Here is a 57,007-nt window from a genome sequence, read left to right on the forward strand (position 1 = left end):
TCGGTCTTGCGTTTCCGACTCTATCAGATCTTTTCTCGATCCGATTTCCTCGGTGCTTTCCAGGTTCCCGCTCTCGCGTTTCCCTTTCCGGCGGTTCCGACTTTATCAGAAGTTCTGAGTCGGTTTTCCCACCCGCTCCGGGCATCCGTGTCCAGCGCGTGAAGTGCTGGGGTTCCCGGTTGGGCGGAGCCGTAAACGTACTGGAGCGGGGTGCCCCGATGCAAATCGAGGCGCCCCGCTCCGGACGTACACCGACGGTGCGTCAGACCTCCACGACCACCGGGAGGATCATCGGCCTGCGGCGATAGGTGTCCGAGACCCACTTGCCGAGGGTCCGGCGGATCAGTTGCTGGAGCTGGTGGGCCTCCACGACGCCGTCCTGTGCGGACCGCTCCAGGACCTCGGTGATCTTCGGGATGACGTCGGTGAAGGCCGAGTCCTCGATGCCTGAGCCGCGCGCCTGGACGTGCGGGCCGCCGGTGATCTTGCCGGTGGAGGCGTCCATGACGACGAAGACCGAGATGATGCCCTCGTCGCCGAGGATCTTGCGGTCCTTCAGCGCCGGCTCGCCGACGTCGCCGACCGAGAGGCCGTCGACGTAGACGTAACCGGCCTGGACCTTGCCGGAGATCTTGGCCTTGCCCTCGACCAGGTCGACCGCCACGCCGTCCTCGGCGATGACGATCCGGTCGTGCGGGACGCCGGTCAGGGCGCCCAGCTCGGCGTTGGCCCGCAGGTGGCGCCATTCGCCGTGGACCGGCATGAGGTTCTTCGGGCGGCAGATGTTGTAGAAGTACAGCAGCTCGCCCGCCGACGCGTGGCCGGACACGTGCACCTTGGCGTTGCCCTTGTGGACGACGTTGGCGCCCCAGCGGGTCAGGCCGTTGATCACGCGGTAGACCGCGTTCTCGTTCCCGGGGATGAGGGAGGAGGCCAGGATGACCGTGTCGCCGTCGACGATGCGGATCTGGTGGTCCCGGTTGGCCATGCGGGACAGGGCCGCCATCGGTTCGCCCTGGGAGCCCGTGCAGACCAGGACCACCTCGTGGTCGGGCAGGTCGTCCAGCGTCTTGACGTCGACCACCAGGCCCGGCGGGACCTTCAGGTAACCGAGGTCGCGGGCGATGCCCATGTTGCGGACCATGGACCGGCCGACGAAGGCGACCCGGCGGCCGTACTCGTGGGCGGCGTCCAGAATCTGCTGGATGCGGTGGACGTGGCTGGCGAAGCTCGCCACGATGATCCGCTTGCGGGCGCCGGCGAAGACCTGTCGCAGCACGTTGGAGATGTCGCGCTCGGGTGGGACGAAGCCCGGGACCTCCGCGTTCGTCGAGTCGGCGAGGAGGAGGTCGATGCCCTCCTCGCTCAGCCGCGCGAACGCGTGCAGGTCGGTGAGGCGGTTGTCCAGCGGCAGCTGGTCCATCTTGAAGTCGCCGGTGTGCACCACCATGCCCGCGGGCGTACGGATGGCGACGGCCAGGGCGTCCGGGATGGAGTGGTTGACGGCGATGAACTCGCAGTCGAAGGGGCCGATGCGCTCGCGGTTCCCCTCCGCCACCTCCAGGGTGTAGGGCCGGATCCGGTGCTCCTGCAGCTTGGCCTCGATGAGGGCCAGCGTGAGCTTGGAGCCGATCAGCGGGATGTCCGGCTTCTCGCGGAGCAGGAAGGGGACACCGCCGATGTGGTCCTCGTGACCGTGGGTGAGGACGATGCCCTCGATGTCGTCCAGGCGGTCCCGGACGGACGAGAAGTCCGGCAGGATCAGGTCGATTCCGGGTTGCTCCTCCTCCGGGAAGAGCACGCCGCAGTCGACGATCAGCAGGCGGCCGCCGTACTCGAAGACGGTCATGTTCCGGCCGATCTCACCGAGGCCGCCGAGCGGGGTGACCCGCAGGCCGCCCTTGGGGAGCGGCGGCGGCGGGCCGAGTTCAGGATGCGGATGACTCAAAAGACTCTCCTCAGCACGCGCGCCACGTACCGGTACGGCACGTGGCGCGCATGACGTTTCGTGCGGAAGCAGTTGTCGTTGTGGGGTGCGGGCACCGGTGGCCCGCGTCTTCTGTTGTGTGTCCTGTTGTGTGTTCTGTTGTTCTTCAGGTGTGAAGCCCCTGTGGTGCCAAGTCTTTAATCAGAGTTGTACCCCGCCGGCAGCAAGATCGATCTTGAGCTGGGCGATCTCCTCGGGTGAACACTCGACCATGGGCGAGCGCAGCGGTCCGGCGGGCAGGCCCTGGAGCGCGAGGGCGGCCTTGGTGGTCATGACGCCCTGGGTGCGGAACATGCCCGTGTAGACCGGGAGCAGCTTCTGGTGGATCTCGGCGGCCTTGACGACGTCACCCGAGACGTACGCGTCGACCAGGGCGCGCAGGTCCGGGGTGACGAGGTGGCCTACGACCGAGACGAAGCCGACCGCGCCGACGGAGAGCAGCGGGAGGTTCAGCATGTCGTCGCCGGAGTACCAGGCGAGGCCGGACCGGGCGATGGCCCAGCTGGCGCGGCCGAGGTCGCCCTTGGCGTCCTTGTTGGCGACGATCCGGGGGTGCTCGGCGAGCCGGACGAGGGTCTCCGTGCTGATCGGGACGCCGCTGCGGCCGGGGATGTCGTAGAGCATGACGGGCAGGCCGGCGGCGTCGGCGACGGCCGTGAAGTGCCGGTACAGGCCCTCCTGCGGGGGCTTGTTGTAGTACGGCGTGACGACCAGGAGGCCGTGGGCGCCGTCGCGCTCGGCCTGGCGGGCCAGCTCGATGCTGTGGTGGGTGTCGTTGGTGCCGACGCCGGCGACGACGTGGGCGCGGTCGCCGACGGCCTCCAGGACGGCTCGTACGAGGTCCGATTTCTCCGCGTCGCTGGTGGTGGGGGACTCGCCGGTGGTGCCGTTGACGATCAGGCCGTCGTTGCCTGCGTCCACCAGGTGGGCGGCGAGCCGCTGCGCGCCGTCGAGGTCGAGTGCGCCGTCCGCCGTGAAGGGCGTGACCATGGCGGTGAGGACCCGCCCGAAGGGGGTCTGCGGAGTGGAGGTCGGAGCCATGGGTAACACGCTACTCGGTGCTCGATGCGGGGTGTGCCCTTGGGGTGCCGGGAAAGTCAGGACAAAGTGGAGCCCGGCACTGCCTGCTCGGGGGTTCAAGCAGTGCCGGGTCCGTTTGATCAGGCTAGATGAAGTTCTCTAAATGCCGCAATACGGACACTTCGCGAGGCTGACCCGTACATCCGTTCCGCCAGGGGAACAAGGCTTCGCTACGGGGCGACCCGCCCGTTCGCGTTGAAGGCGGCGTGCGTGAGCGGCATGAGCTTCGCCCACTCGGCCTCCATCTTCTCGCCCACCATCTCGATCTCCCGCTGCGGGAAGGACGGCACCTTGGCCAGCTCGTGCTGGGTGCGCAGGCCGAGGAAGTGCATCAGGGAGCGCGCGTTGCAGGTGGCGTACATCGAGGAGTAGAGGCCGACGGGCAGGGCGGCGCGGGCGACCTCGCGGGCGACGCCGTCGGCGAGCATCTTCTGGTAGGCCGTGTACGACTGCTCGTACGACTCGCGCAGGGCTCCGCTGACCGCCTCGTGCTGGGCGGGGGTGCCCTCGACGAAGACGTACTTGCCCGGGCGGCCCTCCTGGACGAGCCTGCGGTCGGCGCCGGGGACGTAGAAGACGGGCTCCAGCTCCCGGTAGCGGCCGGACTCCTCGTTGTAGGACCAGCCGACGCGGTGCCGCATGAACTCGCGGAAGACGAAGATCGGGGCGCTGATGAAGAACGTCATCGAGTTGTGCTCGAACGGGCTGCCGTGCCGGTCGCGCATCAGGAAGTTGATCAGGCCCTTGGAGCGCTCGGGGTCCTTCTTCAGCTCGTCCAGGGACTGCTCGCCGGCGGTGGAGACACGGGCGGCGAAGAGCACGTCGGCGTCGGAGGCGCTGGACTTCACCAGCTCGACGGTGACGTCACTGCGGAACGTGAGCGACTCGGGGGTGGTCACGGGGGTAGGGGTCCTTCCCATCACTTCTGTAGTTGCCGACCACCTTACGGGGCACCCGGCGCGGCCCGGGGCGCGGCTTCGGCCCCTCACCCCAAAAAACGCACCCGAGATTCTTTCGGACATGGGCACCTTTTGTGTCCCTCACGCGTCTGTATCGGTGAGGCATGCACGTTCGATCTTCGACCCCGAGAGGAGCGGCGACCACGATGTTCCGTCGGCGCGAGCCCGTACCCTTCGCCTTCCTGGCCGAGGCGGAAAGGTTCCGCAGCAATGTCACTCCCCCGCCCCGTCGGCGGGCCTCCACCGGCGAGATGGCCGGGCGCTGGCTGCTGGGCCTCACCCTTGTCGCCGGGCTCGTGGGAGCCCTGGTCCTCGGCATGCCGGCGCTCTCCACGCAGTCCGGTACACCGGCCCAGCAGTCCCAGGCGTCCCAGGGGCACTGAGGCGCAGGCCCTTCCGGGAGCCCTTACCCTTCCGGACGCTCACGGCTGGTGGGCGGGAACGGGGCCGGATAGCCTCACGGCACAGCTCCCGTGAGGACCGAGTGAGGACCAGCCGTGCCCCTGCCCTTCCTGACGGCCGACCGCACCTTTGATTCGGCGGCCGAGAGTGCGCTGCCGTACGACGATCCGGACCGCTGGCGCCGCCCCTACCGGCCAGGGCCCTGGCGGGTGGGTGCGGCGGCGCTGGTGCTGCTGCTCGCCTCGTTCATGCTGTTCGCCGCGGTTCTCACCGCGCTGACCGACTCCGCGCCCGCCGCCGCGGTGGTCCTCGGCGCGGGTCTGGCGATCGTCGCCGCCGCGCTGCGGCTGCTGCGCACGGGCGTCTGGGTGAGCGGGCGCGGGCTGCGCCACACCGGCTTCCTGGTGACGCGGACGGTGCCGTGGACGCGGGTCGTCTCCGTGCGGACGGTACAGCAGCCGGTGCGCTGGCTGGGGCTGCCGCGGACGGTGCAGGGGCAGGCGCTGGCGCTCGTACGCAAGGACCGGCCCGCCGAGGACACCCCGCCGCTGCTCACCACGCACAGCCTGGACTTCCTGGGCCGGCCGGCGGCCTTCGACCGGGCGGCGGACACGGTGGAGGCGTGGGCCGCGGAGAACCGCCGCGGCTGACCGGGCGGCGCCCCAACGCGGCTGACCAAGGCGCGCGCCCGGGTAAGGGACGCGCGCCCGTCCGGTCAGGTGCGGACAGGGCGGCCGTCGTGCAGGGCGATGGCGTGTTGCATCGCCTTGCGGGCGCGGGGGGTGTCCCGGGCGTCGTGGTAGGCGACGGCGAGGCGGAACCAGCAGCGCCAGTCGTCGGGGGACTCCTCCGTCTCGGCCTTGCGCTTGGCGAAGACCTCGTCGGCCGAGTCGCGGTCGACGCGGCCGCTGGGCAGGCGCTTCAGCTCGTCGACCGGGAGGCCGCCCTCGGCCTCCAGTTCCGCGGCGAGGGCGTTGGCACGGCGGACGAACTGGGTGTTCTTCCACAGGAACCACAGGCCGATGACCGGCAGGACCAGCACCGCCACCCCGAAGGTGACGGTGAGGAGCGTGCCGGACTGGATGAGCATCACGCCGCGGCTGCCGACCAGGACGAAGTAGAAGACCAGGACGGCGGCCGTGACGAGGTAGGTGATCTTCGCGCGCATGAGGTCGTGGGGCTCAGCTCAGGTCCAGGAAGTGTTCCAGGCCGAAGGTGAGGCCCGGAGTGGTCACGACGCGGCGCGCGCCGAGCAGGATGCCCGGCATGAAGCTGCTGTGGTGCAGCGAGTCGTGCCGGACGGTCAGGGTCTCGCCCTCGCCGCCGAGCAGGACCTCCTGGTGGGCCAGGAGACCGCGCAGGCGGACGGAGTGGACGGGGACACCGTCCACGCTCGCGCCGCGGGCGCCGTCCAGTGCGGTGGCGGTGGCGTCCGGCGCCGGGGCCGAGCCGGCCGTCCGGCGGGCCTCGGCGATGAGCTGGGCGGTGCGCGCGGCGGTGCCGGAGGGGGCGTCCACCTTGTTCGGGTGGTGCAGCTCGATCACCTCCACCGATTCGAAGTACGGCGCGGCGATCTGCGCGAACTTCATCGTCAGCACGGCCCCGATGGAGAAGTTCGGCGCGATGAGCACGCCGGTCTCCGGGGACTGGTCCAGCCAGCCCCTCAGCTGCGCGAGGCGGTCGTCGGTCCAGCCCGTCGTGCCGACCACGGCGTGGATGCCGTGGCGCACGCAGAAGTCGAGGTTGCCCATGACCGAGGCGGGGGTGGTCAGCTCCACGGCAACCTGGGCGCCGGTGTCCGCCAGCGTCTCCAGCTTGTCACCGCGGCCGAGGGCGGCGACCAGCTCCATGTCCTCCGCGGCCTCGACCGCCCTGACCGCCTCGGACCCGATCCGGCCCTTGGCACCGAGGACCGCCACGCGCAGCTTGCTCATGTTCCTGCTTCCTAACCGGTGGTGTTTCAGGCGACCGCGTCGTGCAGCCGGGCGGCCTGCTTGTCCTTGAGCGGGCCGATGACCGACAGCGACGGACGCCGTCCCAGGATGTCGCGGGCGACGGAGCGGACCTCGTCGGGGGTGACCGCGGCGATCTTGGCCAGCATGTCGTCCACGGACATCTGCTCACCCCAGCACAGCTCGCTCTTGCCGATACGGTTCATCAGCGCGCCGGTGTCCTCCAGTCCCAGGACCGTGGAGCCCCTCAGCTGGCCGATGGCACGGGCGATCTCGTCGTCGCTCAGGCCGTTCTGCGCGACGTGGTCGAGTTCGTCGCGGCAGATCCGCAGCACGTCGTGGACCTGGCTGGGCCGGCAGCCGGCGTAGACGCCGAACAGACCGCAGTCGGCGAACGCGGAGGTGTACGAATACACGCTGTAGGCCAGGCCGCGCTTCTCCCGGACCTCCTGGAAGAGGCGGGAGGACATGCCTCCGCCGAGGGCGGTGTTGAGCACGCCCATGGCCCAGCGGCGGTCGTCGGTGCGGGCGAGGCCGGGCATGCCGAGGACGACGTGCGCCTGCTCGGTCTTGCGGCCCAGCAGCTCGACCTTGCCGGAGGTGCGGATCGTACGGCTGCCGTCGCGCGGGGCGATGGGCCGGGCGTCCTGGTCGGTGAGGGCGCCCGCCTTCTCGAAGGCCGCGCGGACCTGTCGTACGACCTTGTTGTGGTCGATGTTGCCGGCGCAGGCGACCACCAGGTGGGTGGGGTCGTAGTGCTTCTTGTAGAAGCGGCGGATGCGGTCGGCCGTGAGGGCGTTGACCGTGTCGACCGTGCCGAGGACCGGGCGGCCGAGGGCGTTGTCGCCGAACATGGTGTGCGCGAACAGGTCGTGCACGCAGTCGCCGGGGTCGTCCTCGGTCATGGCGATCTCTTCGAGGATCGCGCCCCGCTCGACGTCGACGTCCTCTTCGAGGATCAGCGAGCCGGTCAGCATGTCGCAGACGACGTCGATGGCGAGGGGCAGGTCGGCGTCGAGCACGCGCGCGTAGTAGCACGTGTACTCCTTGGCCGTGAACGCGTTCATCTCGCCGCCGACCGCGTCGAGCGCGGAGGAGATGTCCAGGGCGCTGCGCTTGCCGGTGCCCTTGAAGAGCAGGTGCTCCAGGTAGTGCGTGGCGCCGTTCAGGGCCCGGGTCTCGTCGCGGGAGCCGACGTGCGCCCAGATGCCGAAGGTCGCGGAGCGGACCGAGGGCAGGGTCTCGGTGACGATGCGCAGGCCGCCCGGGAGGGTGGTCTTGCGGACCGTGCCGATGCCGTTCCGGCCCTTGATGAGGGTTTGGGTACGGGCGACGGCCCGCGCCTCCGAGGAGGGGCGGGCCGTCACCTTCGAGCTACGGGACGTCACTGCTCGGCGTCGTCCTTGTTCTCGTCGGAGGAACCTTCCTCGCCCTCGATCACCGGAACGAGGGAGAGCTTGCCGCGGGAGTCGATCTCGGCGATCTCGACCTGAACCTTCTGGCCCACACCGAGGACGTCCTCGACGTTCTCCACGCGCTTGCCGCCGGCGAGCTTGCGGATCTGCGAGATGTGCAGCAGACCGTCCTTGCCGGGCAGCAGGGAGACGAACGCACCGAAGGTGGTCGTCTTGACGACCGTGCCCAGGTACCGCTCGCCGACCTCCGGCATCGTCGGGTTGGCGATGCCGTTGATCGTGGCGCGGGCGGCCTCCGCCGAGGGACCGTCGGCGGCACCGATGTAGATCGTGCCGTCGTCCTCGATGGTGATCTCGGCGCCCGTGTCCTCCTGGATCTGGTTGATCATCTTGCCCTTGGGGCCGATGACCTCACCGATCTTGTCGACCGGGATCTTGACGGTGATGATCCGCGGGGCGTTCGGGGACATCTCGTCGGGCCGGTCGATGGCCTCCATCATCACGTCGAGGATGTGGAGACGGGCGTCGCGGGCCTGCTTGAGGGCCGCGGCCAGGACGGAGGCCGGGATGCCGTCCAGCTTGGTGTCGAGCTGGAGGGCGGTCACGAACTCCTTGGTGCCGGCGACCTTGAAGTCCATGTCGCCGAACGCGTCCTCCGCACCGAGGATGTCGGTGAGGGTGACGTAGTGCGTCTCGCCGTCGATCTCCTGGGAGATCAGGCCCATGGCGATGCCGGCGACCGGGGCCTTCAGCGGCACACCGGCGTTCAGCAGCGACATGGTGGAGGCGCAGACCGAGCCCATGGACGTCGAGCCGTTGGAGCTCAGCGCCTCGGAGACCTGGCGGATCGCGTAGGGGAACTCCTCGCGCGCGGGCAGCACCGGCACGAGGGCGCGCTCGGCGAGGGCGCCGTGGCCGATCTCGCGGCGCTTCGGGGAGCCGACGCGGCCGGTCTCGCCGGTGGAGTACGGCGGGAAGTTGTAGTTGTGCATGTAGCGCTTGCGGGTCACCGGGGAGAGGGTGTCCAGCTGCTGCTCCATGCGGAGCATGTTGAGGGTGGTGACGCCCAGGATCTGGGTCTCGCCACGCTCGAACACCGCGGAGCCGTGCACGCGCGGGATGGCCTCGACCTCGGCGGCCAGGGTGCGGATGTCGGTGACACCGCGGCCGTCGATGCGCTTCTTCTCCTTGATCACGCGCTCGCGGACCAGCTGCTTGGTGAGCGAGCGGTACGCGGCGGAGATCTCCTTCTCGCGGCCCTCGAACTCCGGCAGGAGCTTCTCGGCGGCGAGCCCCTTGACGCGGTCCAGCTCGGCCTCGCGCTCCTGCTTGCCGGCGATGGTGAGCGCCTGGGCCAGCTCGGGGCGGACGGCGGCGGTCAGGGCCTCGAACACGTCGTCCTGGTAGTCCAGGAAGATCGGGAACTCGCCGGTCGGCTTGGCGGCCTTGGCGGCGAGGTCGGCCTGGGCGCGGCACAGGACCTTGATGAAGGGCTTCGCGGCCTCCAGACCGGCGGCGACGACCTCCTCGGTCGGCGCCTCGGCGCCACCCTCGACCAGCTTGATGGTCTTCTCGGTGGCCTCGGCCTCGACCATCATGATCGCGACGTCGCCGTCCTCCAGGACACGGCCGGCGACGACCATGTCGAAGACGGCGTCCTCCAGCTCGCTGTGGGTCGGGAAGGCGACCCACTGGCCGCGGATCAGCGCGACGCGGACGCCGCCGATCGGGCCGGAGAAGGGCAGGCCGGCCAGCTGCGTGGACGCGGACGCGGCGTTGATCGCCACGACGTCGTACAGGTGGTCGGGGTTGAGGGCCATGATCGTGGCGACGACCTGGATCTCGTTGCGCAGGCCCTTCTTGAAGGACGGGCGCAGCGGGCGGTCGATGAGGCGGCAGGTGAGGATGGCGTCCTCGGACGGCCGGCCCTCACGGCGGAAGAAGCTGCCGGGGATCTTGCCGGCGGCGTACATCCGCTCCTCGACGTCCACCGTGAGGGGGAAGAAGTCGAGCTGGTCCTTGGGGTTCTTGGAGGCGGTGGTGGCCGACAGCACCATGGTGTCGTCGTCCAGGTACGCCACGGCGGAGCCGGCGGCCTGCTTGGCCAGGCGGCCGGTCTCGAAGCGGATGGTGCGGGTGCCGAAGGGGCCGTTGTCGATGACGGCCTCGGCGTAGTGGGTCTCGTTCTCCACTAGCGTTTTCTCCGTTACTTATCGTCTTTCGTCCCTTGGCTGCCCGTGTGGCAGGGGGACGGTGGCGGAGAAGCGCTCCGTGCGGTGCGGGCCGGTCTTCGATCGAAGCACCCGGGGCTCGCTTCCCCCCGGGGGCCACTACCGAGGACCGGCGGCGGCTAGGTGCGCTCCTCCTCGTGGTGTCGTTCTGTCGTGCTCTTCGTGCTGTGCCGTACGTCGTCGTGCTGCGCCGTACGTCGTTCCGTGTCGTGCGTACTGCGTTGTGCTACCACACTACAAAGCGTGAGGGACACTCCGCACGTTCCGCACGTACGACGAAGGGAGCGGTCCCCGAGTGCTCCCGGGAACCGCTCCCCTCACCAGTCCTACTTGGCGCCCGCCGCACCGCGGCGGATGCCGAGGCGGTCGACCAGCGCACGGAAGCGCTGGATGTCCTTCTTCGCCAGGTACTGGAGAAGGCGGCGGCGCTGACCGACGAGGATCAGCAGGCCACGACGGGAGTGGTGGTCGTGCTTGTGGGTCTTGAGGTGCTCCGTCAGGTCGGAGATCCGACGGGAGAGCAGAGCGACCTGGACCTCGGGGGAGCCGGTGTCACCCTCCTTGGTACCGAACTCGGCGATGATCTGCTTCTTCGTAGCGGCGTCGAGCGACACGCGTACTCCTCATAGTCTGTTGAGTGCCACCGAGTGCCCCCGGTCTACGTCTCGGGGGAGCTTCCGTTACTCGGGAGGCGGGGATCCGCTGGGCGCGGCCTCCAGAACACGCGGTTCCGGGGGTGCGTACACAAACGGCCGTCACTCAGGGTACCAGGAGATGGCGGGGGGTCTTACGCCCGGTGGCCGAAGCCGCCTGGCGCGGCCGCACCGGCCACTAGGGTGAGCGCGGGACCGTACCTAGCTCGGGAAGGGGTTCGCTGCACGATGGCGGAGACGGAAGCGGAGATCAAGGCGCGCAAGGAGCGGGAGCGGGACGAGCTGTACGCGCTCGACATCTCGGGCGTGGAGTGGCACTGCGCGCCGGGCACGGAGGAGCACGAGGAGCGGGTCGAGATCGCGTACCTGCCCGGCGGGGCGGTCGCGATGCGTTCCTCCCTGGACCCCGGCACCGTGCTGCGCTACACCGAGGCGGAGTGGCGGGCGTTCGTGCTGGGGGCCCGGGACGGGGAGTTCGATCTGAGGCCGATGGCCCACAACGGGGGGCCGGACGTGCAGTGAGCCGCTCCGGCCCACGACGTCGGTGACGACGAACCGGGCCCCGGCTCCGTGTGGAGCCGGGGCCCGGGTGTCCTGCACGGGAGCCCCCTGGTCGTACCCGGGAGCTACTTGCTGGTCATCGCGCGCGCGGTGGCGTACACGTCGAAGACCGCCAGGGTCAGCGGGATCAGGGTGAGCAGGACGAAGCCCTCGCAGATCTCCAGGAAGCGGCCCCAGAAGGGGGTCAGCCCGCCGCGGGGCAGGATTAGGCCCAGGGCCGTCACCAGGGCGGCGGCCAGGGCGATCACCGCGATCAGCCAGATGGTGCGGATGTCGAGGTCGGTACGGTCACCGGCCAGCGCCGCGCGCATGATGTGCTGCGGCGGGTTGAGGGCGAGTCCGAGGCCCAGCAGGACCAGCGAGGCCAGGCCGGCGGCCAGCACGGAGGCGACCTGGGCGGTGTAGCGGAAGAGGCTCGCGCGCATGAGCATGGCGACGCCGGTGGCGAGCGCGAGCAGCTGCGCCCAGATGTCGTCGGAGAAGCCGAGCACGGCCGAGGCGCCGACGGCGACCAGGGCGCAGCCGCCGACCAGGCCGACGAGGAGTTCGTGGCCGCGCCGGGCCTGCGCCTCGATGCGCTCGGTGTCCACCGGTTCCTGTGCGGCGGTGTCGGCGCCGTAGGCGGGGCGGGGGGCGCCGCTGCTCGGGTTCTCGAAGCCGATCGGCAGCCGGGCGAAGCGCATGGACATGCTGGGCAGGAAGGCGAGGGCACCGACGGCGACGGGCGCGCACAGGCCGGCCGTCTCGGTGGGGGCCCAGTCGGTGAGGGTGGCGACGAAGACGACGACCAGGGCGACCGTCGAGGCGAACACGAAGGCGACGAAGGGGCCGTCGCCGTGTGGTGCGCACAGGGTGAGGATCAGGGCGGCGACGAGGACGGCCGCGCACGCCAGCAGGAACTGGAGTCTGCCGATGCCCTCTCCACCGCTCAGCGGGAGCAGCCCGCTGCCGGCGACACCGATGTTGGGCAGCGCGCCGAGGCCGAGGGCGACGGACGAGCCGCGGTCGTCGTAGACGCGGGCGCGGACCGCGGAGAGCACGACCAGGAGGACGCCGGTGACGGCGGCGAGGATGCCGGCCAGGCCGTGCATGTCGTGGCGTGGGTCGGAGGTCCAGGCGACGAACGCGAGCAGCGCGGGCAGGACGCCCCCGCCGACGAGGCCGGCGGCCCGGGTCAGGTCGCCGCTCCACAGCCGGTGCTGCTTGGTGACGGCGGAGGCGACCGCCTCGGCGACGTCGTCGAAGACCGCCGGCGGCAGGGACTCAGCGAACGGGCGCAGGGTGAGGAGTTCGCCGTCGAGGATGCGCTGGGCGGCGAAGGAGCGGGCGCTGTCCAGCACGGTGCCGTCGGTGCGGACGAGGTGGTAGCCGACCGGGGCGCCCGCCGCGGGGCTCTGCTGGGACAGCCGGAGGATCTCCGGGTAGAGGTCGGCGACCGGGACGTCGTCGGGCAGTGCCACGTCGATGCGGCTGTCCGGCGCGACGATGGTGACCCGGCAGAAGCCGAGTCCGGTGCCGGACCCGGAAGGGGCTCCCGTCCCGGGTCCGCCGGTGGCGGCGGCCGTCATGCTCACCTGCTGCTCCCCCTCAGTGGTGGTGGTGCGTCTATGTCGTGAAGGTCCGGTGCCCGTTTGCCCCCTGCGTGGCGGCAGGCGTGCCGTGCGCCGGGATTCCGGGGTGTTTCCGCCTCGGCATCGAGACGGTTGTCCCGTTTTGCCCGGGCTGCTCGGCGTGTGCGCACGCGAACATTCGGCACCCTACCGCTCACCCGTGTCGGGTGAACTCAGTAGGATCACGCGGCGGCCTGCGCTCGCCGGACACGGGGCGGCGGGCGGAACGCCTGGGTCGGGCAAGGGAATTGGTGAGCAGTGAGCCAGATTGTCGTGAAGCGCCCCCCTAGGGCGCTGCCGTCCGAAGTGCCCGCGGAAGAGGTCATTGTCCAACCGCCGCCCGAACTGCCGCGGGGGCATCAGGAGAGCGTTCTGATGCAGCTGCTGCCCACGCTGGGCATGGGCGGCTCGGTGGTCTTCTTCTTCACGAACGGCCAGCCGTTCATGAAGATCATGGGCATGATCATGATCGCCTCGACGGTGGCCATGTCCATCGCGATGGTGGTCCGCTTCCGCCGCGGCTCCCAGGGCCAGCTGGCCGACATGCGCCGCGACTACCTCAGTTACCTCTCCCAGGCGCGCAAGTCCGCGGTGACGGCGGCGAAGACGCAGCGGGACGCGCAGTACTACCTGCATCCCTCCCCCGAGCAGCTCTGGGCGCTGGTCGCCGAGGGCAGCCGCGTCTGGGAACGGCGGCCCGGCGACGAGGACTTCGCGCACGTACGCGTCGGTCTGGGCCCGCAGCCGCTGGCGACCCCGCTCGTCCCCCCGGAGACCGGCCCCGTCGAACAGCTGGAGCCGCTGACCGCGGGCGCGATGCAGCGCTTCCTCGCCGCCCACAGCACCGTCGGCGACCTGCCGATGGCGGTGTCGCTGCGCGCCTTCTACCACGTCACGGTCAGCGGCGAACCGCAGTCCGTGCGGGCCTCGGCCCGCGCGCTGGTCGGCTCGCTCGCCTCCCTGCACTCCCCCCAGGACCTGATCATCGCGGTGGCCGCGGGACGCGAGTCCCTGCCGCACTGGGAGTGGGCGAAGTGGCTGCCCCACGTGCAGGCGCCCGGTGCCGTGGACGGCGCGGGGTCGCGCCGGCTGATCGGCACCGACCCGCGCGAGCTGGAGGACCTGCTGGCCGCCCGGCTGACCGGCCGGCCGCGCTTCCACCCCGGTGCCGCGCCGCTGCTGGACGAGCCGCACATCGTGCTCGTCCTGGACGACCTGTCCCTGCTGCCGGACTCGGTGCTCGCCAACCCGGAGGGGCTGCAGGGCGTCACGGTGGTCGAGGTGGTGCCGGGCGACCTCACGACGGCGGGCGGCGACCTGTCCGTCGTCGTACAGCCCGGCCTGCTCCGCCTGGAGTCCGGACACGGCGAGGTGTACGAGGGCAGCCCGGACGCCCTCTCCTACGAGTCCGCCGAGGCGCTGTCCCGGCAACTGGCGCCGCTGCGCATGGCGTCGGGCGGGGACGACGACGAACCGCTCCTGGCCAACCTGGAGTTCACCGACCTGCTGGGCCTCGGCGACGCGGCGTCCGTCGACACCAAGCGGACCTGGCGCCCCCGCGCGCTCGCGGAACGGCTGCGGGTGCCGATCGGCCTCGGCGAGGACGGCCGGCCCGTGATGCTCGACCTCAAGGAGGCCGCGCAGGAGGGCATGGGCCCGCACGGCCTGTGTGTCGGCGCCACCGGTTCCGGCAAGTCGGAGCTGCTGCGCACCCTGGTCCTGGGCCTCGCGGTCACCCACTCCTCGGAGACCCTGAACTTCGTCCTCGCGGACTTCAAGGGCGGCGCGACCTTCGCCGGCATGGCGCAGATGCCGCACGTCGCGGCCGTCATCACCAACCTCGCGGACGACCTGACCCTGGTCGACCGCATGGGCGACTCGATCCGCGGCGAGCTGAACCGCCGCCAGGAACTGCTGCGCGACGCGGGCAACTACGCCAACATCCACGACTACGAGAAGGCGCGCGCGGCGGGTGCCCCGCTGCAGCCGATCCCCTCCCTCGTCCTGGTGATCGACGAGTTCAGCGAGCTGCTGACCGCCAAGCCGGACTTCATCGAGATGTTCGTGCAGATCGGCCGCATCGGCCGTTCGCTGGGCGTGCACCTGCTGCTGGCCTCGCAGCGCCTGGAGGAGGGCCGTCTGCGGGGCCTGGAGACGTACCTCTCCTACCGGATCGGTCTGCGCACCTTCTCCGCGGCCGAGTCCCGAGCCGCGCTCGGCGTGCCCGACGCCTACGAGCTGCCGAACGTCCCCGGTTCCGGCTTCCTGAAGTACGGCACGGACGAAATGGTCCGTTTCAAGGCGGCGTACGTCTCCGGCGTGTACCGCTCGGGGCCGCAGCGCTCCGCCCTGCCCGGCGGACAGCTGCCGGTGGACCGGCGGCCGGTGCTGTTCACGGCCACCGAGGTGCCGGTGCACTACACCGCCGTCCCGCAGCAGCGCACACGGTCCGAGCCGGAGGTGGACGAGGCGCTGGCCGACACCGTCCTGGACGTGATCGTGCGCCGGCTGGAGGCGCAGGGCCCGGCGGCGCACCAGGTGTGGCTGCCGCCGCTGGAGAGCCCGCCGTCGCTGGACGCCCTCCTGCCGGGCCTGGCGCCGGTGCAGGGCCGCGGTCTGACCCAGCCGAACTACGAGGAAGCGGGCCGCCTGGTCGTCCCGGTCGGCCTGGTCGACAAGCCGTACGAGCAGCGTCGCGACCGCCTGATGCTCGACTTCTCGGGCGCGGCGGGCCACATGCAGATCATCGGCGGCCCCCAGTCCGGCAAGTCCACGCTGCTGCGCTCCCTGATCTGCTCGTTCGCGCTCACCCACACGCCGTACGAGGTGCAGTTCTACGGCCTCGACTTCGGCGGTGGCGGTATGGCCGCGGTGGACGGCCTGCCGCATGTCGGCGGCATCGCCTCGCGCCTGGACCCGGAGCGGGTCCGCCGTACGGTCTCCGAGGTGTACGGCGTCCTGACCCGACGCGAGGAGTACTTCCGCACGGCCGGCATCGCGTCGATCGCCGACTTCCGGGCCCGGCGTGCCCGCGGCGAGATCTCGGTCACCGACCAGCCGTGGGGCGACGTCTTCCTGGTCGTCGACGGCTGGGGCAACTTCCGCACCGACTACGAGGGCCTGGAGTCGGCGGTCCTGGACATCGCCGCCCGCGGCCTCGGCTACGGCGTCCACCTCGTCATCACGGCGTCACGTTCGATGGAGGTCCGGGCGAACCTCAAGGACCACCTCATGAACCGCCTGGAGCTGCGCCTGGGCGACGTGATGGACTCGGAGGTCGACCGCAAGGTGGCGGCGAACGTCCCCGCGGGCGTCCCCGGCCGCGGTCTGTCCCCGCAGAAGCTGCACTTCATGGCGGCCGTTCCGCGTATCGACGGCCTGACCTCCGACACCGACCTGGCCGAGGCCACGGCCGCGCTGACCACCGACGTCGGCCGCCACTGGCAGGCGCCGGGCGCCCCCAAGGTGCGGCTGCTGCCCCGCCGGCTGGAGGCGGTCAAGCTGCCGGCGGGCGACCGCTTCCCGCAGCGGGGCATCGCCTTCGGCCTGGACGAGGAGAACCTGGAGCCGGTCTTCGTCGACTTCGACCAGGACCCGTTCTTCCTGGTCTTCGGCGAGAGCGAGTCCGGCAAGTCCAACCTGCTGCGGCTGCTGATCAAGCAGCTGTCGCTGCGGTACGGCGGCGACGAGGCGAAGTTCTTCGTGGTCGACAACCGCCGCGCGCTGCTGGACATCACGCCCTCGTCCCACCTGGCCGAGTACATCCCGATGTCCAGCCAGATGGACCACCACATGGCGGCCCTCGCCGACCTCATGCAGCGCCGCACCCCGACGGCCGACGTCACGCCGCAGCAGCTGCGGGAGCGGAGCTGGTGGCGCGGCCCGCAGGTCTTCGTCGTCATCGACGACTACGACCTCGTCTCCACCTCCAGCGGCAACCCGCTGAGCGGGCTGACGGAGATGCTGCCGTTCGCCCGCGACGTCGGCGTCCGCTTCATCATCGCCCGCTCCTCCGCGGGCGCGGGCCGCGCCTCCTACGAGCCGTTCATGCAGCGCATGAAGGAACTCGGCGCCCAGGGCGTCATCCTGGCCGGCGACCCGGCCGAGGGCGACATCCTCGCCGGGGTCCGGCCGCGGCCGATGCCCGCGGGCCGGGGCGTCTTCGTGTCGCGGAAGCGGGGGAAGCCGCTGGTCCAGACGGGGCTGGTGGACGTCGAGTACTGAGGGCGCCGGACGACCCGGCTCACCTGACGCGCACCCTTCGGATCCGGCGGTCGTGCGGCCGCCGGATCCGGTGTCTCCCGGGGCCGGACGTCCCACGCGGCGGGTCGCCGTGTCAGGCCGTGTCAGGCCGCGTCAGAAAACCGGCAGAGCGCGCAGGGAGCTGCCGCTCGCCATGAGGACGCGGTTGCCGGCGGCGGAGACGGCCGTGGAGTCGTCCACGGAGCCGTCCGTGGAGCCGTCCGTGGAGCCGAGTTCGTATGACCGGGTGTCCCGTGCGTCTTTCTCCGTGCCGGTGGCCGTGCCCGTGGCCGTGACCGTGGGAACGGGTTAGGGGTCCAGGAATAGGACGCCGTGGCCCTGGACCTTCGGGCCGCAGGCGGTGACGAGGACGTTGGAGGGCTTGGGGTCGCAGTGGACGGCGTCCGACGCCTGCAACCGCCCCGGCGCCCCGCACAGCGTCGCACCGAGCGCCCGTACGGAGGCCTCGGGCGGCAGCGGACGGCACGACTCCACGGCCTCGCCGAGGGGCGGCCCGAGCACGTACTCGGTGGCGAACCAGGGCGCCCCGGGGTCGTGGACCGGCGTCCACGACCCCGGCGCCGAGGCGCTCCCCGACGGGGATCTCCGCAGAGAGAACGGCCGCCGACCGGTGCGGGAGGGCGGCGATCACCCGTACCGGGAGCCAGCCGAGGGCGAGGAGGGTCGTGGAGCCCGACGGCTCCCCGCCAGCCAGCGCGTCGGCCAGCTCGGCGAGCGGGGGCGGGCACCGGGGTCGCGGTGAGGCACCGGGGTCGCGGGTGAGGCACCGGCCGATGACGGTACGGAACGCGGCCGGGAGTTCGTCCCGCTGCGGGGTCGTGTGGCCCGTGGCGGCGTACGCGAGTGTCACTCCGAGGGCGTACACGGCCCCCAGGGGGCGCGGGCGCCCGCCGGAGGCCTGCTCCGGCGGCAGACTGCCGGGCTCCAGGCAGGGCAGCCCGGACCGGGGCGTGCCGTCCGGGGCGGCGGCCCCTACGGTGCCCTGGCAGGAGAGGCGGGGGCCGTCGGCGGCGAGCAGGACGGCCGCGGGAGACGCACCGGCGAAGGCCAGGCCCCGTCCGTGCAGGACGGCCAGGGTCTCGGCGAGGGTCACGCCGAGCGCGCGTACCGTCCGCTCGGGCAGCGGACCGCCGTGCACGGCGAGGGCGGTGCGGGAGCAGGAGGACGGGCAGGGCGTATCAGACGGGGTCGCCGGGGACGGGCGAGGGCCGTTGCCGGTACCGCGGCCGGGCCCAGGAGGTAGCGGAAGCCTTCGGCCCCCGCGAGGAAACGCCCGGGATCACCACCGGAGCGCGGGAGGGAGAGCAGAACGGTGTGTCGGCCGTCGGCGCTGCGGGCGATGTACGGCGCTCGGGGAACGGGGACCCGGGTTCACCCGGGTTCCCGGTGTGACCGTTCAGCCGCGCTCGTCCGGCACGACAGCGGGTGGGCACCTCCCGTGCGTGCCCACCCGCTGTCGTGACGTGCCGGTCGTCCGGCCGCTTACATGAAGTAGCTGGCGGCCTTCCGGTCGCCGCCCTGGTAGTCACCGCCGGCCGCGTGCACGACCCGGCCGATGGCCTTGAGAGCCTCGTGGATGCCGTTGGCCTCACGGTCCCAGGCGGCCTGCTGCTCGGTGTACGTGTTGTGGGCCTCGCCCTCCCACATGCTGGCGACGCCGGCGACCTTCCGCTTGATGGCGTCCAGGCTCTCCTCGAGCCGCTGCGCGTGGTTGGCCAGCTGGGTGGCCGTGTCGTCGAGGCTGCCGTAAGTGACTTCCAGCTCACCGCTGTTGTTGACGCTCATGAATGCTCCGTTGCTGAAGAGGGTTTGGGCCGGGATGGATCAGTAGCTGGACAGCGCCGAGTGCGAGCCACCGAAGTCGACGTCGATGCTCTGGACCTGCGAGCGGATCTCGTCTTCCGTGCCGTCCTTGATCTTCCGAGTGCTGCTCATGGCCTCGATGAACTTGGTGAGGATGTTGCCGATCTTCACCATGCGCTCGTTGATCTCGGTCTGCTTGGCGTTGAACGCGCCGGCGCCGATGCCCTTCCAGTGCCCCTCAAGGCTGTCGATGATGGCCTGCAGCTCCTTGAGCTGGCCCTTGATGCCCTCGAAACGGTGCAGCAGCTCCTTTTCGAGGATGATGATGTCTTTGTCGCTTACCTTCTGGCGCTGCGTCGCCATTTTCGTGCCCTTCTTTTGTGAACTGACCTCGCCGGGCGCTGCAGCCAGGCTTCAGCGCGTCCGGCAAGCGGACTTCTGCTCACTCGGTGAGTGGGCAGGTAGGCGGGAGACCGCTCAGGCGTTACGGCGTGCGCGCAGCACGGCGAAAGCGGCGCCTCCGATGATGAGTACGGCTGCCACGGCGCCGATGATCACCCAGGTCTGGGTGCCGCTGCCGGAGTCGGTGTCCTTCGCGGCGGCGGGGGCGGGGGCGCCGGCGGAACCGGCCTTCTCGGTCGGCTTCACCGACGCTCCTTCGGAGGGCGTGGCCGAGGATCCCTTCTCGGCCGTGATGTCCTCGTCGGGATCCGCCCCGTTCTCGGCGGCCAGGGGGTCCCTGTCGGCCGGTCCCGGATCGATGTCCTTGTCGATCAGCACGCGGCGCGGACGGATGATGCCGTAGCCGAGGTATTTGCTGGGCTTGTTCTTGGCCCAGGTGCGGCCGGCGGTGTCGATGAAGGAACGGAGGACCTGGTTGGCCGTCCAGTCGGGGTGGGCGGACCAGACCAGGGCTGCGGAGGCTGAGGCTATGGCGGAGGCGGCACTCGTGCCGGACGCGGTGCAGTATTTCGCGAACGTGTTGTCGCACCAGCCCTGGACGTCGATGCCTGGCGCCGCGAGGTCGACCTGGTTCCCGTAGGAGGAGAAATTGCCCACGGTTCCGGTCTTGTCGATGGCACCGACACCGATGGCATACGGATCCATGGAAGGGTAGTTCCGCTTGTTGCCCTTGTCTCCGGTGTTACCCGTGGACGCGAAGAGCAGCTTTCCCCTGGAAGCGGCGTACTTGAGAGCATCCTCCTCCTCTTCCGTGTAGTACTCGCTTCCGTAGGACATGTTGATGATCTTGGCGTCACTGTCGGCGGCGGCCCTGATGGCCTCGGAGGAGGTGAGGGATCTAGCCCGCTCGTCCGCATCCTTCAGCTGGTCGAGACCCACCCGAATGGGGATGATCTTCGCTTCGGGAGCCAGACCCTTGACGCCACCACCGGCTCCAGTACCTGCGATGATTTCGGCGATCGAAGTCCCGTGGCCGTCATAGTCCTGCGTGACGTGGTACTTAGCAGCTTTGGGTACCTCGTCGACGAGCACCTGGCCCTTGAGCGAAGGCGTGTCCGGATTCACTCCGGTATCGATGACAGCGACCTTCACCCCCTTGCCGGTGCTGTACTTCCATATCTCCTTGGCACCCATCGCGTCGAGATACCACTGCTTGGACTGAACGCCGTCCGCGGCCACGGCCCCCGGGGCGAGCCCTGCCGATGCGATGGCCAGCGCGCCCAGTACCGAGCAGACAGCAGACAGCCGTCTCGTGTTGCGCCTCATCAGGAGGGCAGTCCTCGTACCGCGCCGGCCGGTCCCTGGCTTCATGCCTGTGTACGTCCTCGCTCGTTCAGTCGCTCTTCTCGGGCACGTCACGCCGCTGCTGCGACGGGCGCTGCTGGCGGCTCTCGGCAGTCCCACCGGCACGACCGCCCACCGTTCCGCGGCCGAGCTCCTTGGAGCCCGCCCCGGAGCCGTTGAGCGGGGAACCAGCCGTGTTGCGGGGCACGCCGATCACACCCTCCGGGTTGCCCGCCGAGCGCAGTACCGCCTGACCCGCACCGGGTTCCGGCTTCGCCGTCGGGGCACCGACGACTCCTCGCTGGCCGAGGGTGCCCTTGGTAGGCGTGGAGGAGGCCGGTTCCTCGGCGCCGACGACCGTACCGCGCGGCACACGCGGGTTGGCCGCCCCTCCGGAGCCACGGCCCGTGACGGGCTTTCCGCCCACTACACCGTTACGCGCCGGACCGTTGGGACCGGTCGCTCCCGTACGCCCGCCGGGCGTGTTGGTCGTCCTCGGCGTTCCGCCGGTGACGGGACGCCCCACCGGGGTGCGGCCGGACTGGACGGGCCCCCGCGCACCCGGCTGGCCGGCCGGAGTCGCACGGCCCGTGGCACGCGCGGGCTGACCCATCGGGCCCTGCGGCACCCGGCCACCGGTGACGGAACGGCCTGCCTGCCCGACCGGGCCCTGGGGCACGCGGCCACCGGCGACGGGGCGACCCGGCTGACCGGTTGAGCTCTGCGGCACTCGACCGCCGGCCGTACCTGACGGACCGGTGCGCCCCTGCGCGGAGACAGGCAGTCGGCCGCTCGGGCCGTAGCCGGGGGTACGACCGGTGGTCGGCACGACGGGAGGCGCCATCGGCCCGGTGGGCAGCGGGGGCGTGGGGCCGCCACCACTGGTGGTCGGCAGAGTCGGCGTCGGAGAGCTGGGAGGCGTGGCGGGCGTCTGGGGCGGCAGGGTGGTAGTGGTGTTGATCTCCGTGCCGACCTCGTGACCGGAAGGCGTGCTCGGCTCGTGAACTTCCCTCAGGGGCGGTACGTGGCCACGGCTACCGGTTCCACTTGAGGTCGCCGGCTCCACGTGGCTTCCCGTCACGCTCTCACGGCTTCTCGCCACGCCTCCGCTGAGGGAGGCATGGGTGGACGATCCCGAGTGGAACGGCCATTCACGCCCCGACGGCTGAGGCACCCCCAGATCCGGAATAGGCGTGTACGGCTTCGGGTCGGTCTCCATCGCCATGCCCAGCGCGGTCGCGGACACCGAGTAGAACGACGCCAACCGGTTCATCTGGTTGATCGCCTCTTGCCGGTTCTTCTCGACCTTCAGCGCGACGGCGTAGTCGGGGTCACCGTCGACCTGCTTGGACTTGGGCAGGTCCTCGGGGTGTTTCTGCTCGCTCGCGGGGCGGGGGTCTCGTTCCTTCGGCATGGAGCTGCGCACCGAGGCCAGCCCCGTGGCGGCGGCGGAGATCTCGGTGGCCGCCACGTCGGCGAAGGACGCCAGTCCCTTGGTCCAGTCGATCAGGCCCTTGGTCCAGGTGTGGAACTGGTCCGCGCCCTCGCCCTCCCAGTCGACGCCCTTGAGGTTGGTCTCCAGGTCCGTCGCCGCGTCGTGGATGGCCGTACGGGCGTCCCACAGGGCCTTGCTGGCCGTCTCCAGGTGCTCGGGGTTGGCGTGGTGGACCAGGTCGAGCATCGCGTTGAGCTTGTGGCCCTCGAAGTCGGTCCGTCCCGCGGACAGGGCCGCCCCCATCGGCGTGCCCCTGAAGCCGTTCTGCAGACGGCTGAGCGTGTTGACGAAGCCGACCTGCTGGTTGGCCTGCTCGACGTCGGCCTTGTACTCGGGCTTCTGCTGCCAGTTGTCAGTCAATGGAACCCGCCCCCGCGGACTTGTCGTCGCCGCCGTGCTCACCGGCCTTGGCAGGCTTGTCGCCGGCGTGCTCGCCCTTCGGCTGTGTCGCCTCACGATGCTGCTCGGCGAGGTGCGAGCGGATCTGATAGAACCGCCGGCGCACCTCGTCCTCCGTACCGTCGTACGTGACATCGGCGGCGTGCGCCGCGAGCCTCAGCGCCTCGATCTGCATGCCCAGGTTCTGCGACAGCGTGGTGAGGCGTTCGTGCACCTGCTCGTAGTTGCCGTGCAACTCGGTCGCCTCGTGGAACGGGATGTTCGAGCCGCTGAACGAACCGGCGTTGAGCTTGTGTTCCGCCAGCCTGGAGGGATTGCCGGGTGCCCCCTCGAAGGCCGTCAGCGCCTTGTCCACCTTCGTCTTGAACTTCGCCAGCGCATCGATACCGCGCCGCATGCCCGAGCCGCCACCGCCGCTCACCGCGACCCCTTCCCCGTTTCCCCGTTGGTAGAGCCAGAGGGACCGGGCAGCACAGGTCGTACCCCCGATCCATCCCTGACCACTGTAGTCACTGCACACATGGCGGCCAACTGAACTCTGCGACGGTTCAGTTGCAAAGGTGTCCCGAAGTGACCGACTCACGACCACCCAAGACCGGCAATGCGGTCAATAACGACAGAAGGAGGCAGGCACCTGCGCAGAAGATTCACACACGGGGGGAGCGGGGAGGCGCTTGAGGTGGCTCGGGGAAGGGCTTTGCAACCACAAAAGCTCACCCGCGAGGGTTGATTCGGGCTTGCCGAACAGTTCGGGCCAACACTCGGCAGGGGCACACCTCCGCTGAATTTTCACACCCGACACAACGCGCATAGCGGACATGGTGCAAATTTTCCCCAGCATCGGTTGTTAGCTTGACCGGGCATCGGGACAACCACGGGGGAAGGGGCCCTTCCATGGCATGGGACGAGTGGGAGCAGCTCAAGACGCAGGCTGCCGACGGGCAGCCGGCACACATGCGGCTCAACCATGTCGACGGGGGCGGCGGCACCTACGGGCCCTACGCCCTGCCCGGCAAGACCGGTGACCTCAAGGTGGGCCACGGCGACCTGGTGAAGATCGGCGGCGCCGCCCACCACTTGTACGACCAGCTCTGGGACAAGGCCCGCGTGGCGACCCCCAGCAGCGACAGCGCGGCCGGTGACCTCTCCCGGCAGGGCTTCGCGCTCGGCGCCGGGCTGCAGCATGTCTCCGACCGCTGGGAGGAGCAGCTGAAGTCCCTGATGGACGCCTGCGCCCAGATCTCCAACCACATGCAGGTCACCAAGACCGTCCACCAGAACGACGAGAACTACATCCAGCGGCAGATGAGCAGCATCGACGTGCTGGACGACGGGTTCGACGAAAGGGTGGGGGCGCCGGGCGAGAAGAACCACTACGGAAGCGACGGCAAGGCCAAGAAGAAGGAGTAGCGGCGCCGGGTTGTCGGCGAATCAGACGATCACACCATCCGGTACTGCTACCCCCGGGAACGGCCACCCATGGACTTCAACGCCCTCTACCACGCCAACTTCAAGCTGCTCGACGACGCCGTCACCGACTGGTCGACGCTCGTGAAGCACCTCGAAGACCTGAAGAAGGATGCGGAGGACGGCCTGCACAAGGCAGCCAACGCGGCCGACTGGGCGGGCGTGAACGCCCAGGTCTCCAAGGAGTTCATCGGGAAGACGGCCGGCGAGTTCGGCGACGCCCACACGCAGGCCACCTCGATCCGCAACATCCTGCGTGACACCCGGAACGAGCTGAAGACGTACCACCAGCAGTTGACGGACGCCGTCTCGCGCGGGCAGAAGAAGAACCTGACCGTCACGGACACCGGCAAGGGCGGCTTCGCGGTCATGGGTAACACCCGGCCGGACTGGGCCTCCGACCCCAGCGGCAAGACGAGCGCCACCAGCCAGAAGGACGTCGACGACCTCCGGGACGAGATCCAGGGCATCCTCAGCAAGGCCACCGAGAGCGACAACACGGCCAAGACCGTCCTCATGGCGCTCGTCGACCAGACCAAGGTGGGCTTCTCGGACGCCAGTTATGAGGACCGCGATGCTGCGGCGGCCGCCGTCAAGGAGGCCGACGAGCTGGCGAAGCTGGCGAAGAAGGACCCGGAAGACCTCACGGTCAAGGAGTTCGACCTCCTGAACGCCGGGCTGAAGAAGTACCACGACGACCCCTTGTTCGCCGAGCGCTTCACGACCAGGCTCGGAGCGAAGAAGACCCTGGAGTTCTGGGCCGGTGTCGCAGACCCACAGGTGTCACCCGACCTCACTCGTGAGCGGCGGGATCAGTTCGACGAGTTGCAGAAGAGTCTGGGGCTGACCCTCGCCACGGCGAGTCAGAGCGACACACCGGGCATGGACCAGTGGAAGCGCGACGTCATCGACTTGGGCGACCAGCGAGTCGGGCACCGACCGAACGTCATCGGCTTCCAAGTCATGAGCAGTCTCATGCGCACAGGCGACTATGACGACGCGTTCATGACTGACTACGGCAAGAAACTGATGGCGACAGAGCGGAGGCTGACGCATGACGGGAACTATGCCGCCTGGGGACGGATGGCTTCCAACCCCTATCTGAACCGGATGGGCGGTGACTCGGGGTGGGACCCGCTGAGCGGGTACCTGAAGGGGCTCTCCAACAACCCGGATGCCGCTACCGATTTCTTCAACGACGACTTCATCCCGAAGGACGGCGACCACAAGCACGCTGTCTCCAACTTCAAGTACCTGTTCGAAGACCGCCACTGGCCGCACGAGGTCAAGAGCGACATCAGCGGTGATGCGAGCAACGACGGACGCAACAACCTGGCGTCCGCCCTGGAGGCAGCCGCCACGGGGCACCGTGCGGGTGAACTGCCCACCGATGACACCCCCGCTCATAATCCGGGCCAGGCCAAGCTGTTCGAGAGCATCGTGTCTTCGATCTCCGACGACAATGGTCGACTGACGGATCACGGTTATATGTCTGACAGCATCGGCCAGATCGCCTCCGAATACCTTCCGGACATCGACCGAGCGACGACCGACGTCGACCCACATCCGGACAAGAACGACGCGGACGGTCAGGCGGCATGGGACCGTATCCAGAAGCTCTACCCCGTTCAGGGCACGGATGCCGAACTGGACCGTCGGGAAGTGACGCGTTTCCTCTTCGCCGTCGGGCAGGACCCGAAAGGCTATGCAGCCGTCGAAGTGGGACAGAAGAATTACATGGGCAAGCTGATGGAGTACCACCTGAATCCGGAGCTACCCGAGAGCCAACGCCCGAGCCACGACCTGGAACTCACAGTGCGGGACATCGCGCGACACTCGGGCCAGATTTCAGGCACCTTGGCCATGGGGCGGAACGAAGCAGTCGCGGGCCCCGCCGATGCCAAGGACAAGGATTTCGACCACTCGGTTGCCCAGTGGAAGAACCTGCTGTCCGGGGCTGTCGGCACCGGCATCGGTGTCGGCACCTCGTATATCGCGTCTCCTGCAGTCGGCGCCGGGGTGGGAGGTGCCGCTGGTACCGCCACCAGCATGATGCTGGAGGAACTCTTCAAGGACGCCGAGGGCAGCGCCAAGGACGATGCCGGCAGCGAGATGGGCAAGAACTGGCAGCTCGGCAATGAGAACAACATGAGGTACACCAGGAAAGCTGCATTCGACGCAGCCAGGGCCTACGACCTTTCGAACAGCGGTGACGTATCCACGTGGGCAGAGGACTCCTCCTCCCAGGGGTTCACGGAAGGCGGCAACTACATGCAGCAAGTCGGGCCCGAACTCGTCACGGACATCTGATGTCAGCATCGAGCCGACCGAAGGATTGTGGGTACGCGATGGCTCGGCCAGTAAAGGCAGCCGCAGTGGCCGCTGCGGTGTTCGGCCTGGTCTCCGGGTGTTCGGAGCCAACAGCGAAGAAAGAGTACGACGTGCCCAGAGCGCTGTGTGGGGTGCCGGTGGACAGTCGCCTTCTCTCTTCCTTCCTTCCGGCGGGTGAGAAGATCAGAGTCCTGGAGACGCGTCCCGTGCCTTCCAGGAAACTCTGCCGGGTGGACGTAGACGGCCGGTGGGCGCTGATGGCAAATCTCCAGTGGTGGGAGGAGGACGTGTCCATCGCCATGGTCTTGAGTGCCAACCCTGAAACGGACAAGTCCGCACAGTCGTCCGACGACGACTTCTTCTACACCGGCACGGGAGCCGTGAAACTGGTCAAGAACTGCAAGAACCCCGACCACGACCGGCATCTGCTGTACACCTCGTTGCAGGTGCAGAACTCGGACCTCGGCGATATCTCCGCCATGAAGAGGCTGGCGACCGCGTACACCAAGGCCGTGGAACGCTCTGATGAATGTACGTGACGCGGCCCGTAGACCTCTGCTCGCCGGTGGAGCGGCGCTCGTGCTGCTCTGCCTCGTCGCGGGTTTCCTCTACGCACTGGGGATTCCGCCCTTCGAGGAGAAGAAGGGCGAGATCAAGGCCTCCGAGGTGTGCCGGACGCTGGGCTCCCCCGCCGACAGCGCCGCCGCGCTCAAGCGCATCCTGCCGGACAAGTCCTCGTACTCGTTCGACGACGACATCACGGACAGGCGCTACGACGACACGGACTTCAGCTACGCGACGTCCTGTTTCGTCGACGGCGACGGCAAGCAGCTCGTCGCGGCCACCACTGAGATGGTGCGGTCCGACGCGCCGGCTGACTGGGTGAAGGACGTGGTCGAGAACCACGCACCGGCCTCCTCGCCGAAGCCGTTCCCTGCCGGCGACAAGGCGATCGCCTCCGACCGGGTCGCCGCCATCTACCTTCCGTGCACTGCCCGCGGCTTCGGCCGGCACCTGAGTGTCGTCGTACAGCTCAAGCAGCGCGGCGATGCCTCCGACGATCAGCAGCGGGAGGGGCTGATCTCCCTGGCCCGCAATGCCGCGCTCTTCGCCCACGAGGAAGCGAAGTGCGACGCGCCGTCCAAGGTGACGTCCCCATGAAGTACACGAGCAGGGCTGCCTTGGGCACGGGCCGGCCGGAGGAGGCCGGGTTCTCGATGGCTCGACGGGTTGTGGCCGCCACTGCGGCACTCACGGCGCTCGGCTTGGTCGTCGGCTGCTCGCAAGCCGACGGCAAGAGGGAATACGACGTGCCCAGGGCACTGTGCGGTGTCTCGGTGGACCCCGGCCTGGTCTCTCCGTTCCTCCCCGCGGGCAAGAAGATCAGGATGTCGGAGTCGCGTCCTGTGTCCTCCAGGAAGAACTGCCGGTTGGACGTGGACGGGAAGTGGGCGCTGATGGCCAATCTGGAGTGGTGGGGCGACGATACGTCCATCAGCACGGTCGCGACCGGGAATCCCCAGCTGGAGAAGGCCCAGCTGTCTTCTGACGGCAACGTCTACGGTGGGACAGGCGCCGTCGTACTGGTCAAGGGGTGCAAGAACCCCCAGCATGCCCGGGAGCTCCTGTTCACTTCCTTGCGGGTGCGCGACTCGGACCTCAGCGACGTCTCCGCCATGAGCAAGCTGGCGACCACGTACACCAAGGCCGTCGGGCGGTCCGACGAATGCCCGTAGGACCGCCTGGACTGTCGTCGCCTCCCTCGCGCTGCTGAGCGGATGCGGGGGCGGCGACTACAAAGAATGTAGGTCTCTCAGTGCCGCTCAAACGCGGGCGGTGCTGCCGGATGCCGCATCCGTGCCCGGGTGGAGAGCCACCCTCGAGCCGGCCGCCTATCCGCTGGAGAAGGCCGAGAGCCTGGGACTCGCTCGGTGCCACGAGGATACCCAGCTGGATTCGTGCGCGGGGCCCGCTTCGTGGGCAAGGCCGAGTCGGGTGCACTCGTCGACATGACGGATTCCTTCCTCACCCGGCGGGTCGAGGAGGCTCAGGCGGGCAAGGAGCCGTCGGCCGGGATCGGCACGGCCTCCCTGACCAGTGCTCTGCGCTGCCCGCACACCGGCGTACGAGGTGCACCGCGCTCACGGCACCCCCTCAGCACTCCCCCTCCCGCTCCGACACCCTCATCCGGTACCTCGGATACGTCAGCGTCCCCTCGCCGCCGGCGATGCCCGGTGGGGTGTAGTCGTCCTGCTTCGAGCGGGTTCGTTCGATGCGGGTGCAGAAGGCGTCGTCCGCGCCGTCCGCGGTGACCGTGAAGGACGCGGTGTCGTCCGTGTTGCCGTCGGCGGGTTCGACCGTCACCCCGTACCCCGGCGCGTCGCCGCCGCCGTGCTCGGTCACCTTGTCCTCGATCAGGGACGCGTAGTCGGTGAAGGAGAGGGGACCCGAGTCGTCGGCCTGGAAGGTGTAGCCGTCGAGGTCGTCGGTTGCCTGCCGGACCGCGCTGGTCAGCTCGTCGTCGCTCCAGGAGACGTCGTCGGAGACACCGAAGCCGTGGACGGCCGTGTAGACGCCGATGCCCGCGAGGGTGAGGAAGACGACGCGGGCGGCGACGAAGGCGGAGTCGGGGAGGTCCGGGGCCGAGGGGTTGACGCCGGTGCGCCAGGCGCGAACCCGGTCCGACTTCACACAGGCCATGGCCAGCATGACGGCGGACAGGGCCAGGCCCAGCACGTTCAGTCGGGTCAGGGCGTCCATCAGCTGGTTCCCACGTGGCCACGGCGTCTGCGGCGGGCGTCGCGCAGGGCCACCGCTCCACCGCCCAGGGCCGCCACCAGGACCGCCACGCCGATCGCGACGTAGGTCGCCATGCGGGCCGTGCGCTCCTGGGGGGTCTCGCCGAGGGTGAGCTTGGCGGGGGTGGGGGCCTCCGCGTGGGTGAGTCCCGCGTCCGGGTGGGGGGACTCGATCGGGTGGTCGTCCTCCGTGACGGCGCGGACCGGGTCGACCACGCCCCAGCCGACCCGGATGTCGTAGCCGGCGATGGAGCGTTCGGCGGTCTGCTCGATCTGGGCCACGATCTGGCGGGGCGTCCAGTCCTTGTGCTTGGCCTTGATGAGCGCGGCCACACCGGCGACGTAGGGGGCGGAGAAGCTCGTCCCGTTGTCCGGGCAGTGGCCGCCCTTCGGGACCGTGGAGATCATGTCGACTCCGGGAGCCGCCACGCCGACGAAGTCGCCGGACTGGGAGAAGGCCGCGCGTTCGTTGTTGCGGTCCGACGCCGCCACCGCGAGGACTCCCGGGTACGACGCCGGGTACGTCTTCTTCACGTTGCCGCCCAGGCCGTCGTTGCCCGCCGAGGCGACCACGACGATCTTCGCCGCCAGTGCCTCGTCGACCGCCCGGTGCAGGTCCTCGTCCGGCGGGATGGCGTTGGCGGTGTCCTGGGAGATGTTGATGACGTCGGCCTTGGTCCTGATCGCGTGCCGGATGGCTTTCGCGAGGGTGTCGGCCGTGCCGTGTCCCTCCGCGTCGTTCTGTTTGATCGGGATGATCGTGGCCTCGGGGGCGAGTCCGACGAAGCCGGTGCCCTTCATGGGGCGGGCGGCGATGATGCCCGCCACGCGCGTGCCGTGGCCGACCGTGTCCGTCGTGCCCTGGCGGTTGCCGCGGTCGATCTCCTGTCCCTTGTCGTCCTTGGAAGGGAGGAAGTTCGCGCCGTCGGCGGCGTCGACGGCGCGGGTGAGCTGCGGGTTGGCCGTGTCGACGCCCGTGTCGATGACGGCGACCCGGACGTTCCTGCCCTTCGACTCGCTCCACAGCTGATCGAGGTTGACGCGCTGCAGGGCCCAGGGCGTACCGGAGTACTTGTGGTTGGTCTTCGAGAACGTGCACTGGTCGGCGGCGGAGTCCGCGGCGGCCACCGGCGCGGCCAGCAGGGTGGCGGCCAGCAGGGTGGCGGCCGTGGTGAGGGTCGTCGCCGGGGCCGTGCGGGTCCGGAGGGCGGGCGTCATCGGCGTACCCCTCACGAGCCCTGCGGCTGGCGGGCCGCCGCGGTGGACAGACGGGGGCCGGTCGGCAGGAACTTCGACCAGGCGGCGGGGATGGGCGCGGGATTCACCTCGGCGTAGCCGAGGCGGGTCTGCGCCAGCTTCGCCTCCTGCTGGAGCTGCTTGCGCTGCTTGGCGGAGACCCCGAACCCCTTGTCCTCGCCGGCGCTGTCGTCGTTGGACTGCAGGGCGTACCGCAGACCGGTGTCGGTGACCAGGAAGAGCGGGCCGGCCTTGGTCTCGCTGCCCTGGAACTGACGGTAGAGCTGGCCGGAGCCCGCGGTGACGTAGGCACTGGAGGAGCCGGTGGGCAGGACGGCCGGGAAATCGGTGCCGGCCCAGGTGCTCAGCGTGGTGGCGCCGTTGTCGGGGTCGACGTGGTTCAGGACGGTGCAGACGGTGTTGCGGCCGCTGTCGCCCGGGGAGGGGTCGTTGACCGCGCGGGGCTTCTCCGTGGGCCACTCGTGGTCGGCGGCGAACGGCTCACCCCGTCTGATGGCACCCGCGCTGACCTCCTGCGGGTGTCCGGCCTGGCCGAGCTTCACCAGGGGCTCGGCGACGAGGAGGAGCTGGGCGACGAAGTCGGAGACGGGGGCGACCCGGCCGGGCAGGACGACGAAGTACTGTTCCTGCCCGTTGACCGGCGCCGTGAGCACCATGCCCACCCGGTTGGCCCGGGCGTCCAGCTGGCCGGGGGCACCCGCGGCGTCGCCCGGGACGCCGTCGATCCGCGGGAAGCTGATCGGGTCGCCCGGGTGCAGGGTCTCGATCCATTCCCTCGTCACCCGCTGCGGGGTGCGGTCGGGACCCACGATGGTCTCCAGCAGCAGGCGGTCGGAGGCGTCCACGGGGTACGCCCGGCCGTGCGCGTCGACCACGTACTGCTTCTTGTCCGGGGTGGTGACGTAGAGGAGGTCGCCGCCGTGCAGCTTCTCCTTGGTGGCGGCCAGCTTGTCCTGGTCGCGCTCGGCCAGCACGAAGGCGGCCTTCTGGATGGAGCTGCCGCTGCCGCTCGGGCGCTGGCAGACGGCCCATTCCTTGGCCGTGCCGGCCTCCTTGCCGGAGGGCAGCCGGTCGGGGGCGTAGGGGATGCCGATGGTGACGCCGTGCGGGATCTTGCCGTTGTCGAGGATCGACTCGTCGACGGTGACGACGTCGACGTCGCTCTGGGTGTCGAGGACGAGTTTGGCGGACGCCATGTTCAGCACCGGGTGGAGCTGGACCTTGCCCTCGGTCTTGAGGACCACGTACCGGGTGGTGGACTTGCTGGCGATGATCACCTTCTGTCCGGGGGCGTCCCAGCCCTGCGGGGCCGTGGGCTTGAACATGCCCCAGGCGCCGAACGCCGCGAGGACGACCACACCGACGACCGCGCTGGGCAGGACGGCGCGCAGCGGCCGGGGTGCCCCCTCGTCGGAGGCATCCGGTGACGACTGCACGAAGGACGCGAGCATGCGTCGCTTCGCGAAGGTGTAGGCGTTGAGTTGATCCCGCCGAGATGCCATCTGTGCCCGTTTCTCCCCGTGTCTCACGCGGAGCGCGCCCGGGGATCCCGCTCCCCCGCCCTCCGTTGTCGGACCCGGCCCCTACTATGCCTGGTACGGGGCGGGTCTCGTGGAGCGGGTAGGGTACCTGGGCCCTCAAGGGCCTTGTTCAGTGGCCTGATTCCAGCGAGTTGTGAGCAAAACGGGGGGATGGAGTGATGGCTTCCGGTACGCGGACGCGAGCGCGCGGCCGGTCGGCGGCACGAGGTCGCACGGCCGGGTCCGGGGCGCCGCCGCGCGAAGCGGCCGACCGGCGCGGCGCGGAGCGGCAGCAGGTCACGCTCGGCCTCCGACAACGGCCGGGCCAGGCCGGGTCGTTCCGTTTGCAACGGCTCATGCTGGTGGAACTGGCGGCGGCCGTACTGCTCGTCGGCTGGGCCGTCGGGATGGCGGCCCTGGTGCCGGCCGCGGTGGTCGCCCTGGCCCTGCTCCTGCTGGCCTTCGTACGGCGCCGGGGGCGCTCCCTGCCGGAGTGGCTGGGCACCGCCCGGGAGCTGCGGGCGCGGCAGAGGCAGGCCGGCAGCACCCCGATACCGCCGGGCACGGAGCCGGGCCTGGTGCCGGCGGTGGAGTGCGAGCCCGCCCTGCGGACGTACTCCTACCAGGCACGTGACCGGCGGCCGGTGGGGATCGTCGGCGACGGCACGTTCGTCACGGCCGTCCTCCAGGTGGAGGCCGACGCGACCGCGCTGCGGGCCGAGCGGACCCGGCAGCCGCTGCCGCTGGGGCTGGTGCGGGACGCGCTGGAGGTGGACGAGATCCGCCTGGAGTCGGCGCAGATCGTGCTGCACACCCAGCCGGCGCCCGCGCTGCACCTGCCCCAGCAGTCCGTGGCCGTGGCCAACTACCTTCCGCTCCAGGAGCAGACCGGTGCCCCGGCCGTGCGCATCACGTGGATCGCGCTGAAGCTGGACCCGGAGCTGTGCGCGGAGGCCGTGGCCGCCCGCGGCGGCGGCCTGACCGGCGCGCAGAAGTGCGTGGTGCGGGCGGCGGACCACCTGGCGAGCCGCCTGACCGGCGCCGGATTCCGGGCCCGGCTGCTGGACGAGGAGGAGCTGGTCGCCGCGCTCGCCACCTCGGCCTGCGCCAACCCGCTGGTCACGGCGGAGGCGGGACGCAGCGAGAGCCGGGAGCGGCGTACCGAGGAGTCGGGTCGCAGCTGGCGCTGCGACAACCGGCGGCACACGACGTACTGGATCCGGCGCTGGCCCCAACTGGGCGGCGAGCGGGCCGAGTCGCTGCCCCAGTTCATCGCCCGGGTCACCGCCGTCCCGGCCCTGGCCACCACCTTCAGCCTCACGCTCGCGCAGGGCGAGCGGCAGGAGGCGTCGTTGTGCGGGCACCTGCGGGTGACCGGACGCAGCGACGACGAACTCGTGGCGGCGCGACGGGCGCTGCAGGCCGCGGCCCGGCAGTCCGGGGCCGGGCTGGCCCGCCTCGACCGTGAGCAACTGCCCGGCATGCTGGCCACTCTCCCCCTCGGAGGTACGCGGTGACGACGAGTCCGACGACGGCCCCGGCACCGGGCACGGTCGCGCGGGGCACCCGGGAGCCGTCGGGGCCGCGGCGGATGGGCGAGCGACTGCGCAACGGGCTCGGCCTGATCGGCCCCCGGCACGGCCGGCACGGGCTGCCCGTGCAGCAGTTGGACGCGCTCGCGCTGCCCATCGGGGACGACGGGGTGGTGGCCGGTGTCGACGCCGAGGGGCAGCCCGCGGTCCTGGGCATCAACCGGCCCACGCCCTACGACGTCGTCCTGATCGGCGGCCTGTGGACGGCCCAGGTCCTCGCGCTGCGCTCCGCCGCCACCGGCGCCCGGGTCGCGGTGGAGACCGGGCGGCCGCAGGCGTGGATGCAGATGGTGCACGCCATGGGCGGCGGGCAGAACGGGCTGTCCGTGTACGACGTGGGCCGGGTGCCGCCGCAGGGTGCCTCCGCGGGGACGCCGGTGCTGGTGGTCCGGGACTGCGGTATGCGGCCCCCGCGCGGGCGGGTGGTGTCCGGGCCCTGGCAGTCGGTGCTGACGCTGCTGCCCTATCTCAGCCCGGTCGCGCCCCGGCTGCTGCGGCAGGCCCGGCTCGCCGGCATCCAGCGGGTCTCGCCGGACGAGGCGGCCGAACTGGGGCGCGCGATGGGGCTGTCGCGGACCGAGGTGGAGTCGCTGCCGGCGCTGCCCGACGGCGTCACCCTGTGGTGCACCGACCGTGACCGGCAGTATGTGCTGACCCAACCCACCGACGCCGAGATCGGATTGTTGGGCACTCCCCGTCGGATGGACTGAACTGCCCGCGCCTGTCCCTTTTGTTCGTCGTGTGGCAGTGGCCGCGAGGGGCGGGCGGGGCGTTTCCGGGACCGCCGTGACCTGGTGGGCGGGCGCGGAGGGGTGGGCGGGCCTGCCGAGGTGCGGCTCCTGGTGATTAGGCTGGGAGCGGGCGCGATGGCAGGACCCGTGGACCGGGCGTCGGTGTCCCGGGGGAGGGCCGGTGCATCGGACTGCCCCGAACGACTACGGACGACTCGTACGACACGACATGGTCGCCCCGGCACGGCATGAGGGTGCTCGACCACACCAGGAGGAACTGTGAGCAGCGATCGGGACGGGACGCGCGGGGGCTGGGACACACCCGGCGATGACCAGCCCGACGCGGAGGCCATCGAGACCACCGGCGAGTTCACCATCGACTACGCTCCCCCCGCCTGGTACACGCAGAACGCGTCCGGTACGGCGGGGGGCCAGGGCGGAGTGGGCGGAGCGGGCGGTTTCGCCGGGGCCGGCGGCTCCGGTTCCGGCGGTGACGCGGGCGCCCCGGCCGCCCCCGCGGTGCCGTTCCCCACGGGCACGCCGGTCCCGGGTCCGACGCCGCCCCCGCCGGCCGCCCAGCCGGCGGGCACGCCGCCCCAGGGGACTCCGTACGCTCCGGCGCCGGGCGCGCCGTTCACGCCCCCGCAGGGCACCCCGTACGCTCCCCCGGCTCCCCCCGCCGCGCAGCCCGCGCCGCCGGCCGGCGACCCCGTTCCCATGCCGCGGCTGCCCGAGGGGTTCGAGCCACAGCAGCAGGCCCAGCCCGCACCGCAGGAGACGCCGGCCGCCTCCCCCGCGGTGCGGCCGGAGACCGACAACGGTGACCTGGAGAGCGGGGCGACCATGCGGTTCTCCGCCGTCGCCCTGAAGCGCCAGATGGCCGAGATCTCCGAGCGCGCGGCAGCATCGGACGGAACGCCGGCCGGCTCCGGGAGCGAGGGCTCCGCGGAGGGCGCGGCGGGTACGGCGGTTACGGCGGCCACGGAGACCTCGTCCGGTGCCGAGGGCGCCGAGGACCGTGCCGACGAGTCCGGCGGCGAGGCTGCCGCGCGGGAGGGCGCGGTGGCGGAGGCCGACGCGTCCGACGGGTCCGCCGCGGAGGGCTCCGCTTCCGGTGGGGAGGAGGAGCGGGGCGAGAGCTCGGCCGCTCCGGGTGCCGCCGACTCGGCCGACGCCGAGAAGGCTCCGGCCGACGCCGACGCCGACGCTGAGGCTGAGGCTGCGGTGGAGGACGGTGGTGCCGGGCAGGGCACCGGCGAGGAAGGGGCCGCCGACGCTGCCGCGCAGTCCGACGCGGCGGAGGTCTCGGGGGCCGGCGCAGGAGACGCCGTCCCCGCGGAGGCCGATGTGGCGGACGCCGTCCCCGCAGGCGCCGAGGTCCAGGGCAGCGCCCCCCAGGAGGACACCCCGGAGGACAGCGCCCCGGGCGCCCCCGCGGGTAACGCCCCCTCGGACAACACCGCCCCGCAGCCGGCCCCGCCCACCGCGGACACCCCGCAGCCCGCCCCGGGGCAGCCCTACCCCGGCCGGCCCGGCGGCGACGGCTTCCCGCCCGGTACGAGCGCGCCGCAGCCCGGCGTACCGTCCGTCGGCCCGGTCCCCCCGGGGGCTCAGCCCGGCTGGACCCCGCCACCCCCGCCGCAGAACGGGCTGCCGCCGCTGCCGCCGTCGTACCAGCCCGCCGCGCCGGCTCCCGCGGCCCAGTGGCCCGCGCAGCCCGGGACGCCGCAGGGTGTCCCGCAGCAGCCCGGGCCGATGCCGGGTGAGCAGCCGCAGCAGCAGGCGGGCGGCCAGTACCCGGGCGGTGTGCCCGGTCAGCAGCCGCCGTTCCAGCCGCAGGCTCCGCAGCCCGCGCCCGCCGCGTGGAACCAGCCGAGCCAGCCCAACCAGCCGTACCAGGGCGGCCATCCGCACCTGCCCAACCAGCCGGGCGCGTCCGCCGTACCGGCATCGGCCCCGCAGCCGGCCCCGGGCGGTTACGGCTTCCCGCAGGCGCCGGGACCCCGGTCGGCCCCCAACGGCCCGACCCCGCCGAGCGGTTACGGCTTTCCCCAGCCGGGCGTGCCCGGCCCACAGGCCCAGCAGGGCGGTTACGGCTTCCCGCCGCCCGGCGCGCCCAACATCCCGGCACAGCCCGGTGGTTACGGCTTCCCCCAGACCCCGCAGACGCCGCAGGCACCGCAGGCACCGCAGTCCTCGCCGAGTCCGCAGACCCCGGCCTCCGCCCCCGGCGCCCCGCAGCCTCCGCACGCCCCGCACGCGCCCCAGGCCCCCCAGGCGCCGGTCGATCCCCGGGCCGGGGCCGCCTGGCCGCAGCCCCTCCAGCACGACCAGCGGCAGCCGACCAACCCCGGCGCCGCGCCGCTCGGTTACACCGCCGCCGTGGAGCTTTCCTCGGACCGGCTGCTCAACAACAAGCGGCAGAAGGCGAAGAGCGGGCGGCCCGCGGCGGCGGCCGGACGGTTCAAGCTCGGCGGCAAGAAGGAGGAGGCCGAGCGGCAGCGCAAGCTGGAGCTGATCCGTACGCCGGTGCTGTCCTGCTACCGGATCGCGGTCATCAGCCTCAAGGGCGGTGTCGGGAAGACCACGACCACCACCGCGCTCGGCTCCACCCTGGCCACCGAGCGGCAGGACAAGATCCTCGCCATCGACGCCAACCCGGACGCCGGTACGCTCGGGCGGCGGGTGCGCCGGGAGACCGGGGCCACCATCCGCGACCTCGTCCAGGCCATCCCGTTCCTGAACTCGTACATGGACATCCGGCGGTTCACCTCTCAGGCCCCCTCCGGTCTGGAGATCATCGCCAACGACGTGGACCCGGCCGTCTCGACCACGTTCAACGACGAGGACTACCGGCGCGCGATCGACGTGCTCGGCCGGCAGTACCCGGTCATCCTGACCGACTCCGGCACCGGCCTGCTGTACAGCGCCATGCGCGGCGTACTGGACCTCGCCGATCAGCTCATCATCATCTCCACGCCGTCCGTGGACGGCGCGAGCAGCGCCAGTACGACGCTGGACTGGCTGTCCGCGCACGGGTACGCCGACCTGGTGTCCCGGTCCCTCACCGTGATCTCCGGGGTCCGCGAGACCGGCAAGATGATCAAGGTCGAGGACATCGTGGCGCACTTCGAGACCCGCACCCGCGGGGTCGTCGTCGTGCCCTTCGACGAGCATCTGGCCGCCGGTGCCGAGGTCGACCTCGACATGATGCGGCCGAAGACGCGCGAGGCGTACTTCAACCTCGCCGCGTTGGTCGCCGAGGACTTCACCCGCCACCAGCAGGCGCACGGCCTGTGGACGAGCGACGGCAACCCGCCGCCGGTGGCCGCGCCGCCCATGCCGGGCCATTCGATGCCCGGACAGCCGATGCCCGGCCAGCCCATGCCCGGCCAGCCCATGCCGGGCCAGCCGATGCCCGGCGGGCCCCTGCCCGGCCAGGAGCTGTACGGGCAGCCGTACCCGCAGGCTCCCGGCCAGCCGTACGCCCCGGCGCAGCAGCCTTACGCGCCACAGGAGGGCCAGCCGCAGCCGTACCCGGCACCGCCCCAGCAGCCCGGCTATCCGCAGCCGCAGCAGCCCCAGCAGGCACCTCAGCCCCAGCAGGACCAGCAGGCTCCCCCGCCCCAGCAGCCGCAGCCACAGCCGCAGCCGCCCTACCAGCCCCCGCAGGCTCCGCCCCAGCAGTAAGGCCACGACAAAGGGCGGCCGGTGCTCCTCGCACCGGCCGCCCTCTCGTGTCGTGGAGCGACAGAACCGTCGGCGGACCGCTACCCGTCCGCCGCCACGATCTCCCGGCACCGCTGCACATCCGCGGCCATCTGCTCCAGCAGGGCCTCCAGCGAATCGAACTTCGCCTGGCCGCGCACGTAGGAGAGGAAGTCGACGGCGACGTGCAGGCCGTACAGGTCGAGGCCGACGCGGTCGATGGCGTACGCCTCCACCGTGCGCTCGGTGCCGTCGAACTGCGGGTTGGTGCCCACCGAGATCGCGGCCGGCATGATCTCGTCCTGGGCGTGCAGGTACCCGGCGTACACGCCGTCGGCGGGGATCGCGGTGTGCGGGAGGGTCTCGACGTTGGCCGTCGGAAAGCCCAGTTCCCGTCCGCGCTGGGCGCCGCGGACGACGACACCCTCCACGCGGTGCGGGCGGCCCAGGATCTCGTGGGCGCCCTCGACGTCGCCCTCGGCGACCAGGCGGCGGGTCAGCGTGGAGGAGAACGGCTCGCCGCCGCCCGCCTCACCGGTGACGTACAGGTCGACGATCTCGACCTCGAAGTCGTAGACCTTGCCCTGCTCGGCGAGGAACTCGACGTTCCCGGCCGCCTTGTGGCCGAAGCGGAAGTTCGGGCCCTCCACGACCGCCTTGGCGTGCAGCTTGTCCACCAGGACCTTCACCACGAACTCGGCGGGCGAGAGCTTGGAGAACTCGGTGGTGAAGGGGAGGATGAGGACGGCGTCGACGCCCAGCTCGCCCATGAGTTCGGCACGGCGGTGGTGCGGGGCGAGCAGCGGCGGGTGGCTGCCGGGGCGGACGACCTCGCTGGGGTGCGGGTCGAAGGTGACCACGACGGCGGGAACGCCCAGCTCGCGGGCGCGGTCGACGGCGTGCTTGATGATCAGCTGGTGGCCGCGGTGGACGCCGTCGTAGGAACCGATGGTGACGACGCTGCGCCCCCAGTCCTGGGGGATGTCCTCCAAGCCACGCCAGCGCTGCACTGTGACCGCTCCTCGAACCCGTGTCCGTGTCTATCGATGACCTCTTGTGCAGGTCTAAGGGTGCCATGCCGGGTGCCCGGCGCCGTCATCGGCATGGGGGCTGTGACGGGGCGCACGTTCCCGGCGCCGCTCAGGCCGGTGCGCGGACGCCCGCCAGGTCCCCGATCATGCGGCGGGTGCTGGGGCCGACCACGGCGGCCCAGTCGTCCGGGGCATCGGTCAGCCAGCGGGCCAGACGGGCGGCGAAGCCGGGCACGCGGCGGCCGAGGTCGACCAGGCCGCGGTCGAAGCGGGTGGCGCCCTCGGGCGTGCGGACGAGGAGCAGCCCGGTACGGTGCACCAGCCCCCGGAGCTCCGCCTCCCCGGCCTCCTCGCAGAACTCCACCCCCGTGTCCCCGGCCTCTTCCGCGGTTTCTTCCGCGGCCTCCTCCCCTGGGGTAGCCCGCTCCACCGCCGCGTGCAGGACGGCCTCCAGGACGGCCGGGTCCCGCTCCCCCGCGAGCAGCACCTCCAGCAGTTCGCGGCGGAGCGGGCGGGAGGCGGCCGTGCCGGGGGCGGCGAGGACGGTGGCGAGGGCCGCCCGCAGGGGCTCCGGGCCGCCGTCGAGCAGGCCGGTGACGAGGGGCAGCAGGACGGGGCGGGCGGTGGGGCCCTGGGCGAGGCGGCGGTCGATGTCGCCTGCGAGAGGTCCGGCGGTCTCCGGGCGCAGCCGCACCGCCTCCTGGACGAGGGCGGCGATCCGGCGGGCCAGGGCCGGGGTGGTGGTCTCGGCGAGGCCGCGCAGGACCGCGGCGGTGTCCGGCCCGCCGGCGTCCGGTGCGCGCAGCCGGTCCCGGACGGCCTGCAGGACCGGCTCCGGGTGCGTGCTCAGGGCCGGGAGCAGGGCGGTCGGCGGGAGCTGCGGGTCGCCGTCGGCGAAGTGGCGCAGGGCCGCGGGCAGGTGGCGGTCGCGGGTGTGCGGATCGCGGACGAGGAGGGCGAGGGCGCCGCCGTGCAGGGTGCGGTCGGCGGGGCGGGCGAGGAGGGTGAGGGCGGCGAGGCGCAGCAGCTCGCGGTCCGGGTCCGAGCGGACGTAGGGGGCGGCGCGCAGCCCGCAGGTCACCGCCGCCGCTCTGCGGGCGGGGCGCTCGTCGTGCGCCCAGCGGTCGACGGCCCGGCAGACGGCCGGCGGTTCCTCCTCGGCGAGGACGGCGAGCAGTTCGTCGGCACGGGGGTGCGCGCAGGCGGCCAGCGCCTCGACGAGGTCGTCCACGGCGGCGTGCCGGTGCGTGTGCAGCAGCGCCTGTGCGGCGGTGGCCACGGTGGCGTGCGGGGTCGCGGGGAGCGGCTGCTCGTCGGCGAACCAGTTGGTGAGCAGGGGCTGTACGACGGTGGGGGCGGCGGCGAGCAGCCCGGCCACGGCGTCCAGGTAGCGGTCGCCGGCCGTGGGCGGCGCCGGGTCGGCCAGCACGAGACGGCGCAGCAGCTCCAGGCGCTCGGCGTCGGAGACGGGCAGGGCGGTCCAGAACGCGGGGCGGAAGTCGGCCGGTACGGGCCGCCGGGCGCGGTGCCAGGCGACGACACGGTCGGCGAGGAGGCGCAGCACCTCGGTGTACGGCGTCGCGTCCGGGAGCTGGAGCAGGGTGCGGACGAGCAGCCGGGCGGCCCACCAGGAGCCGGTGTCGCGGTCCAGGGCCTCGACCAGTTCCCGCAGGCGCAGGGTCAGTTGGCGTGGGCCGTGCTGGCGGTCGAGGAGCAGCAGGGCCTGGACGACGGGGCCGACACGGTGGTGGGGCACGGGGACGGAACGGTGGGCCGCGTGCGGTTCGCCGGGGTGGTGCACCAGGGCTCGCAGGGCCTCGTCCAGGTCCAGGTGCATGCCCTGGATCCAGTCGGCCAGTTCCTCGTGGGCGAAGCGGTAGCCGCCGCCGGCCGGCACGAGGAGGCCCTCGGTGAGTACGGCGGAGGCCCAGCCGGTGCCGCCGCCGAGCCGGGCGGGGGCGGGTCCCCAGGGGAACAGCGTCTCGAACGACTCCCGGTCCAGTGTCCCCTGCCCCGGGCCGAGGCTGCGCCGGGCGGCCTCGTGCACCTGGCCGGCCACGCGCGCGGCCAACCGCCGTACGGCCGTGCCGCGCAGGCCGCCGGCGACGGCGAGGCGGACGGCGATGCGCAGGCACATCAGATCGAGGTACGCCGCGAACACGTCCTCCCGCCGGAGCGTCCCGGCCATCGGCGCGTCGGGGGCGGCCGCCCGCACCTCGCCCAGCAACCGCAGCGCGAGGGGATGCCGCGCATCCCGGTCGCCGAGCACCCCCGCCGGGATCCCGTACCGCTCCCGAGCCCGCCACGCCTCGTCGCCGGTGAAGTCACCGATCCGCAGGCAGGGGGGCAGGCAGTCGCCGGGGGTGCGGGGGGCCGGGGTCCGAGGGGCCGCGGGGTGGGGCACTGCGTCGGGGTGGCCGCCGCCGGGGGCGCCGGAGGCTGCGGCGGGACCGGCGGGATCGACGGCGACCGGGGTGCGCACAGGCCCGCGTCCCCGCACCGAGACGGAGGCGGGGACGGAGTCGGAGACGGCAGGGTCGGCAGGGTCGGCGGCCAGGCCGGCCCTGCGATCCGCGTTCACCCAGCCGACAAGGCCTCCCGGCGCCCGGTCCGGCTCACCGGCCGGCGTACGGATCGGCTCGTCACCGGCCGCCGGAGCAGCGAGGGCACCCTGGCCGCGGCCCGCGCACGCGTCGGCAGCCGGGATGCGAGGACCGTCCGGCGTGCGTCTCACCTCGATACCGCTGCCCGCCGAGGCGGCGGTCCCGGTCGAGCCACCGTAGGACGCCCGTTCCCCGACCGCTCCCGACGCCCCCACCGACTCGTACGGCAAGGCCCCCGCACCGGCCGCCGGAGCCGCAAGGGCGCCCGGGGCGTGGAGCAGGTGCTCGGGGAACGTCCTGCCGGCGCGCTCCCAGTGTTCCTCGCGGCAGGCCATCGCCAGGCGGGTGCCGGTCTCGCTCAGCCAGGTGGTCGTGGCCCGGGCCCAGGCGGGGAGGCGGTGGGCCAGGGCGGGGGGCATCTCCTCCGGGGCGTCGAGGAGGAGCAGGAGCGGACAGCCGGCCCGGGCGGCGAGGCGGGCCAGGTGTTCGGGGGTGATGTCGCCGAGGTCCTCGGGCTGGACGCGGCGGGACGCGGCGACGATCCGGGCGGCACGCTCCAGGGCACGGCGGGCGGCGTCCGCCAGCGAGTCGTCGGTGTCCTTGAGGTCGGCGCCGCGCAACCACAGGGTGGGGGCGGGGCGCTCGCTCCGGGCGCGGCGGGCGGCGAGGGCCGCGAGTTCCGTCGTACGGCCGCTGCCCGGGGCGCCGACGAGACCGAGCACCGGCCGGTCGCCGGTGGTGAAGGCGGCCAGCTCCCGGGTCACGCCGGCGCGTTCGAGCGGCTCCCGGACACCCGGGCCGTCCTGGCCCAGCGAGGTGGCGGTCAGCTGGAGGATGCCGGCGAGGTTGAGGTCGGCGCCGTAGGCGGGCACGGTGGCCGCGTTGCGGGCGAGCAGGGCGGCGAGGGCGCCGTCGGCAGGACGTAGGGGCACCGCGAAGGCCGCGTCGCGCTCGGCGGTGTGCAGGGCGGTGCCGAGGACGCCGAGGACCGCGCCGGTGCGGGCGTCGAGCACCGGTCCGCCGGCCGCTCCGCCGCCGAGCCGGAGCGCGTCCCGGCCGGCCGTGCCGATGGCCAGCTCCAGGACGTCGTCGAGCAGGTGGAAACCGTCCGTGGCCGTGTACGTCACCTCGGTGGCGGCCAGCACCCGCGCCTCGCGCAGGCAGCCGGCGGCGACCCGGACGTACGTACCGGCGGGGATCCGCTCCCGCACGGTCAGCGGCAGCGGGTCCACACCCAGGCCCTCGGTGCGCACCAGGGCGAGGCCGCGGGCGGGCAGCGGGGTGACCGCGTCGGCCGGGAGCACGTGGGTGCGGTCTTCGCGCGTACCGTCCCCGGGGGTGTGCAGCACCAGCCGGGACAGGCCGTCGACCGATTCGTGGCTGGTCAGCAGGGTGCCCTCGTGGTCGGCGAGGAAGCCGACCCCGCGCGGGCGCCCGGCCAGGTCCCGGATCCGTACGAGCGCGGCCTCGGCGCGACCGGCGTCGGTGCCGCCGGCACCCGGTCCGCCGTACACCCGGTCCCGCTCCCGGTGCCCGCCTCCGCTGCGCGGGCCCCGTCCCTCCATCGCCGTACCTCCCCGCCGTCCCCGTGCCCTGTCCTCGACGGTAGGCGCGGGATGATCGGCGGGACAGGACGCGTGCGGAACGCGCCCCCTTCCGCTCCCCCGGTTCACTCCGAGCGCCTGCCCGGTCGGGTGAATGGGCGGGGGTTGCTGGATAACCCTAGGGGTGGGGGAACCGAGGGGGGACCGTGGAGCGGCGGCAGGGGCACGACCCCGTGACCGGCCGCCGCTCCACGGCGGCCGGCCCGCTCCCGCTCAGGCCGAAGGCGGCCCCGCTCCGGCTCAGCCGAAGACGGCCAGGCTCTTCGCCTTGCCCCGGTGCTGCTCGACGAGCGCGAGGAAGCGACCGTCGGTCCCGATGACGGCCACGGGGCCCGCGCCCGCGTACTCGTCGGGCATGTCCAGCCGGACGCCGTTCAGCAGCAGCCGGGCGCGCCGGGTGTCGACCTGCCACTGCGGGAACGCGGCGGCGGCCGCCTCGGCGATCGGCATCACGGTCAGGTCCTGCTGGAGCTGGTCCAGCGTCCTGGCCGCGTCCAGCTTGTACGGCCCGACGCGCGTCCGGCGCAGCGCGGTGAGGTGGCCGCCGACGCCGAGGCCGGCGCCCAGGTCGCGGGCGAGGGCGCGGATGTAGGTGCCGGAGGAGCAGACCACCGACACCACCAGGTCGATCACGGGCGTGCCGTCCTCGGCGACCGCGTCCCGGACGTCGTACACCGCGAAGGACGTGATGGTCACGGGCCGGGCGGGGATCTCGAACTCCTCGCCCTCGCGGGCCCGCTTGTACGACCGCACCCCGTCGATCTTGATGGCGCTGACCTTGGACGGCACCTGCATGATGTCGCCGGTGAGCTTGGCGATGCCGGCGTCGATGGCGTCCCGGGTCACCTTGGAGGCGTCGGTGGACGAGGTGATCTCGCCCTCGGCGTCGTCGGTGAGGGTGTTCTGGCCCAGGCGGATGGTGCCCAGGTACTCCTTCTCGGTGAGCGCGAGGTGCCCGAGGAGCTTGGTGGCGCGCTCGATGCCGAGGACCAGGACGCCGGTCGCCATGGGGTCGAGGGTGCCGGCGTGGCCGACGCGGCGGGTCCTGGCGATCCCGCGCATCTTGGCGACCACGTCGTGCGAAGTGAAGCCCGACGGCTTGTCGACGATGACGAGGCCGTCGGGCGTGGTGTGCTTCTGGGTCATTCGGTGGCGTCGCCGTCCGTGTCGGTGTCGTCGGCCGGCTTCCTGTAGGGGTCGGCACCGGCGGCGTACGTGGCGCCCGTGGCCGCCTCGCGCACCTTCTCGTCGGACTGCCGGGCCTTGTCGAGGAGGTCCTCGATGGTCCGGGCGGTGTCCGGCAGGGCGTCCGCGACGAAGGTCAGGGTCGGGGTGAACTTCACCCCGGCCGCACGGCCCACCTCGGAGCGCAGGACGCCCTTGGCGCTCTCCAGGCCGGCGGCCGCGGCCTTCCGCTCCTCGTCGTCGCCGTAGACCGTGTAGAAGACGGTCGCCTCCCGCAGGTCACCCGTGACCCGGGTGTCCGTGATGGTGACGTGTGAGCCGAGCCGCGGGTCCTTGATCCCGCGCTGCAGCTTCTGGGCCACCACCTCTCGGATGAGGTCCGCCAGCCTTTTCGCCCGCGCGTTGTCGGCCACTGGTCCGTCTCCCGTTCTTTCTCTTGCTCGTGTCGTTCTGTGGTCTGGTCGTGGTCAGTCGTCTTCGCCGTGGAAGCGGCGTCGGACCGACAGCAGCTCCACCTCCGGGCGGGCGGCGACCAGTCGTTCACACCGGTCCAGTACGTCGGTGAGGTGCGCCGCGTCGCCGGAGACCATGGCGAGGCCGATGACCGTTCGCCGGTGGAGGTCCATGTGGTCCACCTCGGCCGCGCTCACCGCGTACTTGCGTTGGAGTTCGGCGACGATCGGGCGGACGACGGAGCGCTTCTCCTTCAGCGAGTGGACGTCGCCGAGGAGGAGGTCGAAGGACAGAGTCCCCACGTACATGTCGATGCCGGTTTACCCGCCGGTACGGGATCGATGGCCTGGAGCCACCGTACCGCTTGCCCGCCGGCGGCTCGACCGGGTTTCCCGGCACTCCGGCCGGGGGCGGAAAACGGCGCGCTGGCCGGCAGGACCGCAGTCCCGCCGGCCAGCACGAACCCCAGGCGTTACGCCCGCGGCTTCTCCCGCATCTCGTACGTCGCGATGACGTCGTCGACCTTGATGTCGTTGAAGTTTCCGAGGTTGATACCACCCTCGTAGCCTTCGCGGATCTCGGTGACGTCGTCCTTGAAGCGACGCAGACCCTCGATGTTGAGGTTCTCGGCGATGACCTTGCCGTCGCGGACGAGGCGCGCCTTGGTGTTGCGCTTGACCTCGCCGGAGCGGATGAGGACACCGGCGATGTTGCCCAGCTTGGACGACTTGAAGACCTCGCGGATCTCCGCCGTACCGAGCTCGACCTCCTCGTACTCCGGCTTGAGCATGCCCTTGAGGGCCGCCTCGATCTCCTCGATCGCCTGGTAGATGACCGAGTAGTACCGGACGTCCACACCCTCGCGCTCGGCCATCTGCGCCGCGCGGCCGGCCGCGCGGACGTTGAAGCCGATCACGATGGCGTCGGAGCCCATCGCCAGGTCGATGTCGGACTCCGTGACCGCACCGACACCGCGGTGCAGGACGCGGATGTCGACCTCTTCGCCGACGTCCAGCTGGAGCAGGGAGGACTCCAGGGCCTCGACGGAACCGGAAGCGTCACCCTTGATGATCAGGTTCAGCTGCTGGACCTCGCCGGCCTTGAGCACCTTGTCCAGGTCCTCCAGCGACACGCGGCGCGTGCGCTTGGCGAACGCGGCGTTCCGCTCGCGGGCGGCGCGCTTCTCGGCGATCTGACGGGCCGTACGGTCCTCGTCGACCACCAGGAAGTTGTCGCCCGCACCCGGGACGTTGGTCAGGCCCAGGACCTGGACCGGCGTCGACGGGCCGGCCTCGGCGACGTTGTTGCCGTTGTCGTCGAGCATGGCGCGGACTCGGCCGTACGCGTCGCCGACCACCATCGTGTCGCCGACCCGCAGCGTGCCTCGCTGGACGAGGACCGTCGCCACGGCACCGCGGCCGCGGTCGAGACGGGACTCGATCGAGATGCCCTGCGCGTCCTGGTTCGGGTTGGCCCGCAGGTCGAGCGAGGCGTCGGCCGTGAGGATCACGGCCTCCAGCAACGAGTCGATGTGCAGACCCTGCTTGGCGGAGATGTCGACGAACATGGTGTCGCCGCCGTACTCCTCGGCCACCAGGCCGTACTCGGTCAGCTGACCGCGCACCTTGGTCGGGTCGGCACCCTCGACGTCGATCTTGTTGACCGCGACGACGATCGGGACGTCGGCCGCCTTGGCGTGGTTGAGCGCCTCGACCGTCTGCGGCATGACGCCGTCGTTGGCCGCGACGACCAGGATCGCGATGTCGGTCGACTTCGCACCGCGGGCACGCATGGCGGTGAACGCCTCGTGACCCGGGGTGTCGATGAAGGTGATCTTGCGCTCTTCGTCGTTGACCTCGGTCGCGACCTGGTAGGCACCGATGTGCTGGGTGATGCCGCCGGCCTCGCCCGCGATGACGTTCGTCTTGCGGATCGCGTCGAGCAGTCGGGTCTTACCGTGGTCGACGTGACCCATGACGGTCACCACCGGCGGACGGACGACCAGGTCCTCCTCGGAGCCCTCGTCCTCGCCGAACTCGATGTCGAAGGACTCGAGCAGCTCGCGGTCCTCCTCCTCGGGGCTGACGATCTGAACCGTGTAGTTCATCTCGCCGGCGAGGAGCTGCAGGGTCTCGTCGGAGACGGACTGCGTGGCCGTGACCATCTCGCCGAGGTTCATCATGACCGCGACGAGGGACGCCGGGTTGGCGTTGATCTTCTCCGCGAAGTCGGTGAGCGACGCGCCGCGGGAGAGACGGATGGTCTCGCCGTTGCCGCGCGGCAGCATCACGCCGCCGACGCTCGGGGCCTGCATGGCCTCGTACTCCTGGCGCCTCTGCCGCTTCGACTTGCGGCCACGACGCGCGGGACCACCGGGACGGCCGAAGGCGCCCTGCGTGCCACCGCGGCCACCCGGACCACCGGGACGGCCACCGAAGCCGGGACGGCCACCGCCGCCACCGCCGGGACCACCCGGACGGCCGGCGAAACCGCCGCCACCGCCACCGGGACCGGCAGGACGGCCGGCGAAGCCGCCGCCACCGCCACCCGGACGGCCGGCGAAGCCGCCGCCACCCGGACGACCGCCGCCGCCACCGGGACGACCGCCGCCACCGGGGCCACGGCCGCCGGGGCCACCGCCCGGACGCGGGCCCGCGGCGGGACGCTGCGGCATCATGCCGGGGTTCGGACGCGGGCCGCCGGGGCCGCCGCCGGGACGGGGACCGCCCTGCGGACGCGGCATCGAGCCCGGCGTCGGACGGGGACCGCCCGCGGCCTGCGGACGCGGACCGCCGCCCTGGGCGCCGGGCGCCTGCGGACGGGGACCGGCGCCGGGGGCACCGCCGGGGCCGGGACGCGCCCCGCCGCCCTGCGGGCGCGGGGACTGCGGGCGGGCCATGCCGGCGTTGCCGCCGGAGGTGAAGGGGTTGTTGCCCGGACGCGGACCGGCCGGACGGGCACCCGGACGCGCGGCCTGGCCGCCGGGACGCTGACCGCCCTGACCCGGACGGGGCGCCTGGCCCTGGCCGGGAGCCGGACGGGAGCCGCCGGGCTTCGGGGCACCGGGACGGGCGCCGCCGGGACGCTGACCCTGGGCGGCCGGAGCCTGCGGGGCCTGCGCGGCCGGAGCGGCCGGCGGAGCGGTGAACTCCGGGGCGGCCGGGGCCGGGCGCGGCGCGGGCTTGGGACCCGGCACCGGACGCGGGCCGGGAGCGGCCGGCGCGGGCGCCGAGGGGGCCGACGGGGCGGCCGGCTCCTGGGCGGCGGGCGCCGTCGGAGGCTTGGGGGCAGCCGGCCGGGGGGCCGGGGCAGCCGGACGTGCCGCCTGCGCCGGAGAGGGCGCGGCGGGCTTGGGGGCGGCCTTGCGCGGGGCGGGCTTCGCGGACTTGCCGCTGCCACCGCCCTGGAAGGCGTCGGTCAGCTTGCGTACAACCGGCGCTTCGATGGTCGAAGACGCCGAACGGACGAATTCACCGAGTTCCTGGAGCTTGGCCATGACGACCTTGCTCTCGACACCGAACTCCTTGGCGAGTTCGTAGACCCGGACCTTAGCCACTTCGCTCCTTTGAGGTCCGGGTTGAAGCCGGACCGTCGCTAGTTCATGGGCGTACTCATCGCGTACTCATCGAGTGCTCATCGCAATCTCGACCTGCTTTCGACTCGCGAGGTACCAAGCCGCACGGGGTTCCGTACGGCATGTCTTACAGCGTTGCCTGCTCGGCAACTGTCGTCTGCTCGACGTATTGGCGCAACGCCTTTGTGTCGAGCGCTCCCGGGACGCGCAGTGCCCGCGGGAACGCCCGGCGGCGTACCGCCTGGTCGAGACAGACCTGGGCGGGGTGCACGTAGGCACCCCGGCCGGGCAGCGTACCGCGAGGATCGGGGACGCATGCGTCCCCGATCCTCACGATCCGCAGGAGATCGCTCTTGGCCGCCCGCTCCCGACACCCCACACAGGTGCGTTCAGGGCATACTCGGGTGTGCGTCCGGCCAGACACTACTAAGTCTACCTCCCCGTACCGACCTCACCCCTTTGGGGCAAAAATCGAACGGCTGTTGTCGTGATCTCAGCGCCGGGCGGCTTGGATCTATTCCCCGGCCCCCGGATCCGTGCCCGGTCTACTCCCCGGCCTGCTCGGTGTCGGGCCGGATGTCGATGCGCCAGCCGGTGAGCCGGGCGGCGAGGCGGGCGTTCTGGCCCTCCTTGCCGATCGCCAGCGACAGCTGGTAGTCGGGCACGGTCACCCGTGCGGAGCGGGAGGCCAGGTCCACGACCTCCACCTTGCTCACCCGGGCGGGTGACAGCGCGTTCGCCACCATCTCGGCCGGGTCGTCCGACCAGTCGACGATGTCGATCTTCTCGCCGTTCAGCTCGCCCATGACGTTGCGCACCCGGCCGCCCATGGGGCCGATGCAGGCGCCCTTGGCGTTCAGGCCCGAACGGGTGGACCGTACGGCGATCTTGGTGCGGTGACCTGCCTCACGGGCGATGGCCGCGATCTCGACCGAGCCGTCGGCGATCTCCGGCACCTCCAGGGCGAAGAGCTTCTTCACCAGGTTGGGGTGCGTACGGGAGAGCGTGACGGACGGCCCGCGCACGCCCTTGGCGACCCGGACGACGTACGACCTGAGGCGCATGCCGTGCGGGTACGTCTCACCGGGAACCTGCTCCTGCACCGGCAGGATGGCCTCCAGCTTGCCGATGTCCACCAGCACGTTCTTCGGGTCGCGGCCCTGCTGGACCACGCCGGTGACGATGTCTCCCTCGCGGCCGGCGTACTCGCCGAGCGTCGCGTCGTCCTCGGCGTCGCGCAGCCGCTGCAGGATCACCTGCTTGGCGGTGGTGGCGGCGATGCGGCCGAAGCCGGACGGGGTGTCGTCGAACTCGCGGGGCTCCTGGCCGTCCGCGAGGTCGTCGGGGTCCTCCTTCGCCCACACGGTCACATGTCCGGTCTCCCGGTTGAGCTCCACGCGCGCGTGCCGGCGGCTTCCCTCGGTGCGGTGGTAGGCGATGAGGAGGGCCGACTCGATCGCCTCGACCAGCAGGTCGAAGGAGATCTCCTTCTCCCGAACCAAACCCCGCAGGGCGCTCATGTCGATGTCCACGGCTACGCCTCCTCCGCTTCCTTCTTGTCCTTCGTGCCGGCCGTGCCGCCGGCGCTGTCCTTACGGTTGAACTCGACCTGCACGCGCGCCCTGGCGATCTCCGGGAAGCCCAGTCGGCGGGCGGTGGCCTTGCGGCCCTTCACCCCGGGCACCTCGACGTCGACGCCCTCGTCGTCGACCTCCAGGATCCGCGCGACCAGCTCGCCGCCCTCGGTGAGCTGGAACTTCACGAGCCGGTCGGTGGCGCGCACGAAGTGCCGGTGCTCGGTGAGGAGGCGCTCGGCGCCGGGGGTTCCGACCTCCAGGTCGTAGGCCGCGTCACCCATCGCGTTCGTCTCGTCCAGCTTCGCCGAGAGCGCGCGGCTCACATCGGCGATGGCATCCAGGTCGGCTCCGGTGTCGGAGTCCACGACCACGCGCAGCACCCGCTTGCGTCCGACGGAGTCCACGGCGATCTCTTCGAGATCCAGCCCCTGGGAGGTGACGAGCGGTTCGAGCAGCTCTCGCAGCCTCTCGCTCTGGGTGGTGCTCATCCGGGTGACTCCTCGGCCGCGTGTGCTGTTGTGGGATGGGTCGCGTGTCTGGTCAAAGGGTACTGCCTCCGGAGGGGGGCGGTTCGCAGGAGAGTCCGCGCACCCCTTGGGCGGGTCCACTGAGCCGGTGACACGAGGCGAGCGGATGCGCGGGTACCGTGATCGGCGGCGGGTGGCGTTCCCGCCTGTGTGTTCGTACGAGCCCCCGAGGACGTCAGCCGTGCCGTACCCCCCACCCCCGCGCTCGCCCTCGGGGCCGCGCAGAAGATCCCTGCTCGCCTCGGCCGCCGGTGTCGCCCTGCTGGCGGGCTGTTCGGACGGGGCGGGCTCCGGCGACGACGGCCCGTCGGCCACGACGCGGGCACGCGCGCGTGCGGCGCGGGACAGCCGGGGGCTGCTGGAGCGCTACGACGCCGTGCTCGCCGCGCATCCCGGGCTGGCGGGGCGGCTGCGCCCGCTGCGGGAGCAGGTCGCGGCGCACGCGGCGGCCTTCGAGGACGGCACGCCGACGCCGACGCCGGCGAGGTCCTCGTCCGCGCCGGCTCCCGTGCCGGCCGGTGAGAAGGACGCCGTGGCCGGGCTGGCCGCCGCCGAGCGCGCGCTGGCCGACCGGCGCGCCGGGGAACTGCTGCAGGTGCCGGGCGAGCTGGCGCGGCTGCTGGCGTCGGTCGCGGCTGCCGGGGCCGCGCACGCGTACCTGCTGACGGAGGGGGCCAGGTGAGCGAGGGCACGGAGCAGGCGGCGAAGGCCGAGCTGACCGCGCTGCAGGCGGCGCTGGCCGCGGAGCACGCGGCGGTGTACGGCTACGGCGTCGTGGGCGGCCGGATCGGCGAGCGGCGCCGGGCCGAGGCGCGGTCGGCGTACGACGCCCACCGGGCGCGCCGGGACACGCTGGTGCGCGCCGTGCGGGACCTGGGCGGCACCCCGGTCGCCGCGAGCGCCGGGTACGCGCTGCCGTTCCCGGTCCAGGACGGGGCGGCGGCGGTGCGGCTGGCCGCGCGGCTGGAGGAGCGGGTGGCCGGGGTGTACTCGGACCTGGTGCGGGCGGCGAGCGGCGCGCGCCGGGCGGACGCGGCCGGTGCGCTGCGGGAGGCCGCGGTGCGGGCGGTGCGCTGGAGCGGGGGGAGCGTAGCCTTCCCTGGGCTCGCCGAGCGGTCCGGCGAACAGGCGGGCGAGCAGGCGGGCGCTGCCGGTACGACCCCGTCGGCCTCCGCGCACGTGACGCGTTAGCCGCGGCCGGCCGGGGAGGGCGGTGCGGACCGGCGCCGGTACGGCGGCGGCCTGGCGGACGCCGGTGGACGGCCGTCGGCGGGCTCGTACGGCGACGACGGCGGGCGCGTACGGCGACGACGGCGCGCGGGCGAGCACGGCGAGCGCGACGAGTTACGGCGTGCACGGCAAGGACGGCGGGGCCGGGAGACGGCACCGGGCGGGACGGGACCCGGAACGGGCCGCGCCGACAGGGCCGGGGCGGGGAACCCGGGGCAGGCAGGCCCGGCAGCAGGCGACAGGAAGGGAACGACTCGCGCATGGCTTTCGAAGCGCCGCGGCGACTGGAGCGGGCGCTCGGTGAGACGGCACCGGCCGGGGACGACTGGCTGGCGCGGCTGCCCGCGGCGGCCGAGGAAGCCGTCGCCCGGCTCGAGTTGACCGTCGAGAGAGTGCAGGTACCCGGCGGGCGCAGCAGCCTGGTGGTGCTGGTACGGCGGGCGGACGGCACGCCGGCCGTGCTGAAGCTCGCGCCGCCCCGGGCCCGTCCGGAGAGCGAGCGTGCGGCGCTGGCGCACTGGGGCGGGCTGGGCGCCGTACAGCTGCTGGAGGCCGCGGCGGAGGACGGGGCGCTGCTGCTGGAGCGGTTGCACCCGGACGTGTCGGTGCGGTCGCTGCCGGAGGCCAAGGCCCTGCTGGAGGCGGCGGGGACGCTGCGCCGGCTGTGGGTGGCGCCGCCGGCCGGGCACGCCTTCGAGACGGTCGCCGAGCGCACCGGACGGCAGGCGGCGGCGATGCGGGCGAGTGCCGAGGCCGACCCCGAGAGCGCGCCCCTGGTGGACGCGGCGCTCGCCGCCCGCGAGGCGCTGCTGGCCGCGCCGCCCGAGCAACTGCTGCTGCACGGCACGTTCCGGCAGAGCAAGGTGCTCGCCGGGGAGCGGATGCCCTGGCTCGCGGTCGGTCCGGACCCGGTGGTCGGCGAGAGCGCCTTCGACCTGGCCCGGCTGGTCCGGGACCGGGTGGAGGACCTGATCGCGACCCCGTCCGGCCCGTCCACCACCCGGCGCCGCATCAAGCGGCTCGCCGAGTCGCTGGAGGTCGACCAGGAGCGCCTGCGGGGCTGGACCCTCTTCCGCGCCGTGGAATCCGGCGTGCGGGCGCTGCGCGTGGGACGGCCCAAGGACGCGGAACTCCTGCTGGAGTTCGCCGGCTGGCTGTGACGGCGCCCTCGGAAGCCTCCGACAGCGCTGCCGAGCGGGCCGGCCACCACCCGGCAGCGGGTCGAACGGCTCGTCGAAACGCCGCAGGTCGGCCTGGAACGGCCGTGGGCCGGGCGCGGCGACGCCCCCGGGGGTCCCGGGGGCGTGGACTCGTCGTCGGCCGGCCCGGGGCTACGCCGTCAGGCGGGTGATCGCGTCCTCGACGGTCAGTTCCTCACGCTCGCCCGTCTTGCGGTCCTTCAGTTCCAGGACGCCCTCGCCGGCGCGGCGGCCGGCCACCAGGATCTGCGGGACGCCGATCAGCTCCGCGTCGGTGAACTTCACGCCCGGGGAGACGCCGGCCCGGTCGTCCACCAGGACGCGGACGCCCGCGGCGGCGAGCTTCTCGGCGACGTCCAGCGCCAGCTCGGTCTGGAGCGCCTTGCCCGCGGCCACCACGTGCACGTCGGCCGGGGCGACCTCCTTGGGCCAGACCAGGCCGTGCTCGTCGGCGGTCTGCTCGGCGAGCGCGGCGACGGCGCGGGAGACGCCGATGCCGTAGGAGCCCATGGTGACGCGGACCGGCTTGCCGTTCTGGCCGAGGACGTCCAGCTTGAGGGCGTCGGCGTACTTGCGGCCCAGCTGGAAGATGTGGCCGATCTCGATGGCGCGGTCCATCTTCAGGCCGGTGCCGCACTTCGGGCAGGGGTCGCCCTCCTGGACCACCACGACGTCGACGTACGCGTCGACCTCGAAGTCACGGCCGGCGACGACATTCCTGGCGTGCGTGTGCTCCTTGTTGGCACCGGTGATCCAGGCGGTGCCGGGGGCCACGCGCGGGTCGGCGATGTACTTCACCTTCTCGCCGAGGCCCTGCGGGCCGACGTAGCCGCGGACCAGGTCGGGCCGGCCGGCGAAGTCGGCCTCGGTGACCATCTCGACGGCGGCCGGCGCGAAGTGCGCCTCGACCTTGTCCAGGTCCACCTCGCGGTCGCCGGGCACGCCCACGGCGACGATCTCGCCGTCGACCTTGACCAGCAGGTTCTTCAGCGTGGCGGAGGCCGGGACACCGAGCGCCTCGGCGAGCGTCTCGATGGTCGGGGTGTCCGGGGTGGGGATCTCCTCCAGCGCGGGCAGGGCCGAGCCGTCGACCGGCTTCAGCTCGTAGGTGACCGCCTCCGTGTTCGCGGCGAAGTCGCAGTGGGGGCAGTCCACGAAGGTGTCCTCGCCGGCCTCGGCGGGGGCCAGGAACTCCTCGGACTTGGAGCCGCCCATGGCGCCGGCGGTGGCGGCGACGATGCGGTAGTCGAGGCCGAGGCGTGCGAAGACGCGCTGGTAGGCCTGGCGGTGCAGGGCGTAGGAGGCGCCGAGGCCCTCGTCGTCCAGGTCGAAGGAGTACGAGTCCTTCATCAGGAACTCACGGCCGCGCAGGATGCCGGCGCGGGGGCGGGCCTCGTCGCGGAACTTGGTCTGGATCTGGTAGAGGATCACCGGCATGTCCTTGTAGGACGTGCACTGGTCCTTGACCAGGAGGGTGAAGATCTCCTCGTGGGTGGGGCCGAGGAGGTAGTCGCCGCCCTTGCGGTCCTTGAGCCGGAACAGCTCCTGGCCGTACTCGTCCCAGCGGCCGGTGGCCTCGTAGGGCTCGCGCGGCAGCAGGGCGGGGAGCGAGACCTCCTGGGCGCCGATGGCGTCCATCTCCTCGCGCACGATGCGCTCCACGTTGGCGAGGACCTTCTTGCCGAGGGGCAGCCAGCTCCAGATGCCGGCGGCCGTGCGGCGGACGTAGCCGGCACGGACGAGGAGCTTGTGGCTGAGGACCTCGGCGTCCGCCGGGTCGTCGCGCAGCGTCTTCGCCATCAACTGGGACATGCGCTGGACCGGTGCGTTGGCCATGGTTCTCGTACTCCTGCCGGGTAAGGGTGATGGCACAGGAGGTTAGCCGGGCGGCCTGTGCCGGTGGAAATCGGTTAACGCCTGCGCAGCGGCAGTGGGGCGCCCATCACGGCGTACGGCCGCGGCGCGCTCGGGAACTGGACCTGGCGGGCGAGGTCGACGTAGCCGAGGGAGTGGTAGAGGCCGCGGGCGGGGCTGTCGGTGTCGATCGCGGAGAGGATCGAGCGGGGTTCGGCGGCGGTGTCGGTGATGGTGGTGATCAGCCGCCGGCCGATGCCGCGGTTCTGGTGGTCGGGGTGGACGTGCAGTTCGGTGATGACGAAGGAGTCGTCCAGCCACAGGTCGTTGCCGGCCGCGCGCAGGTAGGGCTCCACGACGGTGGACCACCAGTGGAGGCGGCTGTTGGGCATGCCGTAGACGAAGCCGACCAGCCGGCCGCGGCTGGTGGCGCCGAGGGCCCGCGCGCCGTCGTACTGCATGTGGCGCTGGACGATCTGGCGGCGTACGGCGATTTCGTCGGGTCCGAGTCCGAAGGCGACGGCCTGGACGGCCAAGGCCTCGTCGACGTGGGCAGCGAGGTCCAGGGGGCCGATCACGACGTCCATGCGGGGAGCGTACAGGGCGGTCAGAACAGGACGCTCATGAAGGCTCCCACCTCGCGGAAGCCCACCGTGCGGTACGTCCTGCGCGCCGCGGTGTTGAAGTCGTTCACGTAGAGGCTGGCCACGGGCGCGATGTCCGCGAGGGCGTAGCGCAGCACGGCCGCCATGCCGGGCGCCGCGAGGCCCCTGCCCCGGTACTCGGGGGCCACCCAGACGCCCTGGATCTGGCAGGCCTGCGGAGTCGCGGCGCCGATCTCCGCCTTGAAGACGACCCGGCCCTGGTCGTCGACGCGGGCGAAGGAGCGGCCGGAGCCGACGAGCTCGGCGATGCGGGCCTGGTACAGCAGGCCGCCGTCGCCGGCCAGCGGGGAGACGCCGACCTCCTCGGTGAACATCGCCACACAGGCCGGCATGATCGTCTCCATCTCGTCCTTGCGGACGCGGCGGACGTACGGGTCGGGGGCTATGTCGGCCGGCATGCGGTCGGTGATCATGAGCGGCTGGTGGGCACGGACCTCGCGGGCGGGGCCCCAGTGCGGCTCCAGCAGCCGCCACAGCAGGGCGGTGGGTTCGGCCGGGCCGACGACGGAGGAGCAGCGGCGGCCGGCCCGGCGGGCGCGGTCGGCGAAGGCGCGGACCGCGCGGGGGGTGGCGCAGATGGGGACGAGGTTGGCGCCCGCGTAGCACAGGGACGTGAGCATGCCGTCCTCGTACCAGCCCCACATCTCACCGCCGAGCCGCCACGGGTCCAGGCCCGCGACCTGCACCCGGGACGTCACGAAGGCGTTGGCGACCGGCTCGCGGTCGAGAACGGCGAGCGCGGCGTCCAGGTCGCTCGGTTCGAGCACCCGTGAGGTGGTCTGGGTCAACACGTGGCGGGGCCTCACGACGGGGGTTCTGCTGGTCCCCGCACTATAGCCGCGCCGCCTCGCCGGCCGCCTTCCAGCTCGGGAGCCGGGGTTTGCGGGCGGCTGAGGACGGGAGCTCGCCGACCGCCCCTCCAGCCACCGGGCTTCCGTATCCGGGCGGCAGCGGACGGAAGCCCGCCGGCCGCGCTTCCCATCCCGGAGCTTCGCTATCGGGCGGCCGCGGGCGGGAGGTGGCTGGTCGTGCGGTTCCCCGCGCCCTTCGGGGGCGGGGAACCGCCGGTGCCGGAGACGTCAGTCCGCCACGGAGACCGACGGTTCGCCGGAGGCCACGCCCTCGGCCTCCATCTGCTCCGCCAGCTTCATGGCCTCCTCGATGAGGGTCTCCACGATCTTGGACTCGGGGACGGTCTTGATGACCTCGCCCTTGACGAAGATCTGGCCCTTGCCGTTGCCGGAGGCGACGCCGAGGTCGGCCTCGCGGGCCTCGCCGGGGCCGTTGACGACGCAGCCCATGACGGCGACGCGGAGGGGGACGTCCATGCCGGTCAGGCCGGCGGTGACCTCCTCGGCGAGCTTGTAGACGTCGACCTGGGCGCGGCCGCAGGAGGGGCAGGAGACGATCTCCAGGCCGCGCTGGCGGAGGTTCAGCGACTCCAGGATCTGGATGCCGACCTTGACCTCCTCGGCGGGCGGGGCGCTCAGCGAGACACGGATCGTGTCGCCGATGCCCTGGGAGAGGAGGGCGCCGAAGGCGACC

46 protein-coding genes are annotated in these 57,007 nt (G+C 71.9%); 15 read left to right on the forward strand and 31 right to left on the reverse strand.

Annotated features, from left to right (window positions below; all coding sequences use genetic code 11):
- Positions 1-262 precede the first annotated feature (262 nt).
- The 3 genes from ACZ7N4_RS36020 to thyX form a co-directional block, all read right to left on the reverse strand.
- A complete protein-coding gene (locus ACZ7N4_RS36020) occupies positions 263-1,948 on the reverse strand; it encodes a ribonuclease J (RefSeq protein WP_471367538.1) in 1,686 nt (561 codons plus the stop codon).
- A 180-nt stretch (positions 1,949-2,128) separates the two neighbouring features.
- Positions 2,129-3,028 carry a 4-hydroxy-tetrahydrodipicolinate synthase gene (dapA, locus tag ACZ7N4_RS36025; RefSeq protein ID WP_471367540.1) on the reverse strand — a complete coding sequence of 300 codons (900 nt, stop codon included), beginning with the start codon at positions 3,026-3,028 and terminating at the stop codon, positions 2,129-2,131.
- A gap of 209 nt (positions 3,029-3,237) precedes the next feature.
- A complete protein-coding gene (gene thyX, locus ACZ7N4_RS36030; RefSeq protein WP_471367542.1) occupies positions 3,238-3,987 on the reverse strand; it encodes an FAD-dependent thymidylate synthase in 750 nt (249 codons plus the stop codon).
- 185 nt (positions 3,988-4,172) lie between these two features.
- Here thyX and ACZ7N4_RS36035 point away from each other — a divergent pair, with 185 nt between their 5' ends.
- Both ACZ7N4_RS36035 and ACZ7N4_RS36040 read left to right on the forward strand, forming a co-directional pair.
- Entirely contained in the window at positions 4,173-4,409 is a 237-nt protein-coding gene (locus ACZ7N4_RS36035) for a hypothetical protein (protein WP_467930365.1), read from the forward strand.
- A gap of 114 nt (positions 4,410-4,523) precedes the next feature.
- On the forward strand, positions 4,524-5,078 hold the full coding sequence (locus tag ACZ7N4_RS36040; protein ID WP_471367545.1) for a hypothetical protein: 555 nt from the start codon (positions 4,524-4,526) through the stop codon (positions 5,076-5,078).
- Positions 5,079-5,143: 65 nt separating this feature from the next.
- Here ACZ7N4_RS36040 and ACZ7N4_RS36045 read toward each other — a convergent pair whose 3' ends face one another.
- The 5 genes from ACZ7N4_RS36045 to rpsO form a co-directional block, all read right to left on the reverse strand.
- A complete protein-coding gene (locus ACZ7N4_RS36045) occupies positions 5,144-5,596 on the reverse strand; it encodes a hypothetical protein (protein WP_471367547.1) in 453 nt (150 codons plus the stop codon).
- Between the two features lie 13 nt (positions 5,597-5,609).
- Positions 5,610-6,362 carry a 4-hydroxy-tetrahydrodipicolinate reductase gene (dapB, locus tag ACZ7N4_RS36050; RefSeq protein WP_471367550.1) on the reverse strand — a complete coding sequence of 251 codons (753 nt, stop codon included), beginning with the start codon at positions 6,360-6,362 and terminating at the stop codon, positions 5,610-5,612.
- 26 nt (positions 6,363-6,388) lie between these two features.
- Positions 6,389-7,768 carry a M16 family metallopeptidase gene (locus ACZ7N4_RS36055; protein WP_471367554.1) on the reverse strand — a complete coding sequence of 460 codons (1,380 nt, stop codon included), beginning with the start codon at positions 7,766-7,768 and terminating at the stop codon, positions 6,389-6,391.
- Positions 7,765-9,987, reverse strand: coding sequence for a polyribonucleotide nucleotidyltransferase (locus tag ACZ7N4_RS36060; protein ID WP_471367555.1), 2,223 nt, complete (start codon positions 9,985-9,987; stop codon positions 7,765-7,767). The genes ACZ7N4_RS36055 and ACZ7N4_RS36060 overlap by 4 nt, the downstream gene beginning before the upstream one ends.
- A 365-nt stretch (positions 9,988-10,352) precedes the next feature.
- Positions 10,353-10,640, reverse strand: coding sequence for a 30S ribosomal protein S15 (gene rpsO / locus ACZ7N4_RS36065; RefSeq protein ID WP_003997419.1), 288 nt, complete (start codon positions 10,638-10,640; stop codon positions 10,353-10,355).
- A gap of 267 nt (positions 10,641-10,907) precedes the next feature.
- On the opposite strand from rpsO, the gene ACZ7N4_RS36070 reads away from it, so the two are divergent.
- Positions 10,908-11,201, forward strand: a complete 294-nt coding sequence (locus ACZ7N4_RS36070) for a DUF397 domain-containing protein (RefSeq protein ID WP_471367558.1) — start codon at positions 10,908-10,910, stop codon at positions 11,199-11,201.
- Positions 11,202-11,305: 104 nt separating this feature from the next.
- On the opposite strand, the gene eccD is transcribed toward ACZ7N4_RS36070, so the two are convergent.
- Positions 11,306-12,808, reverse strand: coding sequence for a type VII secretion integral membrane protein EccD (eccD, locus tag ACZ7N4_RS36075; protein WP_471367621.1), 1,503 nt, complete (start codon positions 12,806-12,808; stop codon positions 11,306-11,308).
- A 300-nt stretch (positions 12,809-13,108) separates the two neighbouring features.
- Here eccD and eccCa point away from each other — a divergent pair, with 300 nt between their 5' ends.
- Entirely contained in the window at positions 13,109-17,074 is a 3,966-nt protein-coding gene (gene eccCa / locus ACZ7N4_RS36080; RefSeq protein WP_471367560.1) for a type VII secretion protein EccCa, read from the forward strand.
- Between the two features lie 327 nt (positions 17,075-17,401).
- On the opposite strand, the gene ACZ7N4_RS36085 is transcribed toward eccCa, so the two are convergent.
- From ACZ7N4_RS36085 to ACZ7N4_RS36110, 6 genes are all read right to left on the reverse strand, one after another.
- Positions 17,402-17,614: a hypothetical protein gene (locus ACZ7N4_RS36085; protein WP_471367562.1), complete on the reverse strand. Its 213-nt coding sequence runs from the start codon at positions 17,612-17,614 to the stop codon at positions 17,402-17,404.
- Positions 17,615-18,595: 981 nt separating this feature from the next.
- Positions 18,596-18,898, reverse strand: a complete 303-nt coding sequence (locus tag ACZ7N4_RS36090) for a WXG100 family type VII secretion target (protein WP_356150410.1) — start codon at positions 18,896-18,898, stop codon at positions 18,596-18,598.
- 39 nt (positions 18,899-18,937) lie between these two features.
- Positions 18,938-19,279 carry a WXG100 family type VII secretion target gene (locus tag ACZ7N4_RS36095; protein WP_356150413.1) on the reverse strand — a complete coding sequence of 114 codons (342 nt, stop codon included), beginning with the start codon at positions 19,277-19,279 and terminating at the stop codon, positions 18,938-18,940.
- A gap of 114 nt (positions 19,280-19,393) precedes the next feature.
- Positions 19,394-20,557 (reverse strand): S8 family serine peptidase, encoded by a 1,164-nt coding sequence (locus tag ACZ7N4_RS36100; RefSeq protein ID WP_471367623.1) that lies wholly within the window; start codon positions 20,555-20,557, stop codon positions 19,394-19,396.
- A 154-nt stretch (positions 20,558-20,711) separates the two neighbouring features.
- The gene (locus ACZ7N4_RS36105) at positions 20,712-22,517 is read right to left on the reverse strand and encodes a WXG100 family type VII secretion target (protein WP_471367565.1); all 1,806 of its coding nucleotides are present in this window, start codon (positions 22,515-22,517) and stop codon (positions 20,712-20,714) included.
- Positions 22,510-22,977: a hypothetical protein gene (locus ACZ7N4_RS36110; RefSeq protein ID WP_471367567.1), complete on the reverse strand. Its 468-nt coding sequence runs from the start codon at positions 22,975-22,977 to the stop codon at positions 22,510-22,512. The genes ACZ7N4_RS36105 and ACZ7N4_RS36110 overlap by 8 nt, the downstream gene beginning before the upstream one ends.
- Positions 22,978-23,450: 473 nt before the next feature.
- On the opposite strand from ACZ7N4_RS36110, the gene ACZ7N4_RS36115 reads away from it, so the two are divergent.
- The 5 genes from ACZ7N4_RS36115 to ACZ7N4_RS36135 all read left to right on the forward strand — a co-directional run bounded on the left by ACZ7N4_RS36115 (position 23,451) and on the right by ACZ7N4_RS36135 (position 28,090).
- Positions 23,451-23,966 carry a hypothetical protein gene (locus ACZ7N4_RS36115; protein WP_471367569.1) on the forward strand — a complete coding sequence of 172 codons (516 nt, stop codon included), beginning with the start codon at positions 23,451-23,453 and terminating at the stop codon, positions 23,964-23,966.
- 69 nt (positions 23,967-24,035) lie between these two features.
- Positions 24,036-26,333: a hypothetical protein gene (locus ACZ7N4_RS36120; protein ID WP_471367571.1), complete on the forward strand. Its 2,298-nt coding sequence runs from the start codon at positions 24,036-24,038 to the stop codon at positions 26,331-26,333.
- A 65-nt stretch (positions 26,334-26,398) separates the two neighbouring features.
- Positions 26,399-26,893, forward strand: a complete 495-nt coding sequence (locus ACZ7N4_RS36125; RefSeq protein ID WP_471367573.1) for a hypothetical protein — start codon at positions 26,399-26,401, stop codon at positions 26,891-26,893.
- Positions 26,880-27,515, forward strand: a complete 636-nt coding sequence (locus tag ACZ7N4_RS36130; protein WP_471367575.1) for a hypothetical protein — start codon at positions 26,880-26,882, stop codon at positions 27,513-27,515. Before ACZ7N4_RS36125 ends, ACZ7N4_RS36130 begins: the two co-directional genes overlap by 14 nt.
- Entirely contained in the window at positions 27,512-28,090 is a 579-nt protein-coding gene (locus ACZ7N4_RS36135; protein WP_471367577.1) for a hypothetical protein, read from the forward strand. The genes ACZ7N4_RS36130 and ACZ7N4_RS36135 overlap by 4 nt, the downstream gene beginning before the upstream one ends.
- Before the next feature lie 418 nt (positions 28,091-28,508).
- Here the strand turns inward: ACZ7N4_RS36135 and ACZ7N4_RS36140 are convergent, their stop codons facing one another.
- From ACZ7N4_RS36140 to eccB, 3 genes are read right to left on the reverse strand one after another with little or no spacing between them, the layout of a single operon-like run.
- Complete coding sequence (locus tag ACZ7N4_RS36140; RefSeq protein WP_471367579.1) at positions 28,509-29,114, reverse strand: hypothetical protein; 606 nt, start codon at positions 29,112-29,114, stop codon at positions 28,509-28,511.
- Positions 29,114-30,370 (reverse strand): type VII secretion-associated serine protease mycosin, encoded by a 1,257-nt coding sequence (gene mycP / locus ACZ7N4_RS36145; RefSeq protein WP_471367581.1) that lies wholly within the window; start codon positions 30,368-30,370, stop codon positions 29,114-29,116. The genes ACZ7N4_RS36140 and mycP overlap by 1 nt, the downstream gene beginning before the upstream one ends.
- A gap of 11 nt (positions 30,371-30,381) precedes the next feature.
- Positions 30,382-31,911, reverse strand: a complete 1,530-nt coding sequence (gene eccB, locus ACZ7N4_RS36150; protein WP_471367583.1) for a type VII secretion protein EccB — start codon at positions 31,909-31,911, stop codon at positions 30,382-30,384.
- A 197-nt stretch (positions 31,912-32,108) separates the two neighbouring features.
- Here eccB and eccE point away from each other — a divergent pair, with 197 nt between their 5' ends.
- The 3 genes from eccE (at position 32,109) to ACZ7N4_RS36165 (ending at position 37,942) form a co-directional block, all read left to right on the forward strand.
- The gene (eccE, locus tag ACZ7N4_RS36155) at positions 32,109-33,446 is read left to right on the forward strand and encodes a type VII secretion protein EccE (RefSeq protein WP_471367585.1); all 1,338 of its coding nucleotides are present in this window, start codon (positions 32,109-32,111) and stop codon (positions 33,444-33,446) included.
- Positions 33,443-34,231 (forward strand): hypothetical protein, encoded by a 789-nt coding sequence (locus ACZ7N4_RS36160; RefSeq protein ID WP_471367587.1) that lies wholly within the window; start codon positions 33,443-33,445, stop codon positions 34,229-34,231. The genes eccE and ACZ7N4_RS36160 overlap by 4 nt, the downstream gene beginning before the upstream one ends.
- A gap of 300 nt (positions 34,232-34,531) precedes the next feature.
- Positions 34,532-37,942: an SCO5717 family growth-regulating ATPase gene (locus tag ACZ7N4_RS36165; protein ID WP_471367589.1), complete on the forward strand. Its 3,411-nt coding sequence runs from the start codon at positions 34,532-34,534 to the stop codon at positions 37,940-37,942.
- 80 nt (positions 37,943-38,022) lie between these two features.
- On the opposite strand, the gene ACZ7N4_RS36170 is transcribed toward ACZ7N4_RS36165, so the two are convergent.
- The 9 genes from ACZ7N4_RS36170 to rimP all read right to left on the reverse strand — a co-directional run bounded on the left by ACZ7N4_RS36170 (position 38,023) and on the right by rimP (position 50,475).
- The gene (locus ACZ7N4_RS36170) at positions 38,023-38,970 is read right to left on the reverse strand and encodes a bifunctional riboflavin kinase/FAD synthetase (protein WP_471367591.1); all 948 of its coding nucleotides are present in this window, start codon (positions 38,968-38,970) and stop codon (positions 38,023-38,025) included.
- Positions 38,971-39,100: 130 nt separating this feature from the next.
- Entirely contained in the window at positions 39,101-43,159 is a 4,059-nt protein-coding gene (locus tag ACZ7N4_RS36175) for a trypsin-like peptidase domain-containing protein (protein WP_471367593.1), read from the reverse strand.
- A gap of 279 nt (positions 43,160-43,438) precedes the next feature.
- Positions 43,439-44,344 carry a tRNA pseudouridine(55) synthase TruB gene (gene truB, locus ACZ7N4_RS36180; RefSeq protein WP_471367595.1) on the reverse strand — a complete coding sequence of 302 codons (906 nt, stop codon included), beginning with the start codon at positions 44,342-44,344 and terminating at the stop codon, positions 43,439-43,441.
- On the reverse strand, positions 44,341-44,796 hold the full coding sequence (gene rbfA / locus ACZ7N4_RS36185) for a 30S ribosome-binding factor RbfA (protein WP_471367597.1): 456 nt from the start codon (positions 44,794-44,796) through the stop codon (positions 44,341-44,343). The genes truB and rbfA overlap by 4 nt, the downstream gene beginning before the upstream one ends.
- A 54-nt stretch (positions 44,797-44,850) precedes the next feature.
- Positions 44,851-45,144, reverse strand: coding sequence for a DUF503 domain-containing protein (locus ACZ7N4_RS36190; RefSeq protein WP_471367598.1), 294 nt, complete (start codon positions 45,142-45,144; stop codon positions 44,851-44,853).
- A gap of 164 nt (positions 45,145-45,308) precedes the next feature.
- Positions 45,309-48,392 (reverse strand): translation initiation factor IF-2, encoded by a 3,084-nt coding sequence (gene infB / locus ACZ7N4_RS36195; RefSeq protein ID WP_471367600.1) that lies wholly within the window; start codon positions 48,390-48,392, stop codon positions 45,309-45,311.
- 145 nt (positions 48,393-48,537) lie between these two features.
- Positions 48,538-48,834, reverse strand: a complete 297-nt coding sequence (locus tag ACZ7N4_RS36200) for a YlxR family protein (protein ID WP_471367602.1) — start codon at positions 48,832-48,834, stop codon at positions 48,538-48,540.
- Positions 48,835-48,955: 121 nt separating this feature from the next.
- The gene (gene nusA, locus ACZ7N4_RS36205) at positions 48,956-49,942 is read right to left on the reverse strand and encodes a transcription termination factor NusA (RefSeq protein WP_467930403.1); all 987 of its coding nucleotides are present in this window, start codon (positions 49,940-49,942) and stop codon (positions 48,956-48,958) included.
- A gap of 2 nt (positions 49,943-49,944) precedes the next feature.
- A complete protein-coding gene (gene rimP, locus ACZ7N4_RS36210; protein WP_471367605.1) occupies positions 49,945-50,475 on the reverse strand; it encodes a ribosome maturation factor RimP in 531 nt (176 codons plus the stop codon).
- Positions 50,476-50,695: 220 nt separating this feature from the next.
- Here rimP and ACZ7N4_RS36215 point away from each other — a divergent pair, with 220 nt between their 5' ends.
- The 3 genes from ACZ7N4_RS36215 to ACZ7N4_RS36225 all read left to right on the forward strand — a co-directional run bounded on the left by ACZ7N4_RS36215 (position 50,696) and on the right by ACZ7N4_RS36225 (position 52,904).
- Positions 50,696-51,196: a hypothetical protein gene (locus tag ACZ7N4_RS36215; protein WP_471367607.1), complete on the forward strand. Its 501-nt coding sequence runs from the start codon at positions 50,696-50,698 to the stop codon at positions 51,194-51,196.
- The gene (locus tag ACZ7N4_RS36220; protein WP_471367609.1) at positions 51,193-51,705 is read left to right on the forward strand and encodes a ferritin-like domain-containing protein; all 513 of its coding nucleotides are present in this window, start codon (positions 51,193-51,195) and stop codon (positions 51,703-51,705) included. Before ACZ7N4_RS36215 ends, ACZ7N4_RS36220 begins: the two co-directional genes overlap by 4 nt.
- Before the next feature lie 299 nt (positions 51,706-52,004).
- The gene (locus ACZ7N4_RS36225) at positions 52,005-52,904 is read left to right on the forward strand and encodes an aminoglycoside phosphotransferase family protein (protein ID WP_471367612.1); all 900 of its coding nucleotides are present in this window, start codon (positions 52,005-52,007) and stop codon (positions 52,902-52,904) included.
- A 171-nt stretch (positions 52,905-53,075) separates the two neighbouring features.
- Here the strand turns inward: ACZ7N4_RS36225 and ACZ7N4_RS36230 are convergent, their stop codons facing one another.
- From ACZ7N4_RS36230 to ACZ7N4_RS36245, 4 genes are all read right to left on the reverse strand, one after another.
- A complete protein-coding gene (locus ACZ7N4_RS36230) occupies positions 53,076-54,779 on the reverse strand; it encodes a proline--tRNA ligase (RefSeq protein ID WP_471367614.1) in 1,704 nt (567 codons plus the stop codon).
- Positions 54,780-54,853: 74 nt separating this feature from the next.
- A complete protein-coding gene (locus ACZ7N4_RS36235) occupies positions 54,854-55,384 on the reverse strand; it encodes a GNAT family N-acetyltransferase (RefSeq protein WP_471367616.1) in 531 nt (176 codons plus the stop codon).
- Positions 55,385-55,404: 20 nt separating this feature from the next.
- Positions 55,405-56,253 (reverse strand): GNAT family N-acetyltransferase, encoded by an 849-nt coding sequence (locus tag ACZ7N4_RS36240; RefSeq protein WP_471367618.1) that lies wholly within the window; start codon positions 56,251-56,253, stop codon positions 55,405-55,407.
- Positions 56,254-56,541: 288 nt separating this feature from the next.
- Positions 56,542-57,007 (reverse strand): flavodoxin-dependent (E)-4-hydroxy-3-methylbut-2-enyl-diphosphate synthase (locus ACZ7N4_RS36245; RefSeq protein ID WP_471367620.1); only part of this gene is annotated, 466 nt, incomplete at its 5' end.

The sequence above is a fragment of the Streptomyces sp. NPDC107654 genome (genome assembly GCF_055639035.1).

What these genes read in the sequence shown, in the direction of transcription:
- ACZ7N4_RS36115 (WP_471367569.1), top strand. Translation starts at nt 23,451, where the DNA reads ATGGCATGGGACGAGTGGGAGCAGCTCAAGACGCAGGCTGCCGACGGG.
- ACZ7N4_RS36135 (WP_471367577.1), top strand. Translation starts at nt 27,512, where the DNA reads ATGAAGTACACGAGCAGGGCTGCCTTGGGCACGGGCCGGCCGGAGGAG.
- eccD (WP_471367621.1), bottom strand. Translation starts at nt 12,808, where the DNA reads ATGACGGCCGCCGCCACCGGCGGACCCGGGACGGGAGCCCCTTCCGGG.
- rimP (WP_471367605.1), bottom strand. Translation starts at nt 50,475, where the DNA reads ATGAGCACCACCCAGAGCGAGAGGCTGCGAGAGCTGCTCGAACCGCTC.
- eccB (WP_471367583.1), bottom strand. Translation starts at nt 31,911, where the DNA reads ATGGCATCTCGGCGGGATCAACTCAACGCCTACACCTTCGCGAAGCGA.
- ACZ7N4_RS36175 (WP_471367593.1), bottom strand. Translation starts at nt 43,159, where the DNA reads ATGGAGGGACGGGGCCCGCGCAGCGGAGGCGGGCACCGGGAGCGGGAC.
- ACZ7N4_RS36225 (WP_471367612.1), top strand. Translation starts at nt 52,005, where the DNA reads ATGGCTTTCGAAGCGCCGCGGCGACTGGAGCGGGCGCTCGGTGAGACG.
- ACZ7N4_RS36140 (WP_471367579.1), bottom strand. Translation starts at nt 29,114, where the DNA reads ATGGACGCCCTGACCCGACTGAACGTGCTGGGCCTGGCCCTGTCCGCC.
- thyX (WP_471367542.1), bottom strand. Translation starts at nt 3,987, where the DNA reads ATGGGAAGGACCCCTACCCCCGTGACCACCCCCGAGTCGCTCACGTTC.
- mycP (WP_471367581.1), bottom strand. Translation starts at nt 30,370, where the DNA reads ATGACGCCCGCCCTCCGGACCCGCACGGCCCCGGCGACGACCCTCACC.
- ACZ7N4_RS36120 (WP_471367571.1), top strand. Translation starts at nt 24,036, where the DNA reads ATGGACTTCAACGCCCTCTACCACGCCAACTTCAAGCTGCTCGACGAC.
- ACZ7N4_RS36045 (WP_471367547.1), bottom strand. Translation starts at nt 5,596, where the DNA reads ATGCGCGCGAAGATCACCTACCTCGTCACGGCCGCCGTCCTGGTCTTC.
- ACZ7N4_RS36130 (WP_471367575.1), top strand. Translation starts at nt 26,880, where the DNA reads ATGAATGTACGTGACGCGGCCCGTAGACCTCTGCTCGCCGGTGGAGCG.
- ACZ7N4_RS36230 (WP_471367614.1), bottom strand. Translation starts at nt 54,779, where the DNA reads ATGGCCAACGCACCGGTCCAGCGCATGTCCCAGTTGATGGCGAAGACG.
- eccE (WP_471367585.1), top strand. Translation starts at nt 32,109, where the DNA reads ATGGCTTCCGGTACGCGGACGCGAGCGCGCGGCCGGTCGGCGGCACGA.
- dapA (WP_471367540.1), bottom strand. Translation starts at nt 3,028, where the DNA reads ATGGCTCCGACCTCCACTCCGCAGACCCCCTTCGGGCGGGTCCTCACC.
- ACZ7N4_RS36095 (WP_356150413.1), bottom strand. Translation starts at nt 19,279, where the DNA reads ATGGCGACGCAGCGCCAGAAGGTAAGCGACAAAGACATCATCATCCTC.
- ACZ7N4_RS36070 (WP_471367558.1), top strand. Translation starts at nt 10,908, where the DNA reads ATGGCGGAGACGGAAGCGGAGATCAAGGCGCGCAAGGAGCGGGAGCGG.
- truB (WP_471367595.1), bottom strand. Translation starts at nt 44,344, where the DNA reads ATGACCCAGAAGCACACCACGCCCGACGGCCTCGTCATCGTCGACAAG.
- ACZ7N4_RS36090 (WP_356150410.1), bottom strand. Translation starts at nt 18,898, where the DNA reads ATGAGCGTCAACAACAGCGGTGAGCTGGAAGTCACTTACGGCAGCCTC.
- ACZ7N4_RS36190 (WP_471367598.1), bottom strand. Translation starts at nt 45,144, where the DNA reads ATGTACGTGGGGACTCTGTCCTTCGACCTCCTCCTCGGCGACGTCCAC.
- ACZ7N4_RS36035 (WP_467930365.1), top strand. Translation starts at nt 4,173, where the DNA reads ATGTTCCGTCGGCGCGAGCCCGTACCCTTCGCCTTCCTGGCCGAGGCG.
- dapB (WP_471367550.1), bottom strand. Translation starts at nt 6,362, where the DNA reads ATGAGCAAGCTGCGCGTGGCGGTCCTCGGTGCCAAGGGCCGGATCGGG.
- ACZ7N4_RS36235 (WP_471367616.1), bottom strand. Translation starts at nt 55,384, where the DNA reads ATGGACGTCGTGATCGGCCCCCTGGACCTCGCTGCCCACGTCGACGAG.